The organism is Aestuariibaculum suncheonense (genome assembly GCF_014596935.1).
Lineage (GTDB): Bacteria > Bacteroidota > Bacteroidia > Flavobacteriales > Flavobacteriaceae > Aestuariibaculum > Aestuariibaculum suncheonense.
Window position 1 is genome coordinate 1,166,217 of sequence record NZ_JACVXC010000001.1, and the last position, 57,671, is coordinate 1,223,887.

Genomic DNA, 57,671 nt, shown 5'->3' on the forward strand with positions numbered 1-57,671 from the left:
CGACTTTATGGTGCTTATATGTCGGCATCATCTTCTAAGCCAGAATATTTAGCAAAATATGCAAATGATGGCAAGTCGGATACGAGATGGGAATCAGAATCCACAGGTGCGGGACAATGGTTAATGTTAGATTTGGGATCTTACGAACAGGTTACATCTGTAACAATTAATGAAGCTTTTAATGCTGTTGCCAATTGGAAATTAGAGTATTGGGCCGGTACAGAATGGCAAGAACTTACTGCGGGCACAAATTTAGGAGCAGAAAAGATTATAAGTTTTGAAGCAGTAAACACACGGAAATTACGTTTTACTGTAATTGATATGCTGGCAGGTCAAGAAAACGCTTCGGTTTCATTTACCGTATTTAAAGTAGGGGGGGCACCATCAAACGATTCAGATAATGATGGTGTTTTAAATGATCAAGATTTATGTCCGAATACTAAAGAAGGTATTGTAGTAGGGTTAACAGGCTGCGAGTTGTTTACCTTGCCCGCTAATAATTTTGAAATAGAAACTATAGGGGAAACTTGTGCCAATAAAGGAAATGGTAAGATAGTCATAAAAGCAATTGAATCTCAAAGTTATGTGGCAACTATAAATGGTAATGACTATAATTTTGTTCAAAATTTGACAATAGATAATTTGGGGCCTAATACCTATGATTTATGTATTTCTATAGTAGATAAAGGCTTTGAACAATGTTATCAAGTCAACATTGAGTCGGGTACTAGTATATCTGGTAAGATAAGTTTAGTGAAAGATAAGGCTACCGTTAATATCGAAAACGGTACAGCTCCTTTTTCGGTCATGAAGAATAATGAAATTGTATTTCAAACGGACCAGAAGAGTTTTTCATTACATGTAGAACATGGTGACGAGATTCAAATCAAAAGCGACACGGCTTGTGAAGGTGTTATTTCTGAAAGTATAGATTTGTATGGCAGCATAAAAACCTATCCAAACCCAACAAAAGGCTTATTTGAAATAGAGATTCCTATATCTTCAGAACAAGTAAGTATTGATATTTACGACATTCATTCCAGATTGTTGTCTTCAAAAGTATATTCCATACATTCAAATAAAGTCCAAGTAAATATTAGCGATAAACCTCAAGGTATTTATTTTGTAAGAATTAATACTAAGAAGCCTATGTTTTTTAATGTGATAAAAAAATAAATAAGAAGATATTATGAAGAAAGTATTAGTATATATAAGTCTTGTATTGAGTTTAGTGTATTCATGTAGTGGGGGCGGAGATGGTCCTGATGGTGGTTCAAACGAAGCGCCTTCACAACCTACTCAAGTATATCCAGATAACAATACTCTTTGTTTAGAAAATACTATTGATTTTCAGTGGAACCCATCTGTAGATGCTGAAAATCAAGTTATAACCTATAAGCTCCAAGTTTCAGAAAATAATTTATTTTCAACAATTGCTGAGGAGAGAACTACAACGTCTACTTCAACTATTATAACTTTGGAAAAAGGAAAAAGTTTTTATTGGAGGGTTAAAGCAATAGATAGTGAGAATACAGAAAGTAGCTTTTCATCAATATATCAATTTTTGACGGAAGGAAACGGGGTTTCCAACCATTTGCCTTTTAGTCCAGAACTTATCTCGCCTGCTTTTAATAGTCTTGTAAATGATTTAACGACAACTTTAAGTTGGTCTGCCAGCGATGTGGATAATGATAATTTGACTTTTGATGTGTATTTAGATACATTTAATCCTCCATCCACTAAAGTTTCAGAGAATCAAACCGCTACTACTTATGATGCCAATTTAAGTTCAGCAACAAAATATTTTTGGAAAATTGTTGTAAAAGATGAACATGGAGCTCAAAGTTTAGGGCAGACATGGAATTTTAGAGTGAACTAATTTACAGTTAGATAACAATGTTTTAATACTTATTGAACTGTAAATTGATATGAATTTAAAACGCAGAATGACGTTAATTATAGAACTTTGTAAAGGCTGTCTTAAATTAGCTAAGACAGCCTTTATAGTAATTTAATACCAAAACTGCAGTTGTTTTCATTTTTTCGTTACGTAATATATAATGCGTTTCAGTAGCCTGATTATTTATAAAAATATTTAGTGCTATAAAAAATGTAGATTAACTGGATGCGTCTAATAAATAGGTTCAAATATTCCTTATTTTAGAGGATAGGATTAAACTAAAGCCAATGTTCAATAGTTATTTTAGGAGCATATATATTGTAATTTATGTTAATTCAGTTTTGTGATTACTCCGATGGAGTGGTATTTAGCGGTTTTGGGTTTGAAAGATTGGCTTTAAAGTAAGTAATGATTTTTGAGAAATTCTTAAGAATAGCACATCTTGAGATAATTATAAATAAAACTTAAAAATTCAATAATGGAAAATTCAAGAAGAAAATTTTTATCATCAATTAGTTTGTTGGCTGTAAGCAATGTAATACCCTTGTCTGCTTTTAGTTTTAACTTGAATGACAGAAAATTAAAAATTGTACTCGTTGGTACCGGAATAAGAGGAACGAGTTTTTGGGGAAAAAGATTGGTAGAACAATATTCCGATATTCTTGAATTTGTAGGTCTGTGTGATATTAACCCGGGAAGGCTAGATTATGCAAAGAAATATATGGGTGTATCATGCCCTACATTTGTTGATTTTGATAAAATGGTACAGTCTAGTAAACCCGACTTAATTATAGTGACCACTAAAGATTCAACACATCATGAATTTATTATAAAAGGTTTAAACAAAGGCTGCGATGTTTTAACAGAGAAACCTTTAACCACAGACGAAATTAAATGTCAAGCAATTATTAATGCAGAGCGAAAATCGAATAAAAATTTAATTGTTGGATTTAATTATAGATGGAGTCCATACAATACAAAAATTAAAGAATTGCTTGCTAAAGGTAATATAGGTAGGGTTACTTCAGTAGACTTTCATTGGTATTTAAATACTTATCACGGTGCTTCATATTTCAGACGATGGCATGGCTTGAAGGAGTCGGGAGGGACTTTATGGGTTCACAAAGCAACGCATCATTTCGATTTGTTGAACTGGTGGATAGATTCTGATCCAGAGCAGGTTTTTGCTTATGGAGATTTAGAGAAATATGGCGAAAATGGAGTTTTAAGAGGTGAAAATTGTAGAACTTGTGATGTCAAGTCAGAGTGTGAGTTTTACTGGGATATTACTAAAGATAAAAGAGCCATGGATTTATATGTGAAAAATGAATCATATGATGGGTATATAAGAGATAATTGCTTGTTTAGAAAAGAAATAGATATCTATGATAAGATGTCTGCGCAGGTAAAATATAAAAATAATGTGGTATTGAACTATTCACTTACAACCTACTCTCCCTTTGAAGGTTGGCGAGTAGCTTTTAATGGAACAGAGGGAAGATTAGAAGCTCGATTAGATATTCCTTACGAAGAACACATAAGTATAAATCAGGCAGAAATGCATGCCAATGAAATGAACCAGACCTCCAATGAGGAAAATAAGTATGAACCTATTTTTGTACATAAATTATGGAATGATTTTGAAGTTGTAAAGGTGCCTTTCTCCAGAGCTGGTCATGGAGGAGGTGATGCAGCATTGCATCATAAAATATTTAAGAATCCTGATGAAAATGATCCATATGGTCGTGCAGCAGGCATACGAGATGGAGTGATGTCGAATCTAATAGGTATTGCGGCAAGAAAAAGTATTGAGACGGGTGAAATCATAAAGATTGCTGATTTAACAGATTTAGAACCAATAAAAAAGAGATCTTAAAACTTTAAATTAAATAAATATTTGTTTAAGAAATAGTATTAGGTATATGGATTGAGTACTAACCAGAAAATTATAAAAGTGACCAATATCAGTTAATAAAGAGTAAAACAGTTGGTTTAATTAAGTATTCTATGTGCTGTATTATAAAATGAAAAGCCACGTTTTGGAAGAGATAGTTCAAGTTTGGGTGCAGTTTACAAATCACTTAAATGAGTAAATTAAATCAATTGATTTGAGTCGAAATTAAGTGAAGGCATGTATTGTACTATTGTCTTGTTTTTGGAATTTTTTAAGTTTTAATGTGGTTTTCGTGAATAAAACAAAATGTATTTATTATAAGGGCTTTAGGTGAATAATATAATGGTATTTTAAATGTTAAAATTTAAAATATTTTAAGGTTTTATTATCCATAATAATAGTTTTTTAGTCCATGTTTTCTGTTTCTTAAAAAGCTAAATTAGTTATTGTCAATTGGTTTTTAGGTGTATATGTGTATTAAGTAGTATTTTAATTTACATGTGTTTTCCTAATCAAACTAAAAGATCATTAAACTTAAACTAAAAACCATTAAACTTAAATTAAATGAAACAAAAACTAATTTTACTATGCGTTCTCTTGGTAGGATATCTAGGGATTTCGCAAAACACTGTTAAGGGTGTCGTGAAAGATGTTCAAGGCATGCCCTTAATAGGTGTTAATATTGTTGAGAAGGGGACTTCCAATGGGGTGGCGACAGATTTTGATGGCAATTATTCAATTACTTTAAAATCTTCAAATGCAATCTTAGAGTTTTCGTATTTGGGTTTTCAATCACAGAGTATCCCAGTAGGTAATAAGTCTCAACTTAGCGTGGTTCTTCAGGAGGATTTAAATTCGCTTAATGAAGTGGTTGTTATTGGTTATGGAACCCAAAAAAGAAAGGATTTAACAGGATCTGTTGTAACAGTTAAAACAGAAGACTTCACTCCTGGAGCAAACTCTAATGCTGTAGAACTACTTAAAGGCACTGCTGCAGGAGTTGTAGTAACCCAAACAAATTCGGCTCCGGGAGCTACACCTGCAATCAAGATTAGAGGTGCAGGTTCCATAAATAGTAGTAATGCTGTTTTGTATGTAGTTGATGGTATTCCAGGTGTATCTCCTAACTCATTGAGTCCTGGTGATATCGAAAGTATTGAGATTTTAAAAGATGCCTCAGCATCTTCTATTTATGGTACTCGAGCGGCAAATGGTGTCGTTTTAGTAACCACCAAAAAAGGCAAAAAGGGGAAGCCAGTATTTACCTATAGTACTTATACCGGAATGCAAGAACCGGCAAAATTAATCGATGTTTTAGAGGCAAAGGATTATATGGAATTTGTTAATTTGCGTTTGAGTTGGGCCAATAGAGAGCCAGCGTATAGTGCAAGCGATATCGCCAATACAGGTCCAGGAACAAATTGGCAAGAGGAAATTACTAGACGAGCCAATGTGCAAAACCATCAAATAGGAATTTCTGGAGGAGCTGACGACGGTAGTACCTATTATTTTGGCTTGAATTATTTTGACCAGGATGGAATTGTTTTAGGCTCAGACACTAAAAAATATAATTTAAGGAGTAATATTACCTCGAAGCCTATAGAAAATTTGACTGTTAATTTTGGAATTAATTACACAAATCAAACCACAAATAGTCTCAATAATCCAACTGCGGATTCAGGATTGTTTCAATCTGCTTTAAGAATGTCTCCTGCTGTTCCTACGGGGATTGATCCAAATACGGGGCGGTACTATATTGATTCTTTCAATAATGTGGATACCCCACTAACACAAATATTGGGGCGTTCTGATGTAACTGTATTTAGAAGATTTTATTCGTTTTTACGATCAGATTACGAAATTATTGACAATTTAACAGCTACGCTTAACCTAGCGGCAGAAGATAATTCTAGCCGTCGCGATAGGTATACCAATACACTAACCATAGGAGGTTTAGGTGCTGGTGGCGTTGCTAACATTAATGCTGGGGAATCTACACACTGGTTGGTTGAAACTTTGTTAAAATACGCAAAAACCTTTAATGAAAAGCATGATTTTTCTGTGTTAGGCGGTGCCACTTGGGAAAAATTTGATTCAAAAGCAGTTGGCGCTGGTATAAGTGGTTTTCTTTCAGATGTCTTAGGAACCAATGCCTTACAGAGTGGTGATGGTGAACTTAGTGATAATGTGTCTAGTGATAGGGATGTAAACCAACTTAATGGTTTTTTAGGACGTTTAACCTATGGTTATGATGATAGGTATCTTTTAACCGCATCCCTAAGAATTGATGGATCCTCACGCTTTGCTAGGGGTAATAAATATGCCTATTTTCCTTCTGCTTCAGTAGGTTGGCGTGCATCGAATGAGGCCTTTTTAAAAAGTGCTGAATGGATAAATGACTTGAAATTTAGAGTAGGATATGGTGAGTTGGGGAATCAAGGTATTAATAACTTTGAAACCAGAACAACTTTAGTGCCTGGAGGAAACTCTGTTTTTGGAGATGTAATTGCACAGGGTGTAGTTCCACCACGTTTAGCAAATCCTAATTTGACATGGGAAACTACTTCGGAAATAAATATTGGTTTGGATTATGGTTTTGCTAATAATCGTATTAATGGCTCTGTAGATTATTTTAATAGAGTAACAAAGGACCAATTATTTAACAAGCCATTACCTTCTGTGGTTGGTTTTACAACGGTAAGAACTAATATCGGGGAAGTAACAAATTCTGGTATAGACTTTGCTTTGAACACCGAGAATTTTACTGGCAATTTTAAATGGAGTACATCGTTAACATTTTCTTACCTTAAAAATGAAGTAACTGATTTACCTGACTTTCAACAAGAAATATTTGGGGGTTATGCTTTCAATAATGCTGGTAATTATTGGGTTGTAAAAGAAGGAGCTGCCCTTCGGTCTTATTATGGATTTTTTATAGATGGTCTTTTTCAAGAGGGAGATGATATTGCAAATTCTCCAACACCTTCGGAAGGTTTTCAACCTGGAATGCCACGTTTTAGGGATGTTAGTGGTCCAGATGGTGTGCCAGACGGTAAAATTACGGCAGACGATAGATCAGTTTTAGGATCTCCATTTCCAGATTATACTTTTGGTATTCGCAATCAATTTAGATATAAAAACTTTACCTTAGATGTGTTTATTAATGGTTCTCAAGGAGCTGAAACATTTGATGCATATATTGCTGAAACCATCTATCCTCAAAATCTCTATGGAAATACCTTTTCTACTTTTTATTTTGATAGATGGACGCCAGAAAATCCAAATACTAATATTCCTTCTGGACAAAATTTTTCACTTTATGGAGGACAACAAGTAGTTAATTCATTGAACGTTGTTGATGTGTCCTATGTGCGATTAAAAAATGTGACGCTGTCTTATAGATTGCCATTAGCTAATAATAGATTGTTTTCAGATTTAAATATATATGTAGCAGCAGACAATCTTGCTACATGGACAGACTTTCTTGGATATGACCCGGAAGCCAGTATTTTTGGAGATAGTTTAGAATCAAAATCTTATAATAGTTACCCTTTAGCACGCACCTTTAGATTGGGAATAGATGTTAAATTTTAAAAAAAAACTTATGAAAAAATACTTTTTAAAAACCAACGTTTTGATAATATTCTCGGTAATGTTATTATCTAATCTTAGTTGTACAGACTTCTTAGAAGAAGAGGTATATACGGAGTACGATCCAGATGCTTTTTTAGCAACACAAGCAGGTGTTGATGCTTTGCTAACTGGGGTTTATTCGGCGTCAACCATTACAGGATTTCAAGCCAGAAATAATTATAATATTTTAAGTGAATTTGTTACAGATATTGCTTTTGAAACCGATGGTGGCTTGGCAAGTCAATTGAAACCTGTGCAAGAATTTAACTGGAACCCGAGTATTCCGTATATAAATGAGCTTTGGAATCAGATGTACCAAGCGATTGCCAGAGCAAATAATGTTATAAATGTTGCCAATTCATTAAGCTCTACTGATCAAGCTGTGGTTGATAAAATAATAGCTGAATGTCGCTTTATTAGAGGCTATGCTTATTTTTATCTACATAGCTTTTTTGGGCCAACACCTATTATAGAGATTCCTGCCGGCGCTAGTCTGGATGAAATAGAAGCCATAGGGAAGTCAACTCCAAGAGCGACAGAGACAGAGTATAGGACTTATGTTGAGGCAGATTTCCAGTATGCAGCATCAATATTAGCTGCTGGAGGCTTGAGTAGTAGAGCAAACAAAGGTAATGCCTATGCAGCCTTGACTAAATTCTATTTAGCCAACAAAGAATGGCAGAAAGCAGCAGATGCTGCGAATGTTGTTTTAGGCATGGGGTACACACTGTATGGAGATTATACTAAGCTGTTTTCTATAGAGGGTGAGAATAATAATGAATTTATTTTAAGAACCGAATGTAAGGTTGGTTCTAATCAGGTTAACATATATATGGCACATGCATTTCCACAGAATTATAATGTATTGCCTAACTGGACTAATTTTGGAGCACAATTTAGAACTTATACAGCCTTTATTGATACGTTTGAAGGGCAAGATGAAAGAAGAAAGCTCTTCCTTACAGAGCATGTTCCTAGAAATACCACTACAGTAAAATATTTACTTAGAAATCCTACCACCGGAGTAGCGCTTAATGATGCACGTAGCTTTAAATTTACCCCTGATCCTGATGCTGTAAACACCCAACATGGAAATGATATTCCTGTAATACGTTTGGCAGATATCATTTTGTCTAGAGCTGAGGCTTTAAATGAGTTGAATGGACCTACACAGCCGGCTATAGATCTTATTAACCAGGTTAGAAATCGAGCTAAAGCGACCCCTATATCGTTAGGTGACTATGCAACAAAAGAATCATTAAGAGATTTTTTATTAGCGGAGAGAGCAAGAGAGCTTTATACAGAGGCTACTAGAAGAGATGATTTAGTAAGACATGGTAAGTTTGTTTCAAGTGCCGTAGAAAGAGGTTGGCCAGCAAAAGAGTATATGAATGTATATCCTATTCCTCAACAGCAAATGGATAATAATCCTAATTTAGAACAAAACCCAGGTTATAATTAAATTTTGTAATTAAGTAGTGTAATATTAAAGAGGACCATTTTATTTACAAAGTAAAATGGTCTTTCTTTATTTACATGTTATTAGTAGATTTCAATTTGCAAAATGTATTAATTGTATTTTGGTGAAAGAACCCCTGTTGGTTTGGTTATACGTTCTATAGTTTACTTAATAACGATTATCTTCTAATTATTCCAGTTGTTATTTCAAACTTTTAATAAGGTTTAAGTGTGTTTTCTTACAACAAAGATTGACCTTTATTTTAGTTTGTTTTAAAAGAAATAGATCTTTATTAAACATTGATAGGATATTCACGGAATAATTAAGTCATATTATCCATACTTTTAGTTTTTGAGTCTATTTTTATTAATTTAATCAAATATATTTTTGGAAAAATATATAATTAAATATTTCCTGTTTATTGGAGTTTACTTATGTTTTTGTATAACAGAATGAATTTTTTGAAAATGAATTTGAAAGTGTAACTAGTTTAATAAAATTGTCTATGTTGTGCTAATGGTATTTCTTGATTAAAATTAAAACCATTTTTTTTGAAGAAATGGTTTATACGTAGTATAACCAAAGACAGTATCTTCTTTTGGGATTATTCCTGTTAAAGACAAGATGGCGCAGTTTTATAATTATGTTTAACCGTCGATTGCGCTATAGTTTTAGATAGTGATATGATTTCTATATCGGCAAAAGTAAATTGATAAAAAATAATAAAGAAAAATAAAATACAATGAATAAAAGCGTGCAAATAGCGTTACTGTTAGTTCTTCCTTTTTTTTGCATAGGACAGAGTAAAAACACTTATAGTTTGAATATTGATGTTCCAGAAAAGAAAATAACAACAGGTCATTTAGATTTAGGGGGAACTAATCCAAGCGGAGAAAAAATAGATGTTAATAGCTATTACATTACGCTTAATGGTAAGCCATTCGTACCAGTTTTAGGAGAATTTCACTACTCAAGATACCCTTCTACTTATTGGGAGGAATCCATTCAGAAAATGAAAGCAGGAGGAATTAATGTTATTGCAACCTATGTGTTCTGGAATATACATGAACGAACAGAGGGTGTTTTTGACTGGTCAAACGATTTAAATTTAAGAAGATTTATAGAGCTGTGTGAAAAGAACGATATTTATCTAATTGTTCGTATGGGACCATTTTGTCACGGTGAAATGCGTAATGGGGGTATTCCAGATTGGATGTATGGTAGAACTTTTGAAGTTCGCTCGAATAATGAAGAATATTTTGCATATGTTGACAAGTTATACGAAGAAATTGGAAAACAGTGCCACGGATTATTGTATAAAGATGGAGGGCCAATTATTGGTGTTCAATTAGAGAATGAGTTTCAAAGTTCTGCGGCGCCATGGGAAATTACGTACCCTAAAGCAAAGAAAGAGTATACGGTAGCTCAAAAAAATGCAGCAGTAACACACGAACAAATTTCACATGATAACAAAAACAATTTACATGGAGAAGAAGGAAAAGCACATATGGCTACCCTCAAAAAAATAGCCATTAAACATGGAATAGACGTGCCTTTATACACAGCAACTGGATGGAGTAATGCGGCAATTGTTGATAAGGGGAGTATTCCTGTAACCGCTGGTTATGTTTATCCTTTCTGGACGAATCCGTCACCATCTTCTTTTTATTTATTTAAAGATATTCATAAGACTCCTGATTATTCCCCTGCAAGTTATAATACAGAGCTTTATCCTTCAATACCCGCAGAAATCGGTCCAGGTATACAGGTAATTTATGGCAGAAGACCAATCGTAGACCCCGTAAGTGTGCTCCCTCTCATGGTACGTATTATTGGCAGTGGGTCTAATGGTATTGGATATTATATGTATCATGGAGGTTCTACACCTATTTTTGATGGTAAATTTTACAATGAAGAAGTTAACGGAATTCCTAAAGTAAACTATGACTTTCAAGCACCTATCGGGCAATATGGGCAGACCAGATATCATTATAATAGCTTGAAAACGTTGCACATGTTTTTGGACGCTTACGGAGAAAAACTAGCGCCAATGCAAACGGTACTACCTAAGACTAACGCGGACATAAAACCAGAAAACACCGAGACTTTGCGATATGCTGTAAGGTCTAAGAATGACAGTGGTTTTCTATTTATGATTAACTTTCAAGATCACCTTGAATATTCAGATATAAATAATACAAGTGTTGAAGTAAAAACAGTCAAAGAGACCATTCGTTTCCCAAATGCAGGTACTTTTGACTTAAAGAAGACAGTTAGTGCTATTTTTCCATTCAATCTGAAGTTAGGAAATACTACATTAAAGTCAGCAACCGTTCAGCCGCTAACGATACTGAATGCTAAAAATAAAAATTATTATGTGTTCTATTCATTAGAAGGCATTACGCCAGAATTATTGATTGATGGAGGTGCAGAGCTTACTAAAGTTCAAAATGCTTCAAGAACTAAAGAAAAGGGATATTGTATCGTAAGGGGAAAGAATAAGGAAGTGTTTTCATTTCAAAATGGAAAAGATGAGTTTATTGTGATTCCTTATGAGATGGCCTTGAAGTCGACAAAGATTGGAGATCAATTAATATTTTCTGAAGGAACAATTACAAGTGATGGAAATCAATTGAGTTTGGTGACGAGAGAAACCAATTCTCAGCTTCATTTTTACCCAGATTTAAACGAAGTTCCTAAAATTTCTTTTGCTACCCTAGAGAAGGCTAAACCCATGCTTTTAGGAGGTTCGTCTTATAAGGTCGTATTTGAAGAACCAGCAGAGCCTATCATTCAAATAAAACAAGTTACCGATCGTAAATACTCAATTACCACAACAGGTAAATTAGATAATTTGAACGATGTGTATCTAGAAGTAGATTATGTGGGAGATAGAGGAATGGCATTTGTTGATGGTTTATTAGTGACAGATCATTTTTATCATGAGAGTAAATGGGAAATAGGCATGAAATCGTTTTTGCCTAAGCTGGCTGAAAAGGAAATGGTATTGATTTTCCATCCATTATACAAGAATCAGGAGTGTTTAATCTTTTTTTCCAATTTACCTGAGTTTATCGATGGCAAATTTTTGAAAGTTAAAAATATTAAATCAATTAATGAATATAAGGCTATTATGAGTTTTTAGGTACTTCAAGTATCCTTTAAAGAATAATGTATTGATTTTTATTACAAATCAAAATAAAACCCAAAATAGATTTTTCTCTTTCCATTTTTTTACATTCAGAGAGTGTGCTTTTCTCAAGCGAGTCTGTATTTGTTATGAAATAAATATTAATGTTTTGTCATTTAGGATATTGTCTTTGTTTAAGACAGATATAGAACTCTTTGTTTATCTATGATGCTATAAAGATTATAGTCCATATCTAAGGTTTTACTGTCTATTTATTTTATAAGTTTTACTTCTAAATTTGTCAAAATGGAGAATGCTGTGATTTTAGAATTAAGTAAATTCAGTACAGATTTTAATTATTTGCTTTTGATAAGTATTCAGGATTTGTAAAAGAGGAATATGTCAGAAGATAATGATTCAAACATTATATCAATTAAATGAAAAATAGGAATAAGTTTAGTTTGGTTAGTTGTCTTTGTTTAGCAGCCATTTTTTTAAATGGCTGCAAAGTCAAAGATGGCAGCACTTCGTTAAACAAAGCTATTAAACAACCTAATATATTATTTATTCTAGCAGACGATTTAGGTGTACATGATTTAAGTTATACAGGGAGTAAATATTACGAAACACCAAACATTGATCGTATTGCTAAAGAAGGAGTAGAATTTACTCAGGGATATGCAGCTTGTCAGGTTTGTAGTCCATCTAGAGTAAGTCTTATGACAGGGCAATTCCCCGCTCGTCATGGTGTTACAGATTGGATTGGTGCAGCATCAGGAAAGCAGTGGGTTAAAAACCACAACAGTAAAGTAATGCCTGCAAATTATGAGCATGCTTTGAAAGCAGAGGATTTAACATTGGCAGAGGCTTTGAAAGCAGATGGCTATAAAACCTTTTTCGCAGGAAAGTGGCATATGGGAGACGACCCGGTAAATCCTGAAAACAATGGTTTTGATATAAACAAAGGAGGATGGGAAGTAGGTAGTCCTAATGGGGGGTATTATGCACCATGGAAAAATCCTAAATTAGATTATAAATTCGAAGGTGAGAATTTAACTATGCGTTTAGCTCAGGAAACGGCTGATTTTATTACTGAAAATAAAGATGAACGTTTTTTTGCGTATTTATCGTTTTATGCGGTACACGGCCCAATAGAGACTACGCAGGAAAAATGGAAGAAATATAGAGATAAAGCTGATAAATTAGGGATTGCTGATGCAGGTTTTGAAATGGAACGCGTTTTACCAATTAGAGTTAGGCAAGATAATCCGGTATATGCTGGTTTGGTAGAAACTATGGATGATGCCGTAGGCCTTGTTTTAAATAAACTGAAAGAGCTTGGTTTAGATGAAAATACTATTGTTGTTTTTACTTCGGATAACGGTGGAGTCGCCAGTGGAGATGCCTTTTCAACGTCAAACTTACCATTAAGAGGAGGTAAAGGGTATCAATGGGAAGGTGGTATTCGAGAACCCTATTTAATAAAAGTCCCATCAATTAAAAATGGTCCAAATAAAATTGATTACCCTGTATCTGGAATTGATTTTTACCCAACCCTTCTAAGTTTAGCGGGAGTGAATGCAAAGCCAACTCAAAAGATAGACGGAATTAACCTGGAACCCTTACTGAGAGGAGATAATATTGAAAGTAGAGCTTTATTTTGGCATTATCCACATTATGGAAATCAGGGAGGAGAACCATCTAGTATCATAAGAAAAGAAAACTGGAAGTTGATACATTATTATGAAGATGGTCGAGATGAATTATACGATTTATCAAAAGATGTAAGTGAACAAGATGATGTTTCTAATGATAATCTTGAGATAAGCAAAGCGTTGAGAGCCGAGTTAGATGCCTTTCTAGTTGAAACTAATGCTAAAATACCTGAGATTAATATGGCTTTTGATGAGACCAAAGCAGAGAAACAGTATGAGTATAGAAAAACTAAAATGCTACAGAAGTTAGAAAAGGAACGAAAGGATTTCTTAGATAAAGATTTTAAACCAAACCAAGATTGGTGGAATAGTAATTTAACAAAAGACTAATTATAAAAACGAAAATAAAAAGCCAACTAAACATTATGGAGAACACTAAATTTAATTTTACCTATTTAATTTTTTTGGCCTTGGTCTCTGCCATGGGGGGATTTTTGTTTGGCTATGACTGGGTCGTTATAGGCGGAGCAAAACCTTTTTACGAGCTTTATTTCGATATTAGCGCCATGCCTACTTTACAAGGTTGGGCTATGAGTAGTGCTTTAATAGGTTGTATTTTTGGTGCTGTTATTTCAGGTGTTGTTGCTGATCGGTTCGGAAGAAAAGTCCCGTTAATTTTTTCGGCAGCATTATTTACTATTTCAGCTTTTGGTACAGGATATGTGGATCATTTTACACCGTTCATCATTTACAGATTAATAGGAGGATTGGGTATTGGCTTGGCTTCAACGTTATCACCTATGTATATTGCCGAAATAGCCCCGGCTAAATATCGGGGACAGTTTGTAGCTATTAATCAATTAACAATAGTGATAGGTATTTTAGCAGCACAAATTGTTAATTATTTTATAGCTGATGCAATACCAGATTCTAGTACTACAGAAAACATTTTAAATTCATGGAACGGACAAATGGGATGGAGATGGATGTTTTGGGCGGAATTGGTGCCCGCACTTGCATTTTTCATTTTAATGTTTTTAGTTCCTAAAAGTCCGAGGTTTTTGGTTAAGATCAATAAAAGCGTCTCAGCAAGAAATGTACTGTTTAAAATTGGAGGTGAAGCCTATGCTCAACAGGCATTGGCAAATATAGAGGGAACACTTAAACAGAGTTCTAATGGGAAAATTAGTTTTTCAGAATTAAGGTCGCCAAAAATAAAACCTATTCTGGTAGTAGGTATTGTGTTGGCTGTATTTCAGCAGTGGTGCGGTATAAATATCATTTTTAATTATGCTGAAGAAATATTTACAGCAGCGGGTTATAGTGTTGGTGATATGCTGTTTAATATAGTTATAACCGGAAGTGTGAATTTAATTTTTACTTTCATAGCGATGCGAACAGTTGATAGCTGGGGAAGAAGAAAATTAATGCTTCTTGGTTCTGTTGGTTTAGCCGTAGTTTATGCCATTTTAGGAGGAGCTTATTATTTTGAATTTACTGGATGGCCAGTGTTACTTTTGGTTATAATGGCGATTGGTATTTATGCCATGTCGTTAGCTCCTATAACATGGGTCGTATTATCCGAAATATTTCCTAATAGATTAAGAGGAGTAGCGATGTCTATAGCAACGTTTTCACTTTGGATTGCTTCGTTTATTTTAACCTTTACTTTTCCTATATTAAATAACGCTTTAGGGGCATCAGGAACCTTCTGGGTTTATAGTTTAATATGTGTTTCTGGATTTTTGTTTGTTAAAAATAAATTACCAGAAACTAAAGGTAAAAGTTTAGAAGAGATTGAAATGGAATTGTTAAATGATGATAAAAAGTAGCGACATGTTTCTCAACTATAAATTAACTAAAAAATTGTTTTTATTTTCAGTGCTTTTGATATTCAATGTCGGGTACGGTCAAATCGCAAGTAAAAATGGCTATTTGGATAATGTAAAACAAGAACTTCGGATAAAGTGGCCAAATAACCGTACAATCAATTTAGTTTTTCACGGACACTCAGTACCCACTGGATATACAACAAAAGGAGTTACAGATCGATTAAATGCTTATCCGTTTCTTACTTTAAAACATGTAAACAATCACTATCCTTATTCTGTAGTAAACACGATTACAACCTCTATTGGAGGAGAACAATCAGAACAAGGAGCAAAGCGTTTTAATAATGAAGTATTGATACATAAACCTGATGTTCTTTTTATAGATTATGCTCTAAATGATAGGAGTATAGGGTTAGATAGGGCAAAGGAGGCATGGGAGCAAATGATACAAGAAGCTATTCAATATGGTACTAAAGTTATTTTGTTGACACCTACTCCAGATTTACGTGAAGATATCGCTTCTGATGATACAGATTTAGCCAAACATAGTCATCAAATTAGGGCGTTAGCAAAGAAATATAATGTTGGTTTAGTCGATAGTTATGCACTTTTTAAAGAGATTGCAAAAACAGAAGGTTTGTCAGGGTTGATGTCCCAAAATAATCATATTAATCAGAAAGGACATCAGTTTGTAGCCGATGCTATTTTTGAGTATTTCACTTATAGTAATAAATAAAAATTTATAAAGCCCACAGCATAAGTAATTAAACCTTTGTTAACTACACAAAAGTCTAAATAGGGAGGAAAAGCAGGTCTCTTCAATATTTAACTAAAACTATTTTAACCAATTAAAAGTTTAAGTGTAGTCAGCATAAATTATATACAACTAAACTAAATTGAAATGAAAACAAAGAAATTTACATTATTGGTAATCGTGTTTGTTCTCTGTGGCGAAGCATATTCGCAAATTGCGGATATAAATACGTATTTGCGTCCAATCGTAACAGAGTTCCAAAAAGAGTGGCCAAACAACCAAACTATGAATCTTGTTTTTCATGGCCACAGCGTTCCAACTGGTTATTTTAAGACACCTGATGTTCGTACCTTAGAAGCTTATCCTTACCTCACCTTAGTAAATTTAAAAGGGTTGTATCCATATGCAGTAATTAATACAATTACAACATCTATAGGAGGCGAACAATCAGAAAAGGGAGAGACCAGATTTACATCTGAAGTGTTAACCATGCTTCCGAAGGTTGTATTTATCGACTACGCTATTAATGATCGTGGTATTGGTTTAGAACGAGCAAGAGCAGCTTGGATTAAAATGATAGAGTCCGCCATTAATTATGGATGTAAGGTTATGCTAATGACACCAACCCCCGTAAGTAATGAAGATTTATTAGACGAACAAAGTCCATTAGCTCTTCATGCAGCACAAATTAGAGAATTAGCAGGAATATATCATGTTGGTTTAGTAGATAGTTTTAAGGCATTTCAGGATTTGGCAAATACAGGAACCGATTTGTCTAATTATTATGCGCAACCGGTTCATGTCAATGAAAAGGGGCATTTAGTGGTTGCGGAAGAAATAAAAAAATGGTTTGACTTCTCTCAGGCATCAGTTAGTTCATCTTATCATTATGATTTTGAAACTAACGATGAAACTACAACTTTCGATAAAATAAATAATGCGGAAGCTACATTTTTAGGTTCAAGTATACTTGCTGATGATGTTAGAGGAAATGTACTTTCATTACCTACAGCAAATGCTAGTTTAAAAATAATAGAAAATCCATTTAATAAAATCAATTATTCCATTTCATTCTGGATTAAATTAAAAGTTGAAGAATTCAATAAATACGCTTTCTATTTTACAGAACAAAGTGGAAAACATTTGTTAGGATTAACAAAAGAGAACTGGTTTACTCCGAAACAATTTTGTTTTTACAATCAAGGTGTATCAGGGATTTGTGGAACAGCTGAAAAGTTAAATACAGAGGTATGGACTCATTTAGTGATCGTTGGCGATGGAGCAACGGCAACTATGTATCAAAATGGAACCAAAAGAAGCACTAGAACTTTAGCTCTTTCTGAACTAAATTTTACTGATTTTTATGTAGGGACCCCAACAAATTCTTCTGCAATATTTTACATGGATGATCTTATGTTTTTCCCAAACATGTTAACAGATCAGGAAATTATAGACTTATATAATACACAAAAAGCAGATGGAACACTAACTAGTAAATTGATTGATGGGAGTAAGCCTGTTAGTTATTATCCAAATCCAGTTAGAGTAAATGAAAATTTGGAGATAGATTTATCTGGGTTTAAAAGTTTAGAGCCAATTAATTTTTCTGTTTCAACTCTTGAGGGGAAAATGATTTTCTCGAAGATAATTTCAATAGAAGAACAAAAAGGTTTTAAATACAAAGTGACACAAGAAGGTGTTTTAATATTAACATTGAGTAATGGAAATCAGAAGGAATCCTTTAAGATTATAGTTAAATAGCTATTAAAGAACCAAATCGATTATATAAGTTTTAGTATTTGACCAATTCTTTTCGATTTCTCCATAATTAATAAAAGAATAAATCAATTAAATAATGATTAGTACACAAGTTTTAAGAATGTTTTTTTTCAGCATTGCGCTTATAATGTTTCATTCTTGTAAGAACGAAGAGGAATTAAAGATAAATCTGTCCGGTGAATGGCGTTTTAAAATAGACTCATTAGATGCTGGTATAGAAGAAAAGTGGTATCAAAAAGCGTTGCCGGAAGTAGTTTCTTTACCTGGATCCATGGCTCAAAATGGTAAAGGAAATGATATTACGGTCGATACTAAATGGACTGGTAATATGTGGAATGATAGCTTATGGTATACAGACCCTGAAATGAAAAAGTACAGAGAGAAAGGTAATGTAAAAGTACCATTCTGGTTAACCCCTGTTAAAGAATATACAGGTCCGGCATGGTATCAAAAGGAAGTTAGTATTCCTGAGTCCTGGAGCGATAGAGCTATTAGTTTAAATTTAGAACGAGTACATTGGGAATCTACACTTTGGGTTGATGATCAAGTTGTAGGATCAGAGAATAGTTTGGCTACTTCACATAGTTATAATTTAAGTGAATATTTATCTCCGGGTAAACATGTATTAACAATTAGGATTGATAATAGAGTTAAAGATATTGACGTAGGTTTAGATGCGCATAGTATTTCAGACAATACACAGACTAATTGGAATGGAATAATTGGAGATATTTCACTATCAGCCGTTTCAAAGCTAAGTATTGGACAGGTAAAAATGTATCCTGATGTATCAAATAAAAAAGTTAGGATTGCTGTTCAAATTGAGAATCGTACAGGTTTGGAGCAAGAGGTAGAATTAACCCTGCAGGCTAAAGAAAAATCGGGGATAGGAGAAACTCTTCCAGAAATAAATAAAACTATACAAGTTTCTGGTATAACAACAATAGAGTTAGAGTATCCTATGGGGGACAACCCTAAACTTTGGGACGAATTTAATCCTAATTTATATGATATGTACTTTTCGTTGCGTTCGGAAACTGGTTTAAACAAAAAGATAGAAACCTTTGGGATGCGCGATTTTAAAACGAAGGGGACAATTTTTACGATTAATAACCGTCCAGTGTTTTTAAGAGGTACCTTAGAGTGCGCTATTTTCCCATTAACAGGTTATCCACCAACCGATATTGATGCTTGGAAACGTATTTACAAAATTATTCAAAATCACGGTCTCAATCACATGCGCTTTCATTCTTGGTGTCCACCAAAAGCAGCTTTTACGGCCGCAGATGAAATGGGGGTCTATTTACAGGTAGAAGCCTCGGCTTGGGCAACGATTGGAGATGGTAAACCTGTTGATAAATGGCTTTATAAGGAAGCTGAAGATATCATTAATACCTATGGAAATCACCCATCTTTTGTTATGATGGCCTATGGTAATGAGCCTAGCGGTGATAACCACAAAGATTATTTGGTAAAGTTTGTAGATCATTTTAAATCATTTGATAATAGACGTGTTTATACAAGTGGAGCGGGCTGGCCTTATATAGATAATGCCGATTATTTTAATACCGCAAATCCAAGAATACAACATTGGAATGCACAACTAAATAGTATTATTAATAAGAATCCTCCGCAAACCACTTTTGATTTTAAAAAGATTATTGATAGTAAACCAATGCCAACGGTAAGTCATGAAATAGGTCAATGGTGCGTGTATCCTAACTTCAAGGAAATGTCTAAGTATACAGGGGTTTTAAAACCAAAGAATTTTGAGATTTTTAAAGAATCATTGGAAGAAAACGGGATGTTAGAATTGGCAGATAGTTTATTGTTAGCATCAGGTAAGTTACAAACCCTTTGTTATAAGGCAGATATTGAGGCAGCGTTACGAACCAAGGATTTTGCAGGATTTCAATTACTGGATTTGCATGATTTTCCAGGTCAAGGGACAGCCTTGGTAGGAGTTTTGGATGCATTTTGGGATGAAAAGGGGTATGTTACGCCTGAGGAATATAGCAGATTTTGTAATGAAACGGTTCCCTTAGTGCGCTTAGAAAAGCGAATTTTCAAAAATACCGATACATTAAAGGCCTCTGTTGAGGTGGCACATTTTGGAGCTGAAGAACTTACTGGAGTTATACCAACTTGGAAAATTACAGATGATAAAGGCGCCTCTGTTTTTAATGGACAATTTGATAAAATAGATATTGTTATTGGAAATGGTATTCAATTAGGAAACATAGGAGTGGCATTTAACAGTATTAATAAAGGTCAAAAACTAACTTTAACGGTTGATGTTTCTGGGTTTGAAAATTCATGGGATGTGTGGGTGTATCCAAAGAAAAAAGAAAAAATAGAAAAAGAAAACATCGTAAAGGTTGTAAATAATTTAGACGCAAGTACTCTTAGTTATTTACAAAAAGGAGGGAAAGTCCTTTTAAACGTTACTAAGGGAGATATAGCTCCAGAAATGGGTGGAGATATAGGAGTAGGTTTTTCTAGTATATTTTGGAATACGTCTTGGACAAAAGGACAAAAACCACATACTCTTGGTATTTTATGCAATCCTGAACATCCAGCATTAGCTCATTTCCCAAGCGAATATCATTCCAATTGGCAATGGTGGGATGCCATGAGTCATTCAAATGCAATTGTGTTAGATCATTTACCAAAGGAATTAACACCTATTATAAGAATTGTTGACGATTGGTTTGAAAACCGTAAAACAGCGCTGATTTTTGAAGCTAAAGTGGGTAAAGGAAGTTTGTTAATGTCTGGAATAGACTTACATACTGATTTAGAAAATAGACTTGAAGCTCAGCAACTATTGTATAGTTTAAAAAGTTATATGATAAGTGAAGACTTCAATCCTAAAGTAAATTTATCCGCAGAACAAATCAAAGCATTATTAAAGTAATAACAGCCTTCTGTAGTTTGAAGGAAATAAAAAGAATTTTATTATGAAGACCGTAAAAGCTTGGAAAGAAAAAGTAGTGATACCTACTTACGAAGTTGGAAAACCTGAGAAGTATCCTGTTTTCTTAGATAAACGCGTGTATCAGGCAAGTTGTGGAGCTGTATATCCACACCCAGTAATTGAAACAATTAGTGATACGAAAGTAGATAAAGAATGGGATGCCATATTTATTGAAAATGATTATATAAAAATTATGGTTTTACCAGCATTAGGAGGTAGAATTCAAATGGCATATGATAAGATCAGAGAGCGTCATTTTGTGTATTACAACCACGTTATAAAACCAGCTTTAGTAGGCTTAACAGGACCATGGATTTCGGGAGGTATAGAGTTTAACTGGCCTCAACATCACCGACCAAGTACTTACGATCCTACAGATTCTTATATTGAAGAAAATGAAGATGGTAGTAAAACTGTTTGGGTAAGTGAGTTAGAACGTATGTTTCGTACAAAAGGAATGGCTGGATTTACATTACATCCGGATAAAGCCTATTTAGAAATAAAAGCACACCTGTATAACAGAACACCACATCCACAAACTTTTTTATGGTGGGCTAATCCAGCAGTAGCAGTGAATGATCATTACCAATCGGTATTTCCACCAGATGTAAATGCGGTTTTTGATCACGGAAAGCGTGATGTGTCTGAGTTTCCTATCGCTAAAGGAGAATATTATAAGGTAGATTATTCGCCAGGAACTGATATTTCCAGGTATAAAAATATCCCTGTGCCAACAAGTTATATGGCTATTACCTCAAACTATGATTTTGTTGGGGGGTATGAAAATGATTCAAAAGGAGGATTGCTGCATATTGCTGATCATAACGTATCTCCAGGAAAGAAACAATGGACTTGGGGTAATGGAGATTTTGGGCAGGCATGGGATAGGAACTTGACAGATACAGATGGCCCATATATCGAACTTATGTGTGGTGTTTACACTGATAATCAACCAGACTTTGCTTGGATGCATCCCTACGAAGAAAAGAGCTTTAAGCAATATTTTATGCCTTATTATAATGTAGGCGTTGTAAAGAATGCTACAAAAGAAGCTTTGGTGAATTTAGAGATAGTAGACGATAAAGCTTTGGTCAAAGCATATGTTACCTCGGAATATCAAAATGCTTCTATTATTTTAGAAGGTAAAGACGGTAAGCTGTTTGAAGAAACTTTAGACTTATCACCTGAGCATGGTTTTGAAAAGTTAATAGAATTAAACGGAGCTCAGTTTGATGATATGAAAGTATCTGTATTAGATAACAATTCTAAAGTACTTGTATCTTGGACGCCAGACAAACACCTTTCTGATGAAATTCCAGAGCCAGCAAAGGCAGCTAAGGCTCCAAAAGATATAGAAACCGTTGAAGGTTTATATTTACAAGGGTTACATTTAGAACAATATCGTCACGCCACTTTTAGTCCGATTGATTACTATGAAGAAGGTTTGAGAAGAGAGCCAACCGATGTTAGATGTAATAATGCTATGGGATTATTGTGTTTAAGACGTGGTCAGTTAGAAAAAGCACTTCCGTATTTCGATAAAGCGATAGAAACTTTAACTAGGCACAATCCAAATCCATACGATGGCGAGCCTTTATTTAATAAAGGTTTAGCTTTAAATTTCCTTGGAAGAAAGGATGAGGCTTATGCGAGCTTTTTTAAAGCGTGTTGGAATGCCCAATGGCAGGACGCGGGGTACTTTAACTTGTCTCAAATAGATTGCTTCAGAGGTGATTTAAAGAAGGCTTTAGATTTGATAGATCGCTCTTTAATTAAAAACTGGCATAACCATAAAGGAAGACATTTAAAAAGTATTATTTTAAGAAAATTAGGAAATACTCAAGCAGCGAGTAAGCTTGTTGAAGAATCTTTAACTATTGATAAATTTAACTTTGGAGCCTTATACGAGCGATATTTATTATCTAGTAACGAAGAAGATTTACAAACATTTAAAGCATTAATTAGAGATTATGCTCATAATTATATAGAGTATTCTTTAGATTACGCTTTAGCAGGACAATTTGATGAGGCCATAGCTGTATTAAATGTACATACCGAAAATAAATCGGAAGTGTATCCAATGGTGTACTATTTCATGGGATGGTATTATGATCAAAAAGGAAACGCAGAAAAGGCGCTAGAGTACTACCAAAAGGCATCTCAAATGCCTGACACGTATTGTTTTCCAAATAAAATAGAAGAAGTTTTAGCGCTTCAGGCAGCATGTAAGGCTAATCCAACCGATGCTAAAGCCTTTTATTATCTAGGAAATTTCTGGTATGCTTCAAAGCAATATAATGAAGCTAAAACATGTTTGGAAATGTCGGTAAAATTAGATGATTCATTTGCAATTTCACATCGAAACTTAGCTTTATTATATTATAACAAATCAAATCAAAAAGATGAAGCCAGAGTACATTTGGAAAAGGCTTTTGAGTTAGATTCATCGGATGCTCGATTATTAATGGAGTTGGATCAATTGTACAAAAAAATAAATATATCTGTTGAAGAGCGACTTTCACTACTAGAAAAACATATCGACCTTACAAATTCTCGAGACGATTTGTATTTAGAGCGTATAGCCCTTTTTAACATGAAGGGTGATTTCGAAAAGGCGGCGTCCTTAATTAAACAGCGTCAATTTCACCCTTGGGAAGGCGGCGAAGGTAAAGTACCATTTCAATATCTAACTGTTCAAACGGAATTAGCTAAGAAATTTATAAGCCAAGGAAATTATGAAAAGGCGATTGAATATTTGAAGCAAGCACAAACATATCCTCACAATTTAGGCGAAGGAAAGTTACATGGAACACAGGAAAACGATATTCATTACTGGTTGGGCTGTGCCTTTCAAGGTTTAGGTCAAGAAGACATGGCTAATCAATATTTTGAAAAAGCGTCACAAGGTTTAAGTGATCCAAGTCCTGCCATTTTTTATAACGACCAACAACCTGATAAAATCTTCTATCAAGGTCTGGCGTTACAAAAGTTAGGTAATGATAAGGAAGCTGCCAAACGCTTTGAAAATTTACTTAATTATGGAAAAGATCATATGAATGATGATGTGAAATTAGATTATTTCGCTATTTCATTACCTGATTTGTTGATCTGGGAAGAAGACTTAAACGTCGTTAATAAAATACATTGTAATTATTTAATAGGATTAGGATTATTAGGCCTAGGAAAGCAGGAGGAAGCTTCAAAAGCTTTTAGAAAGGTAACTAATGAGGCATTTCACTTGCCTGCAAATATCCATGCAAATCTTGTACTGAGTAGTACTAGCAGTTAGATTTTAAGAAATAAACTTTAAAGGAATGATAGAACTTAAAGCGATGATGAAAAGTATATTTATATTAGTTACATGCTTGTTAAGTATAATGGGACAAACCCAAACTAAACCTAATATTCTTTGGGTAACTATAGAAGATACATCTCCTCAGTTTATTGGCTGTTATGGCAATCAAGATGCCAGTACACCTGTAATAGATAAATTGGCTGCCGAAGGTATTCGTTTTACAAATGCGTTTTCAACAGGAACGGTTTGTTCACCTAGTAGGTCAGCTATTATTACAGGGGTTCCTACCTATAAAATGGGCACGGGACATCATCGTAGTAATTATCCTATTCCTGATTTTATACATGGTTTTCCATATTATTTAAAACAGCAGGGGTATTACACATCAAATAATGTAAAGACAGACTATAATATTGCCAATGAAAAAGATTTTATAAATGATGCCTGGAATGAGAGCTCTAATAAGGCAAGTTGGAGAGGGAGAGCTGAAAATCAACCTTTCTTCTCGGTATTCAATTTTGCAGAATCTCATCAGTCACGGACTATGAGCATGTCTTATGATTGGTATTTAAAAAATGTTTGGAATCATCTGCCAGAATCTGACAGGATATCCGATGATGCTTTTGAAATGCCACCATTTTATAATGATACCCCTGAAATGCGTAAACAGTTTGCAAGAGTTTATAATTCCATAAAATTAACCGATAACCGAATTGGAGAACTTTTAGAGAAGTTAGAAAAGGATGGTTTGAGGGATAATACTATAATTTTCTTTTATGCCGATCATGGAGAAGGTATGCCTCGAGGAAAAACTAATGGCATTAACTTGGGATACCGTGTTCCTTTTATAGTATGGTTTCCTGAAAAATGGAAACATTTATCGCCATGGGGTAAAGCGGGGTCAGTTAGTGACGAGCTTGTTAACTTCGAAGATTTGGCACCAACAATGATTAGTTTGGTGGAGGGTAAAGTACCAAATTATCTTAACGGAAGTATTTTAATGGGGGCTGAACGTTCTAAAGAAAAGAACTACTTGTTGCTTTCATCTGATAGGGCTGATAACGGTACCGATTTGGTTAGAACGATTACCGATGGACGTTTTGTTTATTCACGCAACTATATGCCATTTATGCCTGAAATGCGTTATATACGCTATATTGAAATAGCAGATATTACTAAACACATGCGATTAGATTATAAAAATAATCAATTGAATGAGTTGCAAGAGCGTGTCTTTAAAACACGCCCAGCAGAAGTTCTTTATGATATTGATAATGATTTATGGGAGACTAAAAATTTGGTTAACAACCCCCAATACAAGACCATTTTGGAAGAGATGAGAAATGAGTTGGATATTCGGCTTAAAAAAGCGCGTGATGTACACTTTTTACCTGAATACGAAATTGGGATGATTTCAAAAAAAGAAACACCCTATCAATATAGGTTGGACGACGAAAAATACTCATTTGATGATATTTATAGTGCAGCTTCATTATCAGGGAAGACAGGAAAAGAAGCTGCTAAAGAGCAAGTCAAACTTCTTAGAAGCAACAATAAAATTGAACGATATTGGGGTGTTGTTGGTTTAATGAGTCAGAATAAAAGTTTAATAAAATGCCATAAAAAGTACCTGGTGAAAGCTTTAAAAGATAATTATTGTCCTGTGGTAATTACAGCCGCCAGCATTTTATATAATCATTTTAATGATGCTAGTTCCCTAATGATATTGAAGGAGTTTTGCCAAAGTGACAATATGGATTTGGCACTAATGGCAATAAATTATACTCTTTATTTTGAACAAAAAGAAGCTTTTATCGAGACGGTTAAAACGGTTTATAGTTTGCCAAATCGTAATTATAATGTAAAAGCAGCATGCCAGGATTTTCTTGGAATAATTGGCGAGATAGAAAATTCAAGTGATACAGAAAATTAGTAGTTTTCTTAATTGCGCTAAGCATGAAAATATTTAAATACAAGAATGAAAATGTTTCGTTTTATTTCGATAGTGACTTTGTCACTTTTAATTTTTTTAAGTTGTAACATCTCTAAAGTTGATGAGATTTCATTAGCTGGAAATTGGGAAGTCAAATTAGATTCTACTAATGTTGGTAAAGAGGAGAATTGGGCAGCAACTAAATTTTCAGGTTTAAAATTAAGTTTGCCCAGGACTTTAGATGATGCAGGAATTGGTAAACCAAATACATTAAAGCCAGCCATAAATAATTATGTGATGTCTAATTTAACGAGAAAACATCAGTATATAGGAAAGGCATGGTATCAAAAAGAAATTGTTATACCAAGCGACTGGAAGGGGAAAACAATAGCCTTAAGTTTAGAACGTGTTATTTGGGAATCTTCGGTTTACCTTGATGGAGTTTATGTTGGGAGTGCCAATAGTCTTATTGGTAGTCATGACTTTCAGTTAAATAAATTAAAAGCAGGCAAACATTTGTTGACTATAGTAATTGATAATTCAAATAAGTTTCCCTTTATAAATGTTGCAGGAACAAAATATCCCGATAAAGTAAATCAAGATATGGCGCATGCCTATACCAACCATACGCAAATAAAGTGGAATGGCATTTTAGGTAATATGATATTAAAAGTATCAAATAAAAATGCACCAGAGAATCTTCAGGTATATCCAGATGTAGAAAGCAATAAATTAAAAATTACGTTTAACCAGTTAGACTTTAAGGATAAAACACTTCGATGTATTATAAAATCAATAAATGGTGATATTGTTTTTAATAAGAACATAGACGATTTTAAAAGAACTAATAATCATGTTAGTTTTGAGGTGAATAAACCAGATAAATTGGAGTTTTGGGATGAGTTTAATCCGAATCTATATGATGTCTCAATAGAAACAGGTTCAGGTGCTGTTAATACGAGGTTTGGTTTTAAAGGGTTAAGTAATAATAATGGGGATTTAACTTTGAATGGAAAACGTATTTTCCTTAGAGGTAATTTAGAGTGTGTTATTTTTCCGTTGACAGGTTATCCGCCTATGCAAAAGGAAGAGTGGGCAAGACTTATAAGGCAAGCCAAAGCTTATGGTTTAAACCATTTAAGATTTCATTCATGGTGCCCACCAAAAGCAGCTTTTGAAGCTGCGGACGAAGCAGGTTTTTATTGCCAAGTTGAATTGCCGCATTGGAGTTTAAAAGTTGGTCAAGATGAAAAAACAACTCAGTTTTTAAAATCTGAGGCCCATAAAATAATTAACGATTACGGTAACCATCCATCTTTTCTTTTTATGGCACTGGGTAATGAACTACAGGGTGATGCTAGCTTATTAAATGGTTTGGTTGCAACATTAAAATCAAAGGATAACAGGCATATGTACGCAACAACTGCATTTTCATTCCAAAAACCGATGGGAACAAGACCCGAGCAAGAAGATGAGTTTTTTATAGCGCAATGGACAGATAAAGGGTGGATTAGAGGTCAAGGAATTTTTAATAGTAAACCACCACACTTTAATGCCGACTACACTTCGGGAAGTGCACATATAAAAGTACCTTTAATATCTCATGAAATAGGCCAATACTCGGTGTATCCTGATATGAGTGAAATTTCAAAATATACGGGAGTCTTAGAGCCACTTAATTTTATTGCAATAAAAGAGGATTTGGAAAAGAAAGGGCTATTAGATTTGGCACCTGATTTTACCCATAATTCAGGGAAATTAGCTGCATTATTGTATAAAGAAGAAATTGAACGCGCTTTAAAAACACTAAGTTTTGACGGATTTCAATTATTACAACTTCAAGATTTTCCTGGCCAAGGCACGGCGCTAGTTGGGCTATTGAATGCTTTTTGGGAATCAAAAGGTGTTATTTCACCTGAAGAATTTCGTCAGTTTAACAGTGAGTTGGTGCCACTTCTTCGTTTTGAAAAGGCTGTTTATGAATCAGGAGAAAACTTTAGTGCTTCTATAGAAGTTGCAAACTTTTATAAAAAATTAGAGAACCAAACAATCTATTGGACAATAAAGGATGATCTTGGGCCTGTTGTCTATGAGGGAGAATTAGGAGACTTGAATTTAGCTTTAGGCAACAATGTTAACTTAGGAGATCTAAAATATTTAATAGAGACAAAAACAGCTAAGCGATTAACAATTACCCTTAGTTTAAAAGGGACTAGTTATAAAAATACTTGGCATATTTGGGTATACCCTAAAAATGTTTCCACAGATTCGAAAGGTATTTTAATCACGTCTTCTTTTGCTGAAGCTGCTGTTGCATTAAACCAAGGAAAGAAAGTATTTCTTAATCCAGATTATAAAGCATTGGAAGGTATTGAAGGGCGCTTTGTACCTGTGTTTTGGAGTCCTGTGCATTTTCCAAATCAACCAGCGACAATGGGGTTAATGCTAGATAATAAACACCCGGCATTTAATCAATTTCCAACCAGTACTCATACCGATTGGCAGTGGTGGGACTTGTGTATCAATTCTAAATCAATAATTACTGATTCGTTGAATGTAGAACCAATAGTTCGCGTAATTGACAATTTTGTAACTAATCATCATTTAGCAAGCGTGTTTGAAGCAAAGGTAGGAAATGGGAGGCTGGTTTTTTCGGCAATAGATTTGACGTCAAATCTAAATGAAAGACCTGTTGCAAGACAATTGCGTTATAGTTTACTGGAGTATATGAATGATGATGCATTTAGTCCGGATAAAGAGATTAAAATAGAAGATTTAAATAGAATAAAGTTGAATGAAAAGAATGGTTCTTTTTCTACCACGGATATTTACAATTAAGAAGAGATAAGATTCTAGTTAACACCTAAGCTAATATAGAAGAATTTCGGGAGAATAGGAGATCGTTTAGCAGGTCTACTTTGAACGGAACAATAGTTTTAGGTTAATAGCACTATTAAACAGTTTTAGTAAAGTAAAAAATTAAATTATATAAGAAATGAAAATTAGTCAAGTATTGATTGTTTTGGTTATGGTATTCGTTCTCGGAAGTTGTAACGAAAATGATAAGGTTGAACGGCCAGTTTATATAGCTTCAGCCTGGGAGAACCCAGAATGGGAAAATCCAGAAATATTTCAAATTAATAGGGAAGCGCCAAGGGCAACATTTTATAACTATGAAAATACTAATGAGGCACTCATAAATAATGGGTGGGAATCCTCCTCTTTTTACCAATCTTTAAACGGTACTTGGAATTTTTATTATGCGGATAGTTTACAGGCTAGGCCTACTAATTTTTACAAAGAAGATTTTAATATAAAAGGTTGGGACACTATTACTGTGCCTTCTAACTGGGAAATGCTTGGATTTGGCCTTCCAATATATACTAATGTAGTGTATGTGTTTCCTAAAAATCCACCTTACATACCACATGATATGAATAATGTGGGAAGTTATAAACGAAAATTTAAAATTTCTGATGATTGGGACGGTAAAGAAATATTCTTACATTTTGCGGGAGTAAGTGGTGCCATGTATGTTTACATAAATGGTAACATGGTGGGATATAATGAAGGCAGTAAAACCCCAGCAGAATTTAACATAACAAAACACCTTAAATCTGGAGAGAATCAAATAGCAGTGCAAGTATTACGTTGGTCAGATGCGAGTTATATGGAAGATCAAGATTTTTGGAGATTAAGTGGTATTGAGCGCGATGTATATTTACGTGCGGAAAATCCGATTTATATTAAGGATATTGAAATCAATGGAGATTTAACATCCGACTATTCACAAGGTATTTTTGATATTCGATTGGACTTTGGTAGTTATTCTAAACAAAGTAAAAAAGGTCACTACGAAGTTAAACTTTTAGATGGAGCAAAGGAACTTACATCGTTTTCAAAAGACTTAGAAATACCTTCAGAGGAGACTGTATTTGGAGTTCATAGCGAAACTATACCAAACATTATTCCTTGGACAGCAGAAACACCTAAACTGTATACTGTTTTAATAACCCTTAAAGATGCAGATGGTAATATATTGCAAGCAACATCTTTAAAAACTGGGTTTAGAAATATTAAAATAGAAAACAATCAATTTTTGGTAAATGGTAAACCCGTTTTGATAAAAGGAGTAAACCTTCATGACCATGATGAAAAAACAGGACATGTAGTTAGTGAAGAATTAACACTTAAAGATTTAAAATTGATGAAGGAAAACAACGTAAACGCTATACGTTGTAGTCACTACCCTAAAAATCCGTTTTTTTATTCTCTTTGCGATCAATACGGTTTTTATGTTATAGATGAGGCTAATATTGAAACCCATGGAATGGGTACCACAAATCAAGGTTTGGATAATAATGAAAAGGCTAAAAGTGTGCATCCCGCATATTTGCCAGAATGGAAAGCTGCACATATGGATAGAACGATTAGAATGTATGAGCGCGATAAAAATCATCCGTCAATCGTGATATGGTCTTTAGGTAATGAAGCAGGTAACGGAGAAAATTTTTATGCAACATATAATTGGTTAAAACAAACCGATACATCACGACCTACGCAATACGAAGGAGCAACAAGTTATGAAAATACAGACATCCAAGCACCTATGTATTGGAGAATACCAAAAATGATAGAGTACGCAGAAAACAATCCTAAACGTCCTTTAATTCAGTGTGAATATTCACATGCTATGGGAAATAGCCTTGGAAATTTTAAAGACTATTGGGATATTATTAGAAAATATGAAATCATGCAAGGTGGTTTTATTTGGGATTGGGTAGATCAAGGGCTTTTGGCTACGACTGAAAATGGTGAGTCATATTGGGGGTATGGCGGTGATTTTGGAGCAGAAAATATTCAAAATGATGCAAATTTTTGTTTAAATGGTATTGTTAACCCAGATCGGACGCCACACCCTGGACTGGAAGAATTAAAAAAAGTATATCAAAATATTCATTTTAAAGATTTCAATTATAAAACAAAACAAGTTACCGTTTATAATGAGTACTTCTTTACCAATTTAAATAACTTTAATTTTTCGTGGTCGCTATTTAAAGACGGAATTGAAATAGATAAAGGACAAATAGAATCATTTGATTTAGAACCTGGTGAAACTAAAGAATTAAATCTTAGTTTGCCAGAAATAGATTTGCATTCAGGAGAGTATTCACTTCAATTACAAGCTTTAACCAAAGATAATTGGTTTTTAATAACTAAAGGTTATCCATTGGCTAAAGAAGAATTTGTCATGGGTTCATATGTCCCCGTTTTCAAGAAGAATACAGAAGAAACTATAATACTTTCTTCAAATGAGGATAGTTTGACTTTTAAATCAAATAACTTCGAAGCTAGTTTTAATTTAAAAACAGGTAAAATAGTAACATTAAATTATGGAGATGGTAATATATTATTAGACGGTATTAAGTCAAATTTTTGGAGAGCAACTACCGATAATGATTTTGGTTTCAATATGCCAAAACATTTTGCTGAATGGAAAAAGGCCACAGATGAGCAAACACTGATTTCAATTGAATTAAAGGATGGTGATAAAGTTTTAGATTTAATATCTAAACCTCAGAATTTAAGCTTAAATAATACTTGGTCAAATTTGCAGGTGGTTTATCAGTTACCAGATAATATGGCTAAAATACAGATAGATTATAAGATAGAAGCCTCAGGACAAATAACGGTTACAAATTCACTTAAAGAGGTTAAGATTGGCTTGCCGAATATACCTCGCTTTGGAAATAATTTTATTTTGAAATCAAATTATAATCAAGTAGACTGGTATGGTAGGGGACCACAAGAAAATTACCAAGATAGAAATACAGCAGCGTTTGTCGGAATATATAAAGCTAAAGTAGAAAATCTATATTTTCCATATACTCGTCCACAAGAAAATGGATATAAGACAGATGTAAGATGGGTAACTTTTACCAATGAAAAGGGACAGGGAATCAAAGTTATGGGGCCAGAATTCTTAAGTTTTAGTGCGCACCATCAATACAATTCAGATTTTGATGCAGGTTTGACAAAGCAACAGCGTCATACAACAGATATTATAACTAGAGATTTAGTTAACGTCAATATAGATTCTATTCAAATGGGAGTTGGTGGAGATACCAGTTGGTCGGCCAGACCTTTAGAGAAATATCAAATTAAATCACAAAACATGGGGTATTCCTATTCAATTATTCCAATAAAATAAAAAGTGAAGTATATGGAAAGTATTATTGGTAGTAAAATTAAAAAGATGTTACCATTATTAATGACTCTCTTGAGTATGTGTCTGTTATTTGCTCAAAAAAAGTATTCAGGATTTGATCCAGGAGCAATATGGGAAGATACAGAAGGTTTACACATTAATGCTCACGGTGGAGGAATGACCATTGTAGGAGATACTTACTATTGGTTTGGAGAGCACAAAGTTAAAGGAGGGCGAGGTAATCAATCTTGGGTTGGTGTCCGAGTGTATTCATCTAAAGATTTGTACAATTGGAAAAATGAAGGAGTTGCTTTAACTGTTAAAAAAGATCCAGCTTCTTTGCTTATAGAAGGAAGTGTTATTGAACGTCCCAAAGTTATTTACAATGAAAAAAACAAGAATTATGTGATGTGGTTTCACCATGAACTTAAAGGACAAGGTTACGATGCAGCACTAGTTGGCGTGGCAGTTTCAGATTCTGTAACTGGGCCATATGAATACCTTAAGAGTTTTAGAATGCACCCTAAAGTTTGGCCACTTAACTTTTCTGAAGAACAAAAGAAGCATGCCATAGAAAAATCAAAAGAAAAATTAAAATGGGGAGAAGGTTCTGTACACGGTGTTTATTTTTTAAGAGATTTTGAAATAGGGCAGATGTCTAGAGATATGACTTTGTTTAAAGACGATGATGGAACAGCTTATCATATAACAGCATCAGAAGAGAACGGCACTTTAATTATATCCAAATTAACAGATGATTATCTATCCTTATCAAATGAGTATGTGCGTATATTTCCAGGTGGAAATAATGAAGCGCCTGCAATATTTAAGCAAAATGGTAAGTATTATATGATTACCTCCGGCCTTACAGGGTGGAAACCAAATCCGGCAAGGTCGGCTGTGGCAAGTAATATGTTTGGTCCATGGAAATCACTTGGTAACCCAGTAAGAGGTACTGAGGAGGAAAAAGCAACGACTTTTAAAAGTCAAAGCACCTACATTTTTCCAGTTGTAGGAAGGAAAAATGCCTTTGTTTTTATGGCAGATAGATGGACGCCACAAAATGCAATAGACGGCAGGTATATTTGGTTGCCAATTGAATTTGAGGGCGATAATCCAATTATAAAATGGTATTCTAATTGGAATTTAAGTTTTTTTGATTCTAAAAAATAAGAAAAAAGTAGAAAAGATAAATAAAATGAAAAAGAGCAAAATTTTTGTGAGCCTCGCGCTAATAATACTTGTGTTTTTAAGCTGTAAGTCGAATAACACCAATTCAGCAAAAGAAGACCTAGAGAGAATTAAACAGCCGAATGTAATAGTTATTTTGGTGGACGATGCAGGTTATGTAGACTTTGGTTTTATGGGAAGTGAAGATTTACAAACACCTAATATAGATGCATTGGCAAACAGTGGTGTAAAATTTACGGACGCGCACGTAAGTGCAACAGTTTGCGCACCGTCAAGAGCAGGCTTAATTACAGGTAAATATCAGCAACGATTTGGTTTTGAAGCGAATGGCACAGGAGGTGTTGGTTTAAGTGATGATGTGGTAACTATGGCAGACGTTTTTAAGGCTAATGGATATAACACCTACGCTTTAGGGAAATGGCATTTAGGAGAAGATATTTCAGACCATCCAAACCAAAGAGGTTTTGATGAATTTTATGGTTTTATAGCAGGAAGTAGATCATATTTTCCACTAAAAAATCCATCAAAGGAAAAAATGCTTCAACATAATGGAAATCGAGTTGATTTTGAAGGTTATATGACAGATGTATTGGGAAATCAGTCTGTAAAGTATATTGAAGATTCTAAGAACAAGCCTTTCTTTATGTATTTAGCATATAATGCAGTGCATACGCCTATGGAGGCCAAAGAGGAAGACTTAGCGAAGTTTAAGAACCATCCGCGTAAAGAATTAGCCGCTATGACGTGGTCATTAGATGAGAATGTTGGCAAACTTTTGAAAAAGTTAGATGAACTTGGAGAGCGCGATAATACATTAATCTATTTTTTAAGTGATAATGGAGGAGCACATAACAATCAATCTAAAGAGGGGCCTCTTAAAGGTTGGAAGGGTAATAAGTTTGAGGGAGGTCATCGAGTTCCATTTGTTGTAAGTTGGCCAGCAGGTTTTAAGGGCGGTAAAAGTTTTGATGGACTTTCGTCATCTTTGGATATTTTTCAAACGTCATTGGCTGCTGCCAATATAGAGAAACCAGACAATCTTAGATTAGATGGCGCAAACTTATTGCCTTATTTAAAAGGAGATATAAGTGGCAATCCACATGAACAACTTTTTTGGAAGAAATTAGATAAATCAGCAGCTAGAATTGGCAATTATAAAATAATTAATTTAGAGGGTTATGGTTCGGTTATGTACGATTTAAGTAAAGATTTAGGAGAAACTACTAATTTAGCTATTAAAGACCCAAAAACATTTAACAAAATAACTTCCGCATACGATGAATGGCAAAATGAAATGATGAAACCGCTGTGGAACGAAGGAGATGCTTGGGAAGGAGTGTGTTATTATATACATAAACAATTGATGCAGAATAAAGATGCAGAATATAAAGATATATGGGATCCAGCATATAAGGAAGCTATTAAAAAGAATTAAAGGTGCTGTCCTGAAAAGTATGTAAGTAATAAAACGAGGGTTTAACTTTTTTAAAGTTGAACCCTTTTTTATATTTATTTTAAAATAATTTCCAAGTTTTTAATAGATATTGATCAGTTTTTGCAAGTCCAGAATAAATCAATATACAATTCTAATCTATACCGAAATGTTTATGTGCTATAAATAACCACATTTTCTGCAGGATACGCACAGAATAGGTCTGTAATGTTGTCCTATTAGGTGTCCTGTAAATTATAATGTTATTTTTTTCTTACTATGTTCATTTGAAATTAATAATTATGGGATAAAATATTATTCTTACTTTTGGTAAAGATTTGAGGGCTAAATGTTTAAGTGGTTCGTGATTCGGTTAGTTTAATTTGCAATCATTTGTAAACCCTTATAAATACTAAGAAACTTACGTTAGGTTTGAATCCTGGCGTGGTCAATGAAGTAAAATGCAACTCGTTAAATTATAACTGGTTGCATTTTTTGTTTCTATTTAGTTTAGATTAATAAAATCATTCTGTTTTACCTAACTGCAAAAAAAACGAAATGGAGCATTGGGCTTCCTATATTAGCCTGGACTTCCCGGATTAGATTGAATTATTATATGTACTGTTTATGGTTCTCGGTTTCGTTTCTATCCACGCATCAAGAGTTTTCATAATTAATAAAAATATATCCGGAAATATTTTCGTTGACAAGCTATGGACTATTAGCTTAGTTCAATCTTTTCAGAGGACTACTAGTTACTTATCTCTTTTGATATCATTTTTTTGTGTTAAATTTCTTTTAAGATAAATAACAGCAATTACAGGATACTACAGGATAGTAGTTTTAATTGTAAATAATACATTTATGCATCACAATAACAACTATAACCAAATAACTAAACTAATAATAATGAAATTAAAGCTAAATTATGCAGTAACACTGCTCTTTTTATCCCTTATTCTGGGGGTTTTGTCTTGTGGTTCGGAAGAATATCCCGATATTAATAATTATGATGATTCGATAGGTGTGTTAGAGTCTTTTGTTGTTAGACCTGGATTAAATATGGTTTTAATCGAAGGTGTAATCGATAACCCTAGTATATCTGAAGTTGTGATTTATTGGAATGATCAGTCAGAGTCTGTTGCTGTGCCTGTTGTTGATGGGGCTATTTCTGTGCAAATAGATAACTTAGAGGAGAAACTTTATGTTTTTGAAGCAAAAGCTAAAGATGCTCAAGGAAAGAGTTCTGATTTTATCACGGCAGGAACCAAAGTTTATGGAGCTAGCTATGTTGAAAGTCTTGAAAATCGAATGATTTCAATAAGCGATTTAGTAGATAGCTATTTAAGTCTGACCTTTGGGAACGCTGATTTATCCACAGGAATTTTAGGGACCGAATTAGTTTATCAAAACACTGAAGGTGAAAATGTTGAATTAACAATAGATTCTAAAAAAAATCAAATAAATATTTCTGATTTTATGAGTGGATCTACTTTAAAGCATCGTTCCTATTATTTATTTTCTCCTTTAAGTCTTGATACATTATATACAGATTATGTAAAACACAAACCTTTCGTTTTACCTGAACTAGGCAATGCAGCTGTTCCGTTTATAGCAGAAGAAGTAAGTGGACGCTGGGGAACGTTAGCTGCTCCATGGATTACTAACGAAGCGGCTAAAAATCATGGAGGTCTTGGTGGCTGGGACGAGTGGAATGGTAATATTTTCAATTTAGAATCTGGTTGGGGGTCTCCTTATATTGTTGATGGGAAAATATATCAGGTAATAGCTGCAGAACCGGCTAATTACAGGTTAACAATAGAGGTACTTAGTACTAATCATGATTCAAATCCTGATGGCGCATATTTTGTTATAACCAAAGGAAATGTGGGCATACCTAATGTGGTTGATGTAGAATCAGCATCTGAGGTAATAGGCTATCAAAGAATAGGTGCTGCAGGAACTTATACTGTTGATTTTGTTTTAGATGAAAGTTCTGAAATCTGTATCGGAGAAGTGGCTACACAAAACGGAAATTTCTTTTGTAATATTATCTCATGGTCTTTAGGGTTGTCTGATTAGGAATCCTATTCAAGTGAGTATGTTTGTTAGAGAATAATTATAAATACGATTTTTTATATCAAGTTATAAATAATTCGCCTACAAAATCAGCTGTTAAGCAGGACAGTGCAGGATAGAATAACAAAATTTTAACATTTAATTTGGGTAATAAATGTAGCTATTACATTTAAACAGTATGGGATTGTGCAATCGATAGTCCTGAAAAACCAACGACTAACTAAATTATTAACCAAAAAACTAATTATCTATTTTCTAGAAGACATCTCTTTACCCTAAAATTTGGTTTACTGACCGCTTTTTATTTTAACAACCTAAATAAGTACAACTATAATGAAGAAAATAATACGCTATTATTTGCTATTTTCACCACTAATCCTTTTTCTAACTAATTGTAGTAAGAAAGAAGTCAATGAGTATTACGCAAGACCGGATGATCTTGAACCACCAATTTACCAACAACTTGAATCGCGAGGTAATTTTCAGAATTTAACCACACTGATAGAGATTGCTGGTTATAAGGATATTCTTGGAAAAGCAGGGTATTGGACCATGATGGCGCCTAATGATGCTGCTTTTGAAAACTATTTCCAGGAACAAGGTATTTCTGATGTATCGAGTATCGATTCCTTAACTGCCTCTAAAATTGTTAAATATGCTTTAATTTATAATGCTTTCCGCAGTGAGCGGCTTTCCGACTACCAATCGAATGTAGGATGGGAGGAAGATTTAGCTTTTAGGAGAAGAACTGCGTATTACGATGGCTTTCAGGAGAAAACTGTTAATGGCTCTACCATGGTTGTTGTAGGGTCTAACCGTAATAATGCAGAGGGAGGTGATTCTTATATTCCCGGAGACAATAATAATAAGTATATTTCTTATTTTACTGAAGAGTATATGAGTGCAGCAACTCTTGGTAGTTATGATTATAATTTCTTCTTTCCAAATTCTACCTACACGGGATTTAATGTGTTAAGTTCAGAGGTTGTTCAAGCTGATATTGTTGCTGAAAACGGCATCATTCATGAAGTTAGTAAAGTGTCTTTACCTCCGTTGAATATAGACCAGCAACTAGAAGCCAATCCTAATTACAGTTTATTCAGATCTATATTAGAAGAGAATCTGGTGAATTATGTATTCGATCAGGAAGCTACAACAACGTATCAAAACTATACCCGTAAGTCCGATCAGGTTTACGTTAAAGTTTACGATGCTGCCTTATCGTTTTCTCCAAACAATGAAAACTTCCTAAAAGCAACAGATAACGACGGGCAAAGTGATGCTTATACTTTAATTGTTCCTGAAAACTCAGTATTACAAACATTTGTAGATGAGGTGTTGTTAAAAAACTATGAGTCGTTGGATAAATTACCTAAATATGTTTTTGAAGACTTCATCAATGCGCATATGATTCAGGCTGCAGTCTGGCCTTCTAAAAAGGGCGGCTATAGTAATGCTTTAGAAGAAGACATTCGTATTGATATGGATACCGACGTTATTGAAGCCAAGCTTTTAAGTAATGGGTTCTTTTATGGAACTAGTCGAATTCAGGAATCGAATCTTTTCTTCAGTGTATATACTTCGGCGTATTTAGATCCTGATTTCACACTAGCGACTCGCTTGTTTAATGATGGTTCCGGATATCGTGAGATTGCCAGTAATATCTATAGTAACTACACTTTATTCTTACCTTCAGACGAAATATTAATGAATTTAGGTTTCGATTACGATATTAATCGTTCAGAGTGGGTATATGTTTCTCCTGAAACCGGAAATGAAGTTCGAGGTAGTTTAGCCAGAGCCAGAATTGCCAGAGTACTGTATAATGGTATTGTTCCTACGCCTAATATGGAACTGAATGATTTGTCTGGTTCAGGTATTATTCGTTCTGGCGATTTCGATTTGCCGGGTGAATACATTAAATGGGAGAGTGGGCAAGTGTTTGCCGCAGGAAACGAAGTGTTAGGAACTAAAGTTAACATTTTAGGATATGAAGATCAGCAAAATGGTCGTACCTATTATATAGATAATATTTTAGAGTTTAGTGAAGAATTTCAGGGTGTCGATTTGGCTGCTTTAGCCGCCGAAACCGATTCTCAATATGCGTATTTCTTTGAATTCCTTAAGAGCTCGGGACTTTATGATTCTGCTTCAGGTGCCATTGATGGTATAGAATTAGGAACACCTTACACTTTTGTTATTCCTAGTAATACAGCCATCATGCAAGCAGTTATGGATGGAGTATTACCGGGAGATCCTTTAACAGGAGTGCCTAATTTCACACCGGCTAATGATGCAATTAAGGAAGGAATAACCACATTTGTTAAATATCATTTCCTAGCAACCAAAACAGCTTCTGATGATGGGCTAATTAACGGATTGACAGAAACTTTATTTAAAACAGAGTTAGGAGAGAAAACTTATGTAAATATTGTTTCTACTCCGGGAGATTTAAGCTTTGTTGATGCGGGTAACAGAGTTGCTAATTACATTCCTTTAGAAAGTAATCATTTAGCCGATCGTACACTTATTCACTTAGTAGATAATTATCTTTTATACACGGAATAAAATGAAATATAATATAACCAACTTACTTTATAGTGTTTCTCTGGTATTGATTTTCTTTACGTCATTCCAATTGTCTGCTCAAGAACAAGTGGTAAGAGGTCAGGTTATTGATGCAGGAACAAAAGAACCAATATTAGGCGCAACTGTTATTGAACAGGATGCAGAAAACAGAACTGTAACGGGGGTAGTTACCGATTTTGACGGAAACTTCGCCATCCGGATAAAAAGCAACAGTAATAAATTAGTTATTTCAACCATAGGATACACTACCCAAACTTTAGAGATTGGAGCTATAAGAGCGTTTTCGGTAGAATTAGTTGAAAAGGTTGAAGGTTTGGATGAAATTGTTATTACAGGGTCGAAAGGTTCTGATGATGGACTTTTAAACATCGCAGACAGAAACTTAACTACCAGCGTGGTAACCGTAAAAGCAACCGATATTCAAAATACTCAGGCAGCATCTATTGATGAGGCGCTTCAAGGTCGTGTACCAGGAGTGGATATTACTGCAAATTCAGGAGATCCTGGAGCCGGAATGCAAATTCGTATTAGGGGTACGTCTTCTATTACCGGATCTTCAGATCCTTTAATCGTGGTAGACGGAATGCCTTATGAAACTTCTATTCCTGAAGATTTTAATTTCGGGACGGCGGATCAACAAGGGTATGCGGCGCTTTTAAACGTGGCCCCAGCCGATATAGAAAGCATTACCATTTTAAAAGATGCTGCGGCAACTGCTATGTGGGGTTCGCGTGCGGCAGCAGGGGTGTTAATTATTAATACGAAACGTGGTTCGGTAGGGGCCCCAAAAATAGGGTATTCCTTTACAGGTACAGTCCAAAAAATGCCAAATACCATTCCCATGTTAAATGGAGATCAGTATTCGCAATTGATTCCTGAGGCCTATATGAATCGCACAGGAACACCACTTAATACTTTGACCGTAAAAGAATTTCAATACGATCCACAGGAAGTCTATTATTATAAAAATTATGGAAACAATACTGATTGGGTAGATGCGATTACGCAAACCGGACTTACCGGGGAACATAATATCTCACTTCAAGGTGGTGGTGAGCGCGCACGTTATTATTCTTCGGTAGGATATTACAATTCTAAAGGTGTTACCAAAGGAACAGCTTATGAGCGTCTTAATGGGCGTTTAAATTTAGATTATGTGGTATCGGATCGTATCCGATTTAAAGCCGACATCTCTTATACGCATACCGATACTGATAGAAATTATGTTAATGGAACAAGTAATGGAGCAGACCGTTTACGAAGTGTGGCTTATGTGAAAATGCCAAATATGAGTATTTACGAATATGATGATTTTGGAGATATTACCCCAAACTATTTTTCTCCGGCAGCAAACATTCAAGGGCAGTATGCAGGAACCTACAATCCAGTAGCCATGGCCGAATTTGCAACCAATAATCAAATCGGAGAGCGTATTGTACCGCATTTTAATTTGAAAGTAGATTTGGTGCCAGACCGTTTAATTTCGACGTTTGATATTCAGTATGATTTTAACAGTACCAAAGCGAAATCGTTCTTACCACAAAATGCAACGGGTAGACCGTTTACAGAAACCGTAGTCAATCGTGCTTCTGATGCGGATGTAGATGCAACCAGTATTACTACAAAAACAAACTTTATATACACGCCAAGTTTAGGTGATAAGCATAGTTTTCAATCTATTTTATCGTTACAATCTAATGACTATCGCTATGAATCACATCAGGCATTAACATCAAATACAGCATCATCGTTGTTAACGGATCCGTCGGTGCCTTCAAGAACACAAAATTCAGATTTACAATTATATACAAATAACAGTCAGTCAAGAAACGTTGCAGCATTAATTAATGCACAATACGGTTATGATGATCGTTATTTAATTAATGTAGGGCTTCGTGCCGATGGTAATTCTAAATTCGGCCCGGATAATCGCTATGCACTGTTTCCTTCAATTTCTACACGTTGGAGGATTTCTGCCGAGAAGTTTATGGAAAACTTAGACTGGGTCGATGATTTTAGTATGCGTGCCAGTTTGGGACAATCCGGTCGTGCACCACGTTATGATTATCGTTATTTCAATATTTACAGCAATTATGCTTCAGAGTATTTAGGGATGAATGGTATTTATCCATCTAATATTCAGTTGAATAACTTGCGTTGGGAAACGCTTACTGGAACCAACTTAGGTTTTAATGTTCAGTTGTTTGACAAACGTGTGATGATGGATATCGATTTGTATAAAAACAGAACCAAAGATCTTTTATTTCAAAATATAGATATCACATCTATTTCCGGATATTCAAGTTTATCAGATCAGAACGTTGGCGTTTTAGATAATCAAGGATGGGAAATTGGGTTATATACTACACCATTTAAAAACGATAAATGGACAATAGACTTCAACTTTAATATTTCAAGAAACCAAAACGTGATTCGCGAGATATCAGAATTCTACCCAAATGAAAGTGGAAATATTGACCGTAACGGCGAATACAAACGTTTTTTACAGGTTGATAATCCATTTGGTTCGTTCTATGGCTACAAATTCAAGGGCGTATATTCAGATTTAGAATCAACGAAAGCTCTTGACGCTAACGGGAATGTAATTGTAGGACCTAATGGACAGGAGGTATATATGCGTTTTAATTACCCGAATATCGATTACACCTTCCAGCCAGGAGACGCTATTTATGAGGATATTAATAAAGATGGTAATATTGATAGTAGAGATATTGTGTATTTAGGAAATAGTAATCCTAAATTTACCGGTGGTTTTGGTCCATCATTCTCGTACAACAAGCAATTTAAATTGCAACTATTCTTTACCTACCGTTTAGATTACGATATTATCAATGGTACTGATATGATTACCACAAATATGTACGGTTTCGATAACCAAAGTACAGCCGTATTGTCGCGTTGGAGAAATCCAGGCGATGTAACCGATATACCTCGTGCTATTTACCGAGGGGGTTATAACTGGTTAGGTTCTAGCCGCTATGTTGAAGACGCATCATTCTTGAGATTCAGATCAGCGACCTTTAGTTATAACTTTAGTAAAAACTTTATAAAGAGTTTAAAATTAGATGATTTAAATCTGTATTTCACGGCAGATAATATTATGACTTTTACGAAGTATCGTGGTCAGGACCCTGAGGTGAATATGAGAGGAGGAGACCCTTTTGGAATAGCTATCGACTATTCACGAACACCACCAACCAGACGTTTCACTTTAGGATTAAGAACCAGATTTTAAAAACTAATTTAACATGAGAAAAGATATAATATATAGCCTAGTATTAATTGTAGCATTACTGACTCAGTCCTGCGACAGTTATCTAGATTTACAGCCGGAAAACGGAACCACTCGTGACGAATTCTGGAAGACCAAAGAAGATGTTCAAGCTGCTGTAATTGGTATCTATTCGGGCTTATTAAATACGCCCGATTCAGGAATTACAATCGCAGAGTATAGCTTTATGTATGGCGAACTGCGAGGCGGTATGGTAGATCCTGGTGTTAATTCAAGTGACGACCAACGCGATGTTATTACTTCAAGTATTTTACCTTCTAATACCGTTGCGTCATGGGCTGCTTTTTATACCGTTATTAACTATTGTAACACCGTCATTGATCTGGCACCAGATGTTTTGGCCCTGGATCCAACGTTCACTCAAGAGCAGTTAGATCAATATTTGTCAGAGGCTTTAGCGATTAGAGCCTATTTGTACTTTACACTAGCGAGAACGTTTAGAGATGTACCGTTGAAGCTGGAGGCTACTTTATCAGATGATGATAATTTTCAGATCGCAAAATCAACTCAGGAAGAAATTTTCGACCAAGTGGTTACTGATTTAACAACCGCTTTAAAATCGGCTGTTGAAGATTATGGTGATAATGCGTCTAATAAAGGGCGTATTACTAAAGATGCCATTAACGCGATGTTAGCCGATGTGTATTTATGGCAAGAAGACTATACCAATGCTTTGATAGCTGCCGATGCCGTTGTTAATTCTGGAGCAGGTTATTCGCTTATTCCGGGAAGTACATCATGGTTCACAACAGTATTTGCCAGAGGAAATTCTACAGAAAGTATTTTTGAATTTCAATATACACCTGAGAACAGAGGTCCTTTCTATGGTATATTTTTACAACGTCCACAATATTTAGCCCAAGCCAGTGTGTTAGAAGACGTATTTGGGTTAGATTTTGAAGATCCGGAAAATAAAGATGTTCGTGGTGAGCGAGTTTCTTTAGTACCAGGAACTAATGAAATTTATAAGTTTACGGGCTTAAATCAAGACCAACGTAAGACTCTTCAGGAATCGGACACGCACTGGTTTGTGTATCGTTATGCCGATGTCTTATTAATGAAAGCTGAAGCCCTTAACGAACTAGATCGCGGTGATGAAGCTTTGGCTATAGTTGATGAAATTCGTGAATCGCGATTGGCTATTGACTTAACCAAAGAACAAGTTACCGGAGATGATAAGGATGGCGTACGTATGTACATTTTAGCCGAGCGCGCCAGAGAATTAGCTTTTGAAGGCAAACGTTGGTTTGATGTGTTACGAAATGCCAGAAAAGATAACTACGCCAATATAGACATTATCTTAGGAATTGCTGTTAAAACAGCTCCAGCTAATCAACAACAAAGTATTGTTGCAAAACTTAAGGATCCAAACAGCCATTATTTACCTATTTATCAATATGAGCTGTATACTAATAAAGCCCTTGTGCAAAATCCTTTTTACAAATAAAAAATTGTGTCATGAAAAATATATTCAAATTACCCAATGTGTTTAGGTTTGTGTGTGTGACGCTTTTTGCAGTAACAGTTTTATTTAACTGTTCAGAAGAAAAGTTTAAAGAGTCCACAGATGAGACCTTGAATATCACAGAATTTTTAAGAGCCAATACAGAACGGTACTCGCTTTTTCTTCAGATTCTAGATATTACGGACTATGCGTCGTTTATGAATACCTACGGCACATATACCTTGTTTTTGCCAACCAATGAAGCTGTAGAAGCTTATATGACTGATTTAGGGGTTAGTGCTTTAGAAAATGTACCATTGGAAGATCTTCAGGAGTTAGCCAAATTGCATATTCTGGAGCAAAAAATAGAAACAACAACATTTACTGACGGAAAGATAGCAACACCAAGTATGCAAGGCCAGTTTTTAATAACCGGAGCCGTAAATACCAGCGATGGGTCAAGTATAACTGTTAATAAATCAGCAAAAATTTCAACATCTAATATTGAAGTTGGAAACGGCATCATTCATGAAATCGATCAGGTGCTTAGAGTAGCTACTAAAACTATAGCAGAAACCATAGAAAGCGATCCTTCGTTATCATTATTTACAGAAGCTATGAAAGCTACCGGATGGTATGAAGTTTTAGATCGCCCAATTACTTATGTAGATAGTGTGCCTTCTTATTTAAGTGTTATCGCACAAAGTAATGCGGTTTTTGAAGAGGCTGGTTTTAACAATCTGGATGATTTAAAAACTCGTTACAGTCATTTAGGGGATCCTATGAATCCCGAAGACAGTTTAAACTTATTTGTGGCTTACAGAATTTCACCAGGTTTAAATTATTTAGCCGATTTAGCTGTAACTCCAGCATTAATAACAAAAGCACCATTAGAGGTTATTAGTATTAAACTATCTGCAGATACACTTTTAATAAATGAAGAAACCTTTGCAGGTATTTTTGAAAAGGGCGTAGAAATAGATAGAGAGGCGAGTGATGAAACCGCTACCAATGGGGTTGTACATACTGTTAAAGAAAATTACTTTATCAAAAAACGCTTACCAGCTCCTGTGTATTTTGATTTGGCAGATCAACCAGAATTCAGACAATTAAGTTCTGTTTTTAGGGTGCCAGGAATGTGGGCAGGACTATCAGATGCAGAATTGGCTGATGTTACCTGGGAAGGTACTCCAGCTCTTAACTATGTCTGTCAGGCATTAGGAAGTTCCAGCAGACCCGGTTGGCATGGTGATGTTTTAGAATCTGTACGTTTTCGAGATGGATTCAATAATAATATAGAATTTACCACACCTGTAATTATTAAGGGACAATACAAGGTCTGGATTTCCTGGAGAACCAATTTAAGAGCTACCAATTCGGTAAGAGCTTATTTTAATGATACACCATTAGCAAGAACCTTTAATATGCAAGAGTATGTTAATACAGGTGAAGCTGAGCGGGTTTTAGAGTCTCAAGGTTATAAGAGACATATTTCACCTACATCCGGAAATTACAATTGCAAACTATTAGGAATTATAAATGTTGAAACTACGGGGAGACATAAATTTAAACTTCAATCTTTAGCTTATGCCGGAGGTCAAAGTTGGTTTGATGTTGTTGAATTCAGACCAGTTGATATGGATCAGTTATATCCCAAGTTTGAAGCCGGAGGCGATGGATTAATCTACGAGTAAAAAAGAAAACTATTAACTAAACTAATCCAATAAGGATGAAGATAATTATAAATAAATATTCAAAAGCTATAATAGCCAGTTTATCGCTTTTAGCTGTAGTTTCATGTTCCGATCCGTGGGATGACCATGCTAAAAGCTCAGATGAGAACTTAAAACAGAATCTAGCTGAGCGACTCACCAGTATTGCAGAAACTTCAGAGTTTGGTAAGCTATTAACTGAAACCGGTTACGATCGTGTTTTGGCTAACACTAAAAGCTATACGGTTTGGGCGCCGACCAATGAAGCCATCGCTGCTGTACCAGCAAGCGAACTAGATAATCTGGAAAGTAAAAAACGGTTTGTAAGTAATCATATCGCGCTTACAGCCATTGGTTCCGTATCTAATCAGGATACTGTTACTGTGCAAATGCTTTCTAACAAATATTTAGAGTTTATTGACGGAAGTGTTATGGATGGTGCTGCGGTAGTAATTGCCGATAAGTATACATCTAACGGGCTATATCATATTGTAAGCAGTGCTTTAGTTCCAAAATCAAATATCTGGGAATATATCAAAAGTATGAACGGTAGTAATGCTATGAGTACGTATTTATTGACTCTTGATGAATTCAATATTTACCAGACAGATAGTATTGCCAAGGCTACAGCAGAGGTTATGCCTGGAATTTATTCTGATTCGTTGAGTAATTCTTATTTAAAGAATGTCTATAACCTAAATAATGAGAAGAATAAATACACCTTCTTTTTATTAGAAGACGAAGCGTTTAACACGGAAGTAGGGAAATTAGAGCCTTATTTAATCAAAAGTAATGCTGATTCTACAACGACATATGCCAGTTATTTTAATGTTAGGGATTTTGCTTTTCATAAATCGGTAGCTCAGGAGCAGCTTCCAGACACTTTAGTATCTCGATTTGGAGTTAAAGTGCCCATTGATAAAGATAATATCGTTGAAGAAGTGCATTTAAGCAATGGTGTATTATATGTTATGAGTACTATGGATGTCCCCCTGGAAACACGATTGTTAACTACAAAAATTGAAGGAGAAAGACCGACAGGGTTTAGTCAAAGTGATAAGCGAGCCAATACCTATTACAGAGAAAAGGAAGATTTAGATGGTGTTGCATTTGAGGATATTATGGTGCAAAACCATGGTGTGCCATTATTCTCTATCTATTACAGAGCAAGTGATCTTTACAGCACTACGTATAAAGTATATTGGAGAGTGATAAATGATATTCAGTCCAATACGTTCCAGCAACGCTTGCGTATTGGGGGATGGTTTAATGAGATGGGACAGTTTGTTAATGAAATAGCTACTCTGCCTTATACTGATGTTGTGCCTAATGTTTATGATGAAGTATATATAGGTGAATTTTATATTGATCAATTAGGTAGCAATAATAATGAACTAATCTCTTTAATTGCAGCTAATTCGGCTAGTAATGGTGTGAACACATTAAGCTTAGATTATATTAAACTAGTACCAGTTATTAAATAATGTTTTTTAAACCAACTATTATGCTCAAAATATTTAAACTAACCGGTCTACTTTGTTTACTATTACTTGGTGGGACTATAGGAAAACTTTATGCGCAGGATGCAGATTCTAAAGCGGTAAGTACTCAAACCAGTAAAGGTATCGAAATAAAAGGCCTTATTAAAAATGCAAAAACAGGGGAAGGAATTTCGGGAATCAATATTGCTGTAAAAGATTTTTCAGCAGCCATATCAGATGACCAGGGAAATTTCGAAATCAAGGTACCACATTTAAATGCTTTATTGCTATTAAGTGCAGAAGGGTACCAGTCTAAGGTCGTCCCTTTAAACAATAGAGAAAGCGGTATCGAAGTTCATTTGTTCGAAGCTAATTATTCTCAGTTTTATCAATCGGCTACCTTGCCCGGTGATGAACAATTACAGTACACCAACACCCAAGCAGCTCATGTTATAGACTTAAAAAAGGATCAATGGGGTAATCCTGTAAACCAGTCTATCGGAAACTTTTTACAGGGACGCATTGCCGGACTTAACAGTGTTGGAAAATCAGGAGTACCTGGTGCCGGAGCTTATTTAACTTTAAGAGGTTTTAACTCGCTGTATGCAACCAATAAACCGTTAATTGTTGTTGATGGTATGGTGTATGACGATGAAGATTATGGTTCAGGAATTTTGCAGTACAATAGCTCTTCGCCTTTAGCGATGATTGATGTTAAAGATATTGAAGACATTACGGTTTTAAAAGATGGCTCTTCAATTTACGGTGTAAAAGGAGCTAATGGAGTGATTATAATTACTACCACACGTCCAACGGAGTTAAGTACAAAAATCGATTTTACTATGTACAGTGGAATGAACGAAGATCCGAAGCAAATGCCGGTGATGCGCCCTTGGGAATTCAGACCTTATTTATCACAGTTAATGGCATCAAGAGGTGATAGTCAAGGTCAAATCGCAAGTATGCCCTGGATGAATGATAATCCGCAAAGCGGAAATTATTATCCGTATCACAACAACACCAACTGGCAGGATCAGGTATTTAAAAGTAGTACTAATCAGAATTACTTTTTAAAGATTCGTGGTGGAGATGATATTGCAAAATATGGTATCTCTGTAGGCTTCCTTAATAACGAAGGTATTTTAGGTGAGTCGGATTTAAAGCGTTACAGTACCCGGTTAAATGCAGCTTTACGATTAACCGATAAATTGTCGGTTGATGCTAACTTATCGTTTATATTCAACGAAGAAAACCTTTATGATCAGGGACCTGCATACAAAACCAATCCATTATATTTAGCACTTACCAAATCTCCATTTACTGCAACAAATGTATTTGATGCGCAAGGAGGTGAATCACCTAATTTATCGGATGTAGATATATTTAATATTGGTAACCCTTTATCAATTATCGAAAACGGTATTGGAATCAATAAAAACTACCGTTTCTTCGGAAACTTAAATTTTGATTATGTAATTAATAACAATTTTAAAGCGAATTTAATTATCGGTTTAAATTATAATAAAGAACGTGAGCGTTTCTTTATCCCTGATTTTGGGGTGGCTGATATTATCTTGCCAACAGCTATTGCAGGAAACCGCAGTGGTAGTGAGGTACAGCGTTACTATTCGTTATTTACCGATGCATATATATCGTATACTAAAAGCATTGATTATAAACACAATTTCGATGTGCGTTTAGGGTCTCGTACCCAGTCTAACGAGTCTGAAAGCGATTTAGGTTTAGGCTATAACTCAGCAACCGATGACTTTACAACTGTGGGCTCAGGAAGTAACTTGTTACGTTATGTAGGCGGACAGTTAGGCGACTGGAAGTGGGTAAATAACTATTTAAGTTTTAACTACAACTATGTAAACAAGTACTTTTTCACATTAAATACAGCATACGATGGATCGAGTCGTTTTGGAGAAACTGTACATTTTGCACCAATGGGATCAGCTTCGGCAGCCTGGTTAATTTCATCAGAAGGTTTCTTAAAAGATTCTAGCATCATTAATCTTTTAAAATTAAGAGCTCTGGCAGGCGTTAGTGGAAATGATGATATAGGAAACTATACCGCAGAACAACTGTATGTATCTCAAAATTTGTTAGGTATGCAAGGTTTGGTGAGAGGCAATATTGGAAATCCGGATTTAAAACATGAAACTGTTACCAAATTCAATGTGGGCTTAGATGTCGCTTTATTGAACGAACGTTTAAACGCAACGTTTGATATCTACTCAAACAAAACGACCGATATGATTACTTATGAAACCATCAACACAACATCTGGTTTTGATTATATGGTAACCAACAACGGAAGCATGCGAACACAAGGTTTTGATTTAGGATTGAATAGCCGACTTGTTAATACGCCAGAGGTGCAATTCGATTTAGGTGTGACTTTAAGTGCTTATGAAAACAAAGTTTTAAATATCCCTAACGAACGTATTATCACAAATTTTGGTGGAGCAACTTATATTACGCACGAAGGATTGGATGCCAACTTATTTTATGGCTACCAAGCCAACGGCGTTTACAGTACAACAGCCGAGGCTAATGCAGCAGGATTATCACGTCGTTTAGATAATGGAACCTTAGTGCCATTTGGTGGAGGAGACGTGATTTTTGAAGATCTTAACGGCGATAAGATTATTGACGACAAAGACCGTAAAATTATTGGAAATCCGAATCCGGATTTAACGGGAAGTATTAATGCGAATCTAACCTTTAAAAGATTTACGATTTCAGGTTTGTTTAACTTCTCGGTAGGTAATGATCTTTACAATGGTTTACGTCAAAACTTAGAGTCTATGAGTGGTTACGATAACCAAAGTATTGCCGTGAATAACCGCTGGGTAGCAGAAGGTCAGGTAACAAATATACCGAAAGCAACCTGGGGAGATCCCCTAGGAAATGCCTCGTTCTCCAGTCGATGGATAGAAGATGGTTCTTATTTAAGACTGAAAACCTTAATGGTATCTTACGATGTAGCTTTGGAGTCTAATTTTGTGAAGTATTTAAAATTATACGCCAGTGGAAACAACCTGTTCACTATTACCGATTATTTAGGATTCGATCCGGAATTTAGTGCGACATCTTCAATTTTCGGACAAGGTGCAGACGTAGGTCTTATTCCACAATTCACGACTGTTCAACTAGGATTACGCTTAGGATTGTAATGAAATTAATTTTAGAGAAAAACATGAAGACAATGATAAAAATAACTAGAAATAAAGTCGCATTAGGTGTCTTAGTTACGCTTATGAGCTTAACCTCGTGTCAAGATTATCTAGATATAGAACCTAAAGATAAATTAAACAGCGATCAGGTATATCGTGATGTTTTCGATGCCGATGCAGTTGTGGTAGGAATCTACGGTAAGTTTATGGGCTTAGCTAAAAAGTACATTATTTTAAACGAGCTTCGAGCAGATTTAATGAGTCCTACAGCGAATGCAGATATGTATCTGCAACAAATAAGTGAGCACGCTGTAACAGCAGATAATCCTTATGCTAATCCTAAAGATTTTTATGAAGTTATTAATAACTGTAATGACGCGCTGAAAAATTTTAAGATTATGGTTGACGAAAATAAGATGGATCAGGGGGAGTTTAATGAGCGTTATTCTGATATTGGAACTTTACGTAGCTGGTTATATCTTCAACTGGGGATGCATTACGGTGAAGTGCCTTATATTACTGAACCTATATCTGATATTGATGATGTACAAAATGAAAATCTGTACCCACGATTATCGCTCACGGAACTTATTAATGAGTTAGTTGATTTTACTGAAGGGTTGCCATATACCAGTCCTTATAGCGCAAACAGTACTTTGGTTATTGATGTAGATGGATATAATACTGCCAAATTCTTTATTAATAAAGAGTGTTTATTAGGAGACTTACAGTTATGGGCTAATCATTATACTCAGGCTGCGGCACATTACAAAACTGTGATGGAAACAGGTAGTACAGGAGCAGATGCCTTTTATTACGATACATATCGCGTTATTTATACGCTTCCCAATACTGTGGATATAGGTATAGAGTATGAACGTAATCAGGAACAAGATGTCAGATCTTTAATAAGTTCCAATTCTGATGGCTGGAGAAGTATTTTTGCCAGAGAGCAGGATGCCAGATGGAATAATGAATGGATATGGTCTTTACCGTTTGACAGTAATTTTGCGCCTCAAAACCCATTTATAGATTTATTTTCTAACCAGGGTGGAGATTATTTAGTAAAACCGTCTCAAGAGGCTATGGATCTTTGGGATGGTGAAGCACAGCGAAACGGCTTTTCGTATGATGCCCGCGGATCAAAAGTTTCCTATCATGTGATTAATGGTCAGCCAGTAATTATGAAGTATTTATTCAAATATTTAGATACAGATTCAAATTTACCTTTTGATGTGTTTCAAACCGGAGGTGATTGGTTTTTATATCGCGCTGCAACCCTACATTTAAGATATGCTGAAGCAGCGAATCGCGATAATCAGCACAGAATTGCAGATGCCCTTCTTAATTTTGGCTTACAAAGCGCATACACTGTAGATGGTGTTACCGATGTTACCGATATTGAACAAACGCATCAGCCTTTTCCATATGATTTTGATGCCCGACAAGGAGACTTTCCGTTTTTTAGAGGACCCTGGTATAGAAATAATGGTTTAAGAGGAAGAGCTTTTGTAGAGCGAGCTGAAGTTCTAGGAGACAGTTTAACGTCTATTGAAAACAACTTAATAAAAGAAAGCGGCCTTGAATTAGCTTACGAAGGAAACCGCTGGGGCGATTTAGTGCGCGTGGCTTTGCGTCGTAATGATCCAGCATTTTTAGCGGATAAAGTTTATGAGAAATTATACAAAGACGGTAATCCAAAAGCAGACGAAGTTCGCAGTAAATTAATGAATACAGACAATTGGTATTTACCATTTGTTTGGAAAGAAGATGAATAGCACTTTGTTATTTATAGTTGATATTTATAAAAAAACTCTAAGGCTTTTAAGTCTTAGAGTTTTTTTATAAATCTTATTTTAATGTGTTAATTAAAGGTTGTTCAAAAGATGACCATTTCGCGTAGCCTTTTGCGTTAAGGTGTACACCGTCTTTAGTTAATTCTTTAATTAAATCACCGTTGGAATCTATAAATTCAGAATACAAATCTATTACCCTGTAATACCCTTTATTTTCGTAGTCTTTAATATACTTGTTGGTTGTGACAATATCGGTTTTTAAATAATCGCGTCGGGTTGGTAAAACGGTTCGCACATAAATCAATGTTTTGGGCGATTTTCTGTGAATATTTTTCGATATCTTGAGAATGTTTTTTGCAATGTATTTAGTAGAAGGGACATGTTTGATGTATTTGAATCTTTTGTCGGTATCTTCATAATGCAGACTGAATAAATCGTTGATACCAATCAGAATAAAAACGGCTTTAGGTTGGTAATAGGTAATTTCTTCTAAACGCTTTAAAACACCATCAGTAACATCGCCAGCAATGCCACGGTTTCTAATAGCAGAGGACTTAAATTTGCCGTTCCAGTCTTTACCTTGTTCGGTAATACTGTTGCCAATAAATACAATTTCACTGAGTTTTAAGGGATTATTTTTAAAGTGATTTATTCGTTGTTTATAATGGGTTTGTGTCCAATTATTATGGTATTGTGAAATAATATTTTTGGATGGATATAGGTTCGAAGTTTCAATATCCTGTGAAAAAGAACAGGAGAAAACAATAATTACGAAAATTATAAATAATATTTTTTGTTTCATTTTAAAAGCAATGAGAATTTTCAGTTATTAAAGTTAAAGAACAGCATTGTATTCTCAATAAAACTTTAAGTTTTAAATGAAGAATAGCACTTCAAAAATATGCCAGATTATTATACTTCACAGTGTTATTTAAAGTAGGAGATCCGATGATTTGAAGAACAGAACGTTTTGTATCCCTTCTTTAGACATAATGTACCCCTTCACCCAATTGTTTCGGTTTTAATTTTGAACCTATTTGAACCATACAAATAAGCAGCATTTTGAATTCCATTAAAAAAGTTAAATTATATATTACTTTAAGCTTCATTGCTTTTCAAGCAAGTCCTATTTCAGCACAAAATGTAAAAACAAAGGATATTCCTATAGAGATTGAGATCAATACCAAAATTACTTATCAAACGATTCATAATTTTGGAGCTTCAGATGCCTGGTCCACCCAATTTGTGGGTAAATACTGGCCTGAATCTTCCAGGAAGGAAATTGCTAAATTATTGTTTAGTACAGGAAATAAGGTTGATGGCAGTCCTGAAGGCATTGGTTTAACAGCCTGGCGATTTAATATTGGTGCGGGAAGTGCCGATCAGGGAAAGGAGAGCAGCATTAACGATGTTTGGCGACAATCGGAATGTTTTTTAAATGAAGACCAAACTTATAATTGGAATAAGCAAGAAGGGCAGCAATGGTTTTTAAAAGCGGCTAAAGAGTTTGGCGTAAAAACATTTATTGGTTTTGTAAACAGTCCGCCAATATATTATACCGAGAATCAAAAGGCTTGGTCTGGCAACGGTACGCGTTCAAACCTTTTAAAGACAAATTATAAAACATATGCCGATTTCTTATCTGAAGTTGTCAAGGGAATTCATGAAAAGACGGGAATTATGCTTGATTATATAAGTCCGTTTAACGAACCGCAATGGGAATGGGAATGTTGTAAACAGGAAGGTTCACCATGGGCTAACGATGAAATATTTCAGGTTGTTAAAGCAATCAATACTTCATTTGAAGCGAATCATATTTCAAGTCAAATAGAACTGACAGAAGCGGCTAAAATAAATTATTTATATACCATTAGCGATAAACCTCACCGAGGAAATCAAATTGATTATTTCTTTAACAAGGCAAGTAAAGGTTATGTTGGCGACTTAAAATCGGTAGCCAAGAAAGTCGCTGGACATAGTTATTTTACAACCTGGGATTCTAATACTTTAATCAATACCAGAAAATCTTTAAGTGATAAATTGGATCAAACAGGTTTGGAGTATTGGATGACGGAATATTGTATTTTAGAAGATAATTCAGAAATAAAAGGCGGTGGTAGAGATTTGGGAATCGATGCTGCATTGTACGTAGCTAAAGTTATTCACTCTGATTTAGTGTTTGCGAATGCCTCAGCGTGGCATTGGTGGCTGGCTATAAGTCCTTATGATTATAAGGACGGTTTGATTTATATTGATAAGAATACATATGGGGGGCGTTTTTATGAATCGAAGATGCTTTGGGCTTTGGGGCATTATTCACGATTTATAAAACCAGGAATGAAACGTGTTGCTTCCCGCAGAATGGATGGAGTATCGCAAGCGGAAACTATTTCCGAAGTTTTACATTCGGTGTATCAGTCGGATGACGAACTGGTTATTGTTTTTGTGAATCAACTTCACAAGGATAAAACGGTTAAATTATCAGGTTTGCCTAAAGATTATATTATTTCAGGAGTGTATTTGACTAATAATGAAGCTCATTTCAATCTTAAAAAAATGAACACTTCAAGAATAATAGAGAATATTCCATTGCCTAAAAGATCTTTAGTGACTTGTATTCTTAAAAAGAATAAATCCTAAAATTTGGTTTTAGTATCTTTAGTTATAAATTAGTCGTCTTAATATCCCGACTTCCTAATTATTAGTAGCGTTTTTTAATGAAACACCTTTTATTTTATATCACTTTTCTTTGGTTTTCCATGGGTATAGCTCAAAATTCTGTGCAGCAGCTTAATTCCATTGAACACGAACTTTATTTTTATTTATTAGATGTAGAGTTAGGCTTGTCGAACAATGGTATTAATAGTATAGCTCAGGATTCTTTAGGGTTTATTTGGATTGGAACTCCTGAAGGTTTGAATAGATATGATGGAACACAATTTACCGTTTTTGAAACAGATGAAGCAGGAGGTAATCAAAGTTTGAGCGACGATTTTATTAATGAAATTAAGGCTTTTAAGGATCATAAATTACTTATAGCTACAGATGAAGGGTTGAATGTTTATAATTCTAAAACCGAAAGAATAGAAGTTATTAATGAAGAAAAGGGCTTATTAGGCAGGCATATTTCTCATGTAGAATTAGGTGCTTTAGGGGAAATGTATTTAGCTGTTTTTGATCGCGGTATTCAGGTTTTCGATAAAAATAGAAAAACAAAGGTTTATAGTAACAGGACAAATGACGAAACGTCCCTGTCTTCTAATTACGCCAGTAGTATGGCACTTCAAGGTGATTCATTGTTATGGGTTGGAACGGCTGGTAACGGATTGAATAAAGTTAATCTAAAAACCGATAAAGTCACTCGCGTTTCGTTACAAGGAAAAGATCGAGGAAAGTATTTTTTAATTGAATCATTATTTAACGATAAGGATGGAAATTTATGGATTGGAGCGAATAACGGACTTCATGTGATAACGAATAAAAAAGACACATTACATCTTGGGACGTCTTTAAAGGAAGGCAAAGGGCTTAGTGATGATAACATCCTTTGTTTTGAGGAAGATTACTCAGGACAGTTATGGATTGGAACAAGAAATGGCGGACTTAATATTATTAATAAATCTGATTTCGTACATCAAAAAACAGATTTTCAGGTAAAGTGGTTTCTACCAGCCGATGATGGCTCCAGTGTGTTTAACAGAACGGTATCAGCCTTAAAAATGGATCAGGATGGTAATATGTGGATTGGAACCAGTACGGGTTTAAACTATGTAAACCCACAAGGCGAACCAATTAAGTTATTACGGAAAAAAGTCGGAGGTTTAGGACTTAGTCATGACCGGGTTGGTGCTTTAGCTGAGAGTTCAGACCGCCGTATATGGATTGGAACAGATGGTGCAGGTGTGGATTTATTTGATCCGGAAACGAGACAGTTTAAATATTTTAGGCATGACCCTAATAATTCCAATACCATAAGTAACAACTATATTATTTCGTTATTAGAAGATTCGAAAAAGCGTCTTTGGGTGGGAACCTATCAGGGCGGCTTAAATAAAATGGATCCGGAAACTGGTATTTGTAGGCATTATTTACAGGGCGATATATCGTTAGGAAGTGATGTTCGTGTGATTTTTGAAGATTCGAAGAACCAGATTTGGGTTGGTACTAACCGAGGGGGATTATATGTGTATGATGACATCTCTGATACTTTTAAGTTTATCAGTGTTTTAGGAAAACTTGATATCCGAGATATTAGTGAAGACGATAATGGTAATTTCTGGATGGCTACTTACGGCGATGGTATTTTAAAATACATTCCTATCCAAAATACGATGACTTTCTATAATTCCAGTAATATTCAGGGTTTTAAAACAGACGTGATATATAGTGTACTGGCTTTACCAAGCGGGGATGTGCTTGCTGGAACCCAAAACGAAGGTTTAATTCGTTTAAATCCAGATAAAAATGAAATCATACGATTTACTGAAAAAAATGGTTTAAGTAACAATACAATTACCAGTATAGTTATGGAGAATCAGGAGAATATCTGGTTAGGCACCCACAAAGGAATTAGCAATTACAATGCTTTAACCGATGTTATTCATAACTTAAAGACCTATACTAACGTTCAGCAGGGGAAATTTAATATAGGATCCAGTTTAATTACGTCGTCTGGTATGATATATCTTGGAGGTGATAAGGGACTGAATATTTTTAATCCCGATAACCTTCATAGTAAGCGAGAGACATATCCTATTGTTTTTAAAACTCTGGAAGTTTTAGATGAAAGGGTGGAAGTTTCAGATTATGAAAAAGATCCGATTTTAGACGAATCTATTCTTTTTGAAAATCAGATTTGTTTACAACCCAATCAAACATTTTTTTCCATCGATTATGTTGCTTTAAAATATCCGTTTGCTAAAAATGTGAATTATTCTTATCGAGTTGATGGCTATCATAGCCGTTGGATTAGCACAAATCAATACGGTAAAGTCAATCTTATT

At 34.8% G+C, this 57,671-nt stretch carries 28 protein-coding genes (1 of these 28 only partly in view); 27 read left to right on the forward strand and 1 reads right to left on the reverse strand.

All coding sequences use genetic code 11. From position 1 onward, the window contains the following. The 25 genes from ICJ84_RS05095 to ICJ84_RS05215 all read left to right on the forward strand — a co-directional run. Window positions 1–1,176 (forward strand): discoidin domain-containing protein (locus ICJ84_RS05095; RefSeq protein ID WP_188215255.1); only part of this gene is annotated, 1,176 nt, incomplete at its 5' end. Between the two features lie 13 nt (window positions 1,177–1,189). Further along, window positions 1,190–1,879 carry a fibronectin type III domain-containing protein gene (locus tag ICJ84_RS05100; protein WP_188215256.1) on the forward strand — a complete coding sequence of 230 codons (690 nt, stop codon included), beginning with the start codon at window positions 1,190–1,192 and terminating at the stop codon, window positions 1,877–1,879. 586 nt (window positions 1,880–2,465) lie between these two features. Continuing rightward, window positions 2,466–3,776: a Gfo/Idh/MocA family oxidoreductase gene (locus ICJ84_RS05105; RefSeq protein WP_241748687.1), complete on the forward strand. Its 1,311-nt coding sequence runs from the start codon at window positions 2,466–2,468 to the stop codon at window positions 3,774–3,776. Window positions 3,777–4,358: 582 nt separating this feature from the next. Beyond that, a complete protein-coding gene (locus ICJ84_RS05110; protein ID WP_188215258.1) occupies window positions 4,359–7,388 on the forward strand; it encodes a SusC/RagA family TonB-linked outer membrane protein in 3,030 nt (1,009 codons plus the stop codon). A gap of 10 nt (window positions 7,389–7,398) precedes the next feature. Further along, window positions 7,399–8,889: a RagB/SusD family nutrient uptake outer membrane protein gene (locus tag ICJ84_RS05115; RefSeq protein ID WP_188215259.1), complete on the forward strand. Its 1,491-nt coding sequence runs from the start codon at window positions 7,399–7,401 to the stop codon at window positions 8,887–8,889. Window positions 8,890–9,706: 817 nt separating this feature from the next. Beyond that, on the forward strand, window positions 9,707–12,031 hold the full coding sequence (locus ICJ84_RS05120; RefSeq protein WP_188215260.1) for a beta-galactosidase: 2,325 nt from the start codon (window positions 9,707–9,709) through the stop codon (window positions 12,029–12,031). 422 nt (window positions 12,032–12,453) lie between these two features. Beyond that, on the forward strand, window positions 12,454–14,061 hold the full coding sequence (locus ICJ84_RS05125) for a sulfatase (RefSeq protein ID WP_188215261.1): 1,608 nt from the start codon (window positions 12,454–12,456) through the stop codon (window positions 14,059–14,061). 14 nt (window positions 14,062–14,075) lie between these two features. Further along, on the forward strand, window positions 14,076–15,503 hold the full coding sequence (locus ICJ84_RS05130) for a sugar porter family MFS transporter (RefSeq protein ID WP_317173657.1): 1,428 nt from the start codon (window positions 14,076–14,078) through the stop codon (window positions 15,501–15,503). 4 nt (window positions 15,504–15,507) lie between these two features. Then, window positions 15,508–16,239, forward strand: a complete 732-nt coding sequence (locus ICJ84_RS05135) for an SGNH/GDSL hydrolase family protein (RefSeq protein WP_188215262.1) — start codon at window positions 15,508–15,510, stop codon at window positions 16,237–16,239. 165 nt (window positions 16,240–16,404) lie between these two features. Further along, window positions 16,405–18,018, forward strand: coding sequence for a LamG-like jellyroll fold domain-containing protein (locus ICJ84_RS05140; protein WP_188215263.1), 1,614 nt, complete (start codon window positions 16,405–16,407; stop codon window positions 18,016–18,018). A gap of 94 nt (window positions 18,019–18,112) precedes the next feature. Next, window positions 18,113–20,953 (forward strand): sugar-binding domain-containing protein, encoded by a 2,841-nt coding sequence (locus ICJ84_RS05145; RefSeq protein WP_194408531.1) that lies wholly within the window; start codon window positions 18,113–18,115, stop codon window positions 20,951–20,953. A 43-nt stretch (window positions 20,954–20,996) separates the two neighbouring features. Continuing rightward, entirely contained in the window at window positions 20,997–24,302 is a 3,306-nt protein-coding gene (locus ICJ84_RS05150; RefSeq protein ID WP_188215264.1) for a DUF5107 domain-containing protein, read from the forward strand. 25 nt (window positions 24,303–24,327) lie between these two features. Beyond that, window positions 24,328–26,241 (forward strand): sulfatase family protein, encoded by a 1,914-nt coding sequence (locus tag ICJ84_RS05155; RefSeq protein WP_188215265.1) that lies wholly within the window; start codon window positions 24,328–24,330, stop codon window positions 26,239–26,241. A 51-nt stretch (window positions 26,242–26,292) separates the two neighbouring features. After that, window positions 26,293–29,079, forward strand: coding sequence for a sugar-binding domain-containing protein (locus ICJ84_RS05160; RefSeq protein ID WP_188215266.1), 2,787 nt, complete (start codon window positions 26,293–26,295; stop codon window positions 29,077–29,079). Between the two features lie 157 nt (window positions 29,080–29,236). Next, window positions 29,237–32,452 carry a glycoside hydrolase family 2 TIM barrel-domain containing protein gene (locus ICJ84_RS05165; RefSeq protein WP_188215267.1) on the forward strand — a complete coding sequence of 1,072 codons (3,216 nt, stop codon included), beginning with the start codon at window positions 29,237–29,239 and terminating at the stop codon, window positions 32,450–32,452. A gap of 12 nt (window positions 32,453–32,464) precedes the next feature. Next, window positions 32,465–33,622 (forward strand): glycoside hydrolase family 43 protein, encoded by a 1,158-nt coding sequence (locus tag ICJ84_RS05170; RefSeq protein WP_194408532.1) that lies wholly within the window; start codon window positions 32,465–32,467, stop codon window positions 33,620–33,622. Window positions 33,623–33,647: 25 nt separating this feature from the next. Continuing rightward, entirely contained in the window at window positions 33,648–35,075 is a 1,428-nt protein-coding gene (locus ICJ84_RS05175; RefSeq protein ID WP_188215268.1) for a sulfatase-like hydrolase/transferase, read from the forward strand. Window positions 35,076–35,981: 906 nt separating this feature from the next. Then, window positions 35,982–37,154, forward strand: a complete 1,173-nt coding sequence (locus ICJ84_RS05180; RefSeq protein WP_188215269.1) for a DUF4998 domain-containing protein — start codon at window positions 35,982–35,984, stop codon at window positions 37,152–37,154. Window positions 37,155–37,484: 330 nt separating this feature from the next. Next, on the forward strand, window positions 37,485–39,719 hold the full coding sequence (locus ICJ84_RS05185; protein ID WP_188215270.1) for a fasciclin domain-containing protein: 2,235 nt from the start codon (window positions 37,485–37,487) through the stop codon (window positions 39,717–39,719). Between the two features lies 1 nt (window position 39,720). Continuing rightward, window positions 39,721–42,996: a SusC/RagA family TonB-linked outer membrane protein gene (locus ICJ84_RS05190; RefSeq protein ID WP_188215271.1), complete on the forward strand. Its 3,276-nt coding sequence runs from the start codon at window positions 39,721–39,723 to the stop codon at window positions 42,994–42,996. 13 nt (window positions 42,997–43,009) lie between these two features. Further along, window positions 43,010–44,500, forward strand: a complete 1,491-nt coding sequence (locus tag ICJ84_RS05195) for a RagB/SusD family nutrient uptake outer membrane protein (RefSeq protein ID WP_188215272.1) — start codon at window positions 43,010–43,012, stop codon at window positions 44,498–44,500. Between the two features lie 11 nt (window positions 44,501–44,511). Further along, window positions 44,512–46,191 (forward strand): fasciclin domain-containing protein, encoded by a 1,680-nt coding sequence (locus ICJ84_RS05200; protein ID WP_188215273.1) that lies wholly within the window; start codon window positions 44,512–44,514, stop codon window positions 46,189–46,191. A gap of 35 nt (window positions 46,192–46,226) precedes the next feature. Then, entirely contained in the window at window positions 46,227–47,693 is a 1,467-nt protein-coding gene (locus ICJ84_RS05205; protein WP_188215274.1) for a fasciclin domain-containing protein, read from the forward strand. 20 nt (window positions 47,694–47,713) lie between these two features. Beyond that, window positions 47,714–50,872: a SusC/RagA family TonB-linked outer membrane protein gene (locus ICJ84_RS05210; protein ID WP_241748688.1), complete on the forward strand. Its 3,159-nt coding sequence runs from the start codon at window positions 47,714–47,716 to the stop codon at window positions 50,870–50,872. Between the two features lie 32 nt (window positions 50,873–50,904). After that, window positions 50,905–52,650 carry a RagB/SusD family nutrient uptake outer membrane protein gene (locus tag ICJ84_RS05215; RefSeq protein ID WP_188215276.1) on the forward strand — a complete coding sequence of 582 codons (1,746 nt, stop codon included), beginning with the start codon at window positions 50,905–50,907 and terminating at the stop codon, window positions 52,648–52,650. A 73-nt stretch (window positions 52,651–52,723) separates the two neighbouring features. On the opposite strand, the gene ICJ84_RS05220 is transcribed toward ICJ84_RS05215, so the two are convergent. Then, window positions 52,724–53,470: a GDSL-type esterase/lipase family protein gene (locus tag ICJ84_RS05220; RefSeq protein WP_188215277.1), complete on the reverse strand. Its 747-nt coding sequence runs from the start codon at window positions 53,468–53,470 to the stop codon at window positions 52,724–52,726. Window positions 53,471–53,730: 260 nt separating this feature from the next. Between ICJ84_RS05220 and ICJ84_RS05225 the strand changes: the two genes are divergently transcribed. Beyond that, a complete protein-coding gene (locus ICJ84_RS05225; RefSeq protein WP_188215278.1) occupies window positions 53,731–55,308 on the forward strand; it encodes a glycoside hydrolase in 1,578 nt (525 codons plus the stop codon). 77 nt (window positions 55,309–55,385) lie between these two features. Beyond that, on the forward strand, window positions 55,386–57,671 hold the 5' portion of the coding sequence (locus ICJ84_RS05230; RefSeq protein ID WP_188215279.1) for a two-component regulator propeller domain-containing protein. The gene runs 1,818 nt beyond the window's last position; the window shows 2,286 of its 4,104 coding nt (coding positions 1–2,286); its start codon is at window positions 55,386–55,388; its stop codon lies beyond the right edge, outside the window.

Excerpts from the sequence above, each read along its gene's own strand:
- ICJ84_RS05100 (WP_188215256.1), top strand. The coding sequence starts at position 1,190 with ATGAAGAAAGTATTAGTATATATAAGTCTTGTATTGAGTTTAGTGTAT.
- ICJ84_RS05115 (WP_188215259.1), top strand. The coding sequence starts at position 7,399 with ATGAAAAAATACTTTTTAAAAACCAACGTTTTGATAATATTCTCGGTA.
- ICJ84_RS05135 (WP_188215262.1), top strand. The coding sequence starts at position 15,508 with ATGTTTCTCAACTATAAATTAACTAAAAAATTGTTTTTATTTTCAGTG.
- ICJ84_RS05160 (WP_188215266.1), top strand. The coding sequence starts at position 26,293 with ATGTTTCGTTTTATTTCGATAGTGACTTTGTCACTTTTAATTTTTTTA.
- ICJ84_RS05170 (WP_194408532.1), top strand. The coding sequence starts at position 32,465 with ATGGAAAGTATTATTGGTAGTAAAATTAAAAAGATGTTACCATTATTA.
- ICJ84_RS05175 (WP_188215268.1), top strand. The coding sequence starts at position 33,648 with ATGAAAAAGAGCAAAATTTTTGTGAGCCTCGCGCTAATAATACTTGTG.
- ICJ84_RS05145 (WP_194408531.1), top strand. The coding sequence starts at position 18,113 with ATGATTAGTACACAAGTTTTAAGAATGTTTTTTTTCAGCATTGCGCTT.
- ICJ84_RS05140 (WP_188215263.1), top strand. The coding sequence starts at position 16,405 with ATGAAAACAAAGAAATTTACATTATTGGTAATCGTGTTTGTTCTCTGT.
- ICJ84_RS05155 (WP_188215265.1), top strand. The coding sequence starts at position 24,328 with ATGATAGAACTTAAAGCGATGATGAAAAGTATATTTATATTAGTTACA.
- ICJ84_RS05195 (WP_188215272.1), top strand. The coding sequence starts at position 43,010 with ATGAGAAAAGATATAATATATAGCCTAGTATTAATTGTAGCATTACTG.
- ICJ84_RS05210 (WP_241748688.1), top strand. The coding sequence starts at position 47,714 with ATGCTCAAAATATTTAAACTAACCGGTCTACTTTGTTTACTATTACTT.
- ICJ84_RS05200 (WP_188215273.1), top strand. The coding sequence starts at position 44,512 with ATGAAAAATATATTCAAATTACCCAATGTGTTTAGGTTTGTGTGTGTG.
- ICJ84_RS05180 (WP_188215269.1), top strand. The coding sequence starts at position 35,982 with ATGAAATTAAAGCTAAATTATGCAGTAACACTGCTCTTTTTATCCCTT.
- ICJ84_RS05125 (WP_188215261.1), top strand. The coding sequence starts at position 12,454 with ATGAAAAATAGGAATAAGTTTAGTTTGGTTAGTTGTCTTTGTTTAGCA.
- ICJ84_RS05205 (WP_188215274.1), top strand. The coding sequence starts at position 46,227 with ATGAAGATAATTATAAATAAATATTCAAAAGCTATAATAGCCAGTTTA.
- ICJ84_RS05185 (WP_188215270.1), top strand. The coding sequence starts at position 37,485 with ATGAAGAAAATAATACGCTATTATTTGCTATTTTCACCACTAATCCTT.
- ICJ84_RS05220 (WP_188215277.1), bottom strand. The coding sequence starts at position 53,470 with ATGAAACAAAAAATATTATTTATAATTTTCGTAATTATTGTTTTCTCC.
- ICJ84_RS05190 (WP_188215271.1), top strand. The coding sequence starts at position 39,721 with ATGAAATATAATATAACCAACTTACTTTATAGTGTTTCTCTGGTATTG.
- ICJ84_RS05150 (WP_188215264.1), top strand. The coding sequence starts at position 20,997 with ATGAAGACCGTAAAAGCTTGGAAAGAAAAAGTAGTGATACCTACTTAC.
- ICJ84_RS05215 (WP_188215276.1), top strand. The coding sequence starts at position 50,905 with ATGATAAAAATAACTAGAAATAAAGTCGCATTAGGTGTCTTAGTTACG.
- ICJ84_RS05110 (WP_188215258.1), top strand. The coding sequence starts at position 4,359 with ATGAAACAAAAACTAATTTTACTATGCGTTCTCTTGGTAGGATATCTA.
- ICJ84_RS05165 (WP_188215267.1), top strand. The coding sequence starts at position 29,237 with ATGAAAATTAGTCAAGTATTGATTGTTTTGGTTATGGTATTCGTTCTC.